The organism is Chryseobacterium sp. RU37D (genome assembly GCF_900156075.1).
Lineage (GTDB): Bacteria > Bacteroidota > Bacteroidia > Flavobacteriales > Weeksellaceae > Chryseobacterium.
Genome location: NZ_FTMM01000016.1, coordinates 1 through 57671, shown reverse-complemented (window position 1 = coordinate 57671; position 57671 = coordinate 1). Strand labels below are relative to the sequence as shown.

Sequence of the window (57671 nt, the reverse complement as noted above, 5' to 3'; positions counted from 1 at the left end):
TCATTTTATCATAAGGCAGGCTCATAAACAATGAATTGTAGATCTGGAATTTATTCTCCACGATCTGCCTGAATTTTTCTGCGCGTTGGTCGTGTATCATATAACAAATGTAGGGGATTTTTTATTTAACTGAAATTAATTTTAATTGTTAAAACTGATAATAATCATGATTTCTCAATCATCAATTGGCATTTATAGATAATAATTTTGAATAAAACTATTGATTCATTACTTTTACATTAACAGAAATTAATGATTATGAAAAAAATACTTCTATTCCTTATACTGACTTTAGTTTTGACCGCCTGCGGCGACGACTGCTATAACAAGCCCCAAACCATAGCTTTTGAGTTCGTTAATACTGACAACGAAAACCTACTTGCCAACGGGGAACTTACGACCTTTTCCATCAGAGACGAAAACCAATCCAGCATACAGCTCACTAAAACATCTGATAATAAGGTAATTCTTGAAGGCGTGGGCGAATATGACGGAACGAAAAATTATACCTTTTATTCCAACATCAAAGTTTTTGATTTTTCTATTCAGTCATCCGAATTTACAGCGGGATGTAATGGTTATCAGATCAACAAATTAACCTTTCACGGCGTAGAAGTCACAGATCAGCAGGGATATTATAGAATTGTATTGGAATGAAAATGGCTGGTATAGAATTTTATTGTAAACTTTTATGAAAATTTTTCCGATCATTTCTTTTTTACTGCCCGGCTTATTCCTTTCCCAGAATATTCCCTCCGATTTAAAAAAAATTCCGGAGATCATGGATAATACTGAGCTGCTCTACCCTTTTATCGTTCCCGATAAAAAATATACCTATTGGTCTGTTTTCCGAAACAATCTCGATCCTGACAAAGCCATCATTTATGAAAGCCAGATGCCGGATTTTATGACCATTAATGATCCTGCTCCGGAAAAAGGTTTCTTTCAGAAATGTTTGGGTGAAGACTGCTTTTCTTATCTCATTACCTGTGAAAACGGCCGTTCAAAGTATTTTTCTACCGAACAGCAGTTGAGGGACTTTATAGGAACTGTTGACAACCTTCCTGAAGCCATTTTAATAGCAAATACGTATGGCTATACGGTAGATTCATCCGATAAATTAGGCAGCTCTTACAAAATGGATGATGCATTTTTTTACCTGTATTTATCAAAAAATGATCTTGGAAAACGGGAATTTTCTTTCATTACAATCAACAGGAAGAACGGAAAATTAAGTAAATTTTAAATAAGTTTTTGAGGCTAGAAAATTCGAAGGCTTATCTTTCGAATTGATTTCAATATTAAAATTTCCTCCAAATTTGTTATTTCGTAGGAGTCTAGACATATTTGCATAGATTAATTATAAAATTATAGCTTAGAAAGATAAACTGTGTATATTATTCATTCTAATTTAAAGATATTGCTTCGTCACTTCGTTTCTCGCAATGACATGATATTCAATCACAAATCAAACATTATAATTTTAAAACTTTATTAACTCGATTTCCGTGGAGTAATGCGTAAATTTGGGATATAATAAATTAAAAACAATGCTAAATTTCGAGTTTAAAAATCCAACAAAAATACTTTTCGGGAAAGGTGAAATTGCAAAAATTTCAAAAGAAATCCCTCAAGATGCCAAAGTTTTAATGATTTACGGTGGCGGAAGTATCAAAAATAATGGTGTTTACGACCAAGTAAGAGGGGCTTTAAAAAATCATGAAGTTCATGAATTCGGAGGTATTCCTGCGAATCCTGAGTATGAGGTTTTGATCAGCACTTTAAGTTTTATCAAAGAAAAAGAAATCACTTTCCTTCTGGCTGTTGGCGGCGGTTCTGTAATCGATGGAACAAAATTCCTTTCTGCAGCTGCTAATTATGACGGTGAGCCTTGGGAAATCCTTAAGAAACCTGTGAGAACTTTTGAAGGGGAAGGAATGCCTTTCGGGAGTGTTTTAACGCTTCCTGCAACAGGTTCTGAAATGAATTCCGGGTACGTGATCTCAAGAAGAGAAACTAATGAAAAGCTTTCTTCGGGTGGCCCGGGGCTCTTTCCGCAATTTTCGGTTTTAGATCCGGAAGTGGTAAGATCAATCCCGCCAAGACAAATTGTAAACGGAATTACCGATGCTTACACCCATGTTCTGGAACAATACATGACCGCACCTTCTTCTGCAGACCTGCAGGAAAGAATTGCAGAAAGTATTTTGATCAGCCTGCAGGAAACGGCCCCAAAAGTGCTGGCAGATGAATTTAATTATGACGCGGCAGGAAACTTCATGTGGTGCTGCACAATGGCCCTGAACGGATTAATACAGAAAGGAGTAATCACAGACTGGGCAGTTCATGCCATGGGACATGAACTGACGGCTTATTTCGGGATTGATCATGCAAGAACATTAGCCATTATTGCACCTTCTCATTACCGCTATAATTTTGAATCTAAAAAAGAAAAATTAGCACAATACGCAGAAAGAGTTTGGGGTATAAAAGAAGGAAGCATCGAGGAAAAAGCAAAATTGGGAATCAGGAAATTGGAAGAGTTTTTCCACAGCCTGCATATCCAGACCAGGCTTTCAGAATACACAGAAGACTACAACGGAACTGCTGAAAGAGTGGAAAAAGCTTTCACAGAAAGGAATTGGCTTGGCCTCGGAGAATATAAAAAACTGACCCCGCAAGACGCTTACAAGATTGTGGAAATGAGTTATTAAAAAACTAGAAGCCTGAAGCAGAGTGATGGAAGTTTATTTTCGGAATGTAAGAAATTAATCTGTATTGATTGTAAACTTCCAGTCCTTCACCTTTTAGCTTCCATTCTCAAATTATTTTATTTACAAACATTCGTTTAAAAAACCTTGATTTCATTATAAATATTTCAAATTTATTTATATTTTAGCATATTCTTAAATTTGCGAAAATGAAAAAACAGTTACTTTTATTTGCCTTTTCAGCGTTAGCGCTTACTTCTTGTGACGATGATGATATCCAGGGATATGAAATGGATATGATGAAAGGTGAATGGAAAACCAGTAAAATAGAAGTTATTTCAGGAAAAGACGATAAAACAGTAATTTCTACAGACACTCCTACAGGATGTTCTGCTAAAAACATTACAGAATACAGAACGGATTATTATACATCTTATACTGCTTACACAGGAGTGGGTGCAGACTGCCAGATGAACTCTAAAACTGAAGGTACCTATGAATATAATACTGACACAAAGGATTTAGTCATCAAATACAATAACGGCAGCCCTAGAAAGTACAAAGTGGTTGTTCTTACAAGTTCAGAAATGAAACTGAAACAGATGTACGACAATATTGATCAAAATGGAGATTTAATCATTGATTACACTTACATCTCTTTCAAAAGATAAAAGTATAGCTCCCGAACTTTCAGGAGTTTTTTAATGAATTCAGAACACTTCATTGTAGATGACTGGGGATTATTCAACCCTTCCGGAATATCACAAGATTATATATTCAGCAAGATGACTAATTGAACTTCCTGTATGAAGATGATGATGAATAAAATTACTATTTTTTGCATTAATGAACTTTACATCTTTGACAAGGTTCAGAACCACCTTGTCAAGGATTAATAATCAAATAAAAAACGATTCCAAAATGGAATCGTTTTCGTTTATTTTTTTCTCTTAGATTTTGAAATTGCTTTTTGCTGTGACCTGTTGGCTCCGAATTTTTTTGGTGCTTTTCTTTTCGAAGGTCCTCCCCAATTTTCTTTGGTATTTTTTGCTTTCTTTTCATGGAATGCCCCGCCTCCGTCATTTAGTTTTACCTGAGCAGGGTTTTTCATTACGATCTGCTCTTCTTCAGAAGCAATTTTTTTAGGATTGATTTTTACTTCTTCAGGGAAATCGATGTATTTCAACTCCTTATCCATCAACAACTCAATGTCGAGAGCTAAAGATTCTTCTTTTTTGGTTACAAAAGTAATTGCCTTACCATCCTTATCTGCCCTACCCGTTCTACCAATCCTGTGGATGTATTGTTCCGGAATATCAGGCATTTCAAAATTGATAACGTGCGTCACATCAGAAATATCCAGACCTCTCGCCATTACATCCGTTGTAATCAAGCCTCTTATTTCCTCATTTTCAAAACGCTTCATCGCTTTAAGCCTATAGTTTTGGGATTTATTAGAGTGAATTACATCAAACTGCTCAGGAAAAAGCTCCTCAATTTTAGTAAATAATAAATCTGCATTCTTTTTATTATTATTGAAAATCAATACTTTAGAAATATCTTTATCTGTCTTCAATAAATGTTCGAGAAGGTTAATCTTAGTATTAAAATTTTCTACTTTATAGGCAGTCTGTTCAATTTTTTCAAGTGGAGTTCCAGATTTTGCTAAAGAAATTTCAACCGGACTTGCAAAATATTCATCCAGCATTTCATCTACGGCTTCCGTCATGGTTGCTGAGAAAAGAATATTTTGTCTCTTCTCCTTCATCATCTCAAAAATATGTGTTAGCTGCGGCCTGAAACCGAGATTCAGCATTTCATCAAACTCATCAATGATCAGCTTCTGTACTTCTTTAAGGGAAATCGCATTGTCAATCGCCAGATCCATCACCCTCCCCGGAGTTCCTACCAAAATATCACAGCCCTTATCAAACAGCAATTTTTGAGTGTTAATATTTTTCCCACCATAAATTCCGATTACCCTTGCAGTAATATTTTCTGTTAATTTCTCAATAATTTCCGTAACCTGCACTACCAATTCTCTTGTAGGAACCAATACCAAAACCGTCGGATTCCCGGATTTATTGTACTTCCAGGTCTTTAAAACAGGAAGAAGGTAAGCTAAAGTTTTTCCGGTTCCGGTTTGTGCAATTCCCATCACATCACGTCCGGAAAGGATCGGCTTTAAGCTTTTTTCCTGAATAGGCGTGGGTTCAAATAATTCCAGATCTGCCAAAACATCAAGAATTTTAACCGGAAGGTCAAAATCTGCAAAAGTGAGTTTCTCCATTTTGCAAAGATAGGCAATTAATTTTTTAAACTTTGGCGGGAGCCTGAAGATGGATAATGGAAGTTTTGCGTTTGAAAACTGAACTATTTAATAAATTACTTTCTCGTAACCCTCAGCAAAATAATAATCACCAAAAAAATCGAAAAAACAAAGCCAAGAATTGCAACCAAAGACATTTCACCAATTCTCGGGCCGGTTTCGGAAACAAAAACAATGGCTGTTGCAATAATATTTGCTCCTAAAATCATGGCTAAAATTAAATTAACAATGCTTGATTTTATTAATTGATTTGTCTTTTCAAGATTCTTGATTTCGCTGGAAACAGTGAATTTATTTTCGTCTAATTTCTGTAAAACAGAACGCAGCTCTTTAGGAATTTCATCAACATTATCAGTGAAAGTAAGCATTCTATCCATTCCGGTTTTTAAAATATTCTTCGGACTTATTTTTTTTGTGAATATTTTTTTTGTGTATGGATTCAAGCTTTTTACAATATCCAAATCTGGATTGATGGTCCTTCCAACACCTTCTATTAAACTGATTCCTTTAAATAAAAGATAAAAATAATCCGGCATATACAAACGATTATCCTTTAAAACATCCTTCATTTTATTGATAATGGCTTGAGGATTTATTTCTTTTAAAGAAGTACTGTGAACAAAATCCAGAATATCTTCAACATCGCTTTCAAACCTTCTTTCATCTGGAATCTGATAACTTACAGCCATTTTTTTCAGATATCGAACAATTTTATGTGGATTCTTAGCAACAAAACTTACAATTAAATTTTCAAGTATCTCTTTATCATTTGGCGGAATTTTCCCCACTGCTCCAAAATCAATAAAAACAACTTTTCCGTCTTTTTTAACTAAAATATTTCCTGCATGAGGATCTGCATGAAAGAAACCATAATCTAAAATTTGTGTAACAAAAAGCCTTAAACCAACTTCAGAAATATTAACAGGATCAATATTATTTTCTAAAAGCGTCAATTTATCAGTTACCTTAATTCCATCAATAAATTCCATACAAAGAACATTATTGTTAGAAAATTCTTCGTATACTTTCGGAACATAGGTTTCTTTATAATTTTTAAAATTTCTTCTGAATTGTAGAATATTTTCCTTTTCGTTAATTAATGAAACTTCTTCAAGTAAAGACCTCTCAAAAGTCGAAATGGCCTGTTTCAGGTTCAGCTTATCGCCAATTTCAGAATATGATGAAACAAGCTTTTCAATATCTTTTATCAACAACAGATCATCTTCAATAACAGCCTGAACATCAGGTTTTTTAATCTTTAAAATCACTTTTGTCCCGTCCGCCAGGATTGCTTTATAGACCTGTGCTATAGATGCCGTTGCCAGTGGTTCTTTCTGAATATTGATAAAATGTTCATTTGTAGATATGTTAAATTCATTTTCAAGAATTTCCTCAACATTCATTTCAACTCTTTCTACCTTATCCTGAAGCTTTTGCAGCTCCAGGGTAAGTTCCGGCGGGAAAAGATCTTCCCTGTTGCTGAATGTCTGTCCGAGCTTCACAAAGGTAGGTCCCAGTTCTTCCAAGGCGAGTCTTATTCTTTCATAAACTGTGCCTTTTGAAACTATTTCGTCTGCATTATTGGGAATTTCTATTTGTTTATTTCCGCTTTTCATTCGCGCCAAAACATCTCTAAAGCCGTATTTACTTAACACGGAAATCAGTTTAGCGGATCTTTTCAATTTTCTTTGCTGCTTATCGAACATATGTTGAAATGTTGATGCAATTTAGTTCAAAAATTATTCCTTTTGAAGATTTTAGTTTTCTATTTTAAAATCGTTCCCTTTCTGTAATTTCATTTCAGTTTGTCATCTCTGAAAGAAGCGCAACGGATTGAAGAATCTATTTTAAACGCAAAGATTTTCTTTAAAATTATTGAAAATATTTTCCGCTCGCAAAGGCGTTTGACTACATCGAATCTTCGATTTCATTCAACAAATGAGAACAAAGTTTAAACTTGATGGATATCTCTCACGTGAAAGATGTCTGCAATCATAGCCCCGATAGGACTATAACATATGAAATTGTATTTATTCAATTGAAATGAAATAGTATATAAAATATTTATTTTCAATAACTTGTTATTTTATTTGATTTCATTCTTTTTCATTACACCACTCAAAATAATACATAATAATACAAGTTTATACAAATTAGTATTACATTTGAATTCTTAAAAATACAGTATTCATGGCTTCAATTAACTTTTTATTACGCTCTATCAAGAAAAATGATCCTTTTACGGTTCGGCTACAGTTCAATAATCAGGAGAAAGTTTCAGATAAAAATCCTTTTGGTTTAGATTTCGTAGAAACTAAAACAGAAATCTATGTTTTTACGCCGGATGAAGTTTTAGAGAGTCCTTTGTCTGACGGTAAAAGATTCTGGAGCAAATACAAAAAATACAAAGGGAAAGATTTAGAGATTATGAATATTATTATAAGAGCCTTGAATCATCAGAATGAACTCAGGGAATATATTCTTTCAAAGTATGATAAAGATTTTAAACATGAAGAAAATCCTGATAAAATATGGTTGAGTTCTACGGTAAAGAAATATTATGATGAATTAAAGAAAAAAGCAGATCAGGACAGTCTTTCAAAGGCTCCTACTACTATCATCTGGCATTTTGATAATTATATCCGCTTAAAGAAAAATGAATTGGCAGAAAATACAATACTGAAAATGGAGAACATTAAAAATATATTGTCTGAATTTCAGGAATATCAATCTTCTTTGAAAGGATATAATGTTGATTATTCCGTATCAGAAGTCAATGCAGAGTTCAAGTATCTATTAGAGAGTTATTTAAGAGATATAGCATTATATTCCTATAACACCATTACAAAAATTATCCGAATCACCAGGACTGTCTGTAATTTTTCCAAAAATTACGGAATTGTACTGCATCCTATGTATAATCTTTTTAAAAAATCATATGAAGAAATAGATGATATTATTTATCTTTCATTTTCAGAATTGAAAACTATTAAAAATTCTGATAAAATTACTGCTGATCTTGAAGATGCTAGAGACTGGCTCTACATCAGCTGTTTTTTAGGGCAACGGATTTCTGATTTTATGAAATTTACCAAAAATATGATCCGTAAGAATGGAGATGATTTATATATTGACTTTACCCAAATTAAAACAGGCAAGAAGATTTCTCTTTTACTGCATTCTGAAGTTGTATCTGTTCTGGAAAAAAGAGATATGAATTTTCCTGAACCCTTATCTGAACATAGTTACAATAAAAAAATAAAGGAGGTTTGTAAATTAGCCGGTCTTACCGAAATGACCGAAGGTTCTGTTCAAAAAAAGATAAAGGACGGGGTTTGGAGAAATGTAAAGGGTACCTATGAAAAATGGGAATTGGTAGTATCTCATATCGGGAGAAAATCGTTTTGTACTAATTTTTATTCCAGGATGCCTACTTCTTTAATTTTAGAGGTTTCAGGTCATACCGCAGAAAGGACTTTACTGGAATACATCGGAAAGAAAGATAATACCAACTCCCAGCTTATAAAAAATTATTATGCCAATATTGATATTACCCAGGATTGATAAATTCAATTTATTGATGAATATTTTTATAGGTGATAATATTGGCATTTCTGGCACTTTCTTTTATTCATCATACTTTCAGATCTTTTATCTTGGCATTTTCGTGGCAATTTCTATTTTCCAATTAAAAATAGAATCTCAGAAAGAATCCCGAATAATGAATTTGAATGATTTAAAATTATAGATGATGAAATTGACAATTTTGATAATTTCCTTTATCCATAATCCTTTCGGGTATTTTCACATGATAATTTGTAATAATTTGAGACAATTCCAATTAAGATAGTATATTGAAGAATATCAGATTTATACATTTGAATATCTATAATTATAGATGGAATTTTGGAGATTTTGGGAACTATCCTTTATCCATAGCACTTTCGGGCGTTTTTTCAAGGAATTTTGTGGGGTTTTTGGGAATTTTGTGTAATTTTCCATAAATATATTGTGATGAATGATTTCGATATTGATGTGTTTTTAAAGATGCACAGAGACGCTGCTTTTGCATTGGACTTAGAAGAGTTCCAAACTGTAACCAGTGTACTAAAGAAACAGAAACGGCTCTTAAATCGTAAGAATAACCCCGATTATTCCGGTGTTAAAGAATTTTGTGTAAAGGCTTTAGCAGAAATAGAAAACCGAATTTTATTGCTTGCTGATAATGGTAACATAGATTTAAAAAGATCTGAAATTCTGGATGTCTATCTTTTAAAGGTAAGAATGTATTACGAATATGAAAGTCTTTATAAAGAAGTAACTGCTGCTACCTTAAAACCAACTGTTAAAAAGGAGGATGCAGAAATAGTAACCGATGAAGAAAAAAAGAAAAGATGCTTGGACGCGTTCAAAGTCTATTTTCCAAACCAAAAGGTACATGGAGACGACGGTATTGCTGCAAAACTAAAAAAAATGCGTGAAATGTATTTTGGTACTCCAATGATGAAAAAAACTTTAGGAATCCTTATTGCTGATATGGAATACCAAGAAGAAATTGTACCAATACATGATCTGGCAGCTTTCATAAGATCATTCTTAGAAAATCCAGAAACAGAATTCAAAAAATCCGGCTTTTATAACCCTATTCAAAAAGCATATTCTGAAAAAAGAAAAATTCATAAAGAATCACAAAATCATAATAATCAGTAAATTAAATATGAATTAGAATGCTGGGGAATGCCAGAAAATGCTGGCATTCTGTAAAAAAACATGAACATTATACATTTGTAATGTGAAAATTAAGAACCACTATATCTAAGGTGGTAATGTATAATATAAACACATGACAAATGGAAAATCCATTTACCTATATCGAAATCCAGCTATCCAATATCAATGCTAAATTGGATAAAGTTCTGGCAGAAAATAATTCCGAACCTGATTCGGAGCTTCTAACGCTTAAAGAATATGCAAAACTTATTAAAAAGTCTCTTCCTACCATCTGGAGATACGAAAAAGACGGAAAAATAAAACCTGTGATCATTGCGGGGAAAAAATACTATAAAAAGGTAAAATAAAATAGTATGGAAAATATCCCCGCATTTGATCCTGTAATCTCTGTATGTGAAAACATTCGATTACCAAAAAACATAAAGCAAGTATCCCTATCTTCTGTGTTGGAAAGAATTAAAAACCCTGAACAAAGGATCATTGATCTTCAAACAAAATTTAAGGAAACTAAAGACGATAAATACAAACGAGGACTTCCCGGCTTTACTACTTCCGGTATTTTCTCTGAAAGAAAAGCTTCCGGCCTTACATCCGCCAGTGGTTTAATGATGCTGGACTTTGATAAATTACCTGATCCTGAAACTTTGCAGCGTGAAAAAGAGAAGTTGATCGGTTGCCCTTTTGTTGTAGCGACCTTTATCAGTCCGAGTGGTAAAGGATTAAAAGCCATTATCAGGATAAGAGACTGGCAGAACCAGAGTGATTATAAAAGCATTTTTATGGAAGCCGGAGCGTATTTTAATTCTGAATATTTTGATTCGGGAACCTCCGATATTGCAAGATTAGCGTTCTTCGCCCATGATCAGGACATTTACATCAATTGGGATGCAGAAATATTTGATCCAGAACATCATTTAGATCGCGATAGGGACACTTTTGAGAAAATCGTGGTGAAGTGGATGGAAAATCAAAATGAATCCTTTATTGATGGTAATAGGAACAAATATGTTTTTAAAATTGCAGGCGCCTGCTGTCGCTTCGGGATAGAGAAAGAGAATGCATTAATCCTGATTGAAGAACATATAACAATTACCCCTGAGTTTGATCTTTCCGAAGTAGTGGATGCCATAAATTCAGCATATAAAACGAATGAATTTGGGGCTGCTCATAATGATTTTGAATTTTGGGATGTTGAAAATGAAGGCAAATCGCCTGAAAACTTTCAGACTACTAAAGAAAATCCTTTTCCAATTGAGGTTTTTCCTGAGAAGGTTCGGGATATTATTACAGAACTTAAAAATACGATGACTTATCCTGTTGATTATACGGCAGCAGGTATGATGTATGCTGTTTCTATCGCAACGGGGCGTGCTTGCAGAGTGAAGTTTAAAGAAGAATGGATTGACAACGCTGTTTTCTATCTTGCCATTGTTGGAAAAGCAGGAGCTAATAAAACACACCCTTTAAGGTTCGCAGTAAAACCGCTTAGGAAAATTGATGAAGAATCTTATAAAAAATATATTGATGAAAAAGATAAATATGAGTTTTTTGAAAAATTAAGCAAAAAAGAAAAAGCTGAAAAACAATCAGAACTACCACAAAAGCCTTTTCGAAAGCAGTTTCTTGTTTCAGATTTTACTTTTGAAGCTCTCGTAGATGTGCTCAGCAAAAATAAAAATACTGTTGGAGTATGCGTTGATGAGCTGGCTTCATGGTTTCTAAACTTTAATAAATATAACAATGGAAGTGAAGAACAAAACTGGCTGTCAGTATGGAATGGAGAATCAATATCCGTAAACCGTAAAGGTACAGACGATTACCTTATTCCAAATCCTTTTATTTCAGTAATAGGGACTATTCAGAATAGTGTGTTGGCGGATTTAGCGAAAGGCAGCAGGGTTGGAAATGGTTTTTTACACCGGTTTTTATTTGCATTCCCTGACGATCAGGATAAGAAAAAATGGAGTAGAAACAAGCTCGATAAGAAATATCGCGAAAAATGGGAGAATATTATAACTGAAGTTTTAGAGCTGCATAACAATAAAGGGTTCATTTTAGAATGTAGTCCTGAGGCAGAAAACTGTTTGATGGACTGGCAACACCGATCAACAGACTACCTGAATAAGATTGATGATGAAATTTTAACAAGTATTTATAATAAGTTTGATACCTATGTTGTAAGACTTTCTTTACTGATGGAAGTATTTTATTATGCCTGCGGAGAAAGTGAGCTGATGGAAATTTCTCTGAGATCAGCAGAAGCAGCAATTACATTGGTAAAATATTTTTCTCAAACGGCTTTAAAAGTCAACTCGATAATTTCAAAGTCCGGTAATAAACCTGTTGAGAAGCTGCCACCAATCAAACAGCATGTTTTCAATGCACTACCTGAAGAATTTACATCTGCTGAAGGGACGGTTATAGCCGCAGAAAAAGGAATGAGCAGCTCGACTTTCCGACGTTTTATCAAAGAAGACCAAGGAAAAGGAAAGAAAAACATATTCTTTGAAACGGTTAAGCATGGGGTGTACAGGAAAAAATATAATAGTACGCACGCGTAGCACATCCTGATATTCATTCATTTTCTTTCAGAAACAGCTTTGGAGAAAGCAATTTGGAGTGATTGGCTGGAAAATTGGAAAAAAATCACCTCATCTTTTTTACAGCCAATCATCCATAAATTGGAATTTTACTTTATGTCTCTTAGCAGAGTTTTTAAATTGTTTGATCAGCAGTTTTATTGTTTCTTCCAATCTATTATTTTCGATTTTTGAGCTATGATATAATGTACTGTTTCCAAAAAGAATGAAAAAATTGATGTGGGAAAAATGAGAGGTCGGAATCAGGAAAAATTCATAATGACTATCAGTTTTTTTCTGATTAGGGTCTACACCTATGCATAATACATAATCATACTTCCGTAACTTTTCGGGAATATTAAAGCACCAGCAAAAAGTATTATGATATTCATGCTTAATACTAAAGGCAATACCAAGCTCTGAAATGATGTAATCGCTGTCCCACTCTGCTACTCCTTTATTCAGAAGCCATTTAAAAATAACATGATGAATATTTTTCTTAGCTCGTTTAATAGTATTAATTCCTTTTCGCCAATTGCTGGGAAAAATCCAATATAATCTTTCCTGTGCCTGTCTGAAAAGCTCTTTATCAATAACAGCCTTAAATGTATCAGGAACGATTACCCACTCTGAGCGGGGATTTCTGCGTGATTTTTGTTTTAGCCGTCTCCAAGTTCTGTTATATATATGTGTTCCAATATAAATTTCGTTCAACAGAATTCTTATTATTTTTGATTTATCCCATAATTTGCAATTGGCAGAAGGAATATTTTGTTTATTAAGATGATCTGCGATTTTTAAAATTGAATACCGCTCCGCTGCAAATAAATGAAATATGTTTCTTACTGTTTCTGTCGTTGCATCATTTTTCGGGGCAAAAACTACTCTTTCATTTGAAATTTGCTTATGCTCACCTATATCGAGAAAACGGACATGATCCTTATTTATATCTAATAATTCCCGAATCATACCATAAACTGCCGTTCCTCCGGCTGAAAAGCCCTGTTGCGATACTTTTACGCTCCCATGAAATACCTTAGAGCTCAACTGACGGCTGTATTCCGAAGCCATATAGCGCTCAACCATGAGTCCAAAACCAGAAATGAGCGAGTTTTCGTCATTCGGAAAACCTAACGAAACATAAATTATTTTTTTACCAAATTGGGTGCATATACGGCTAAAATAGGCTGCCTCATCCTGATCCTGAAAACGCCCCCAGCGTGAAACATCATATACAAGGATATAATCAAAAGCCGGAGCTTCGGGGTTTTTAATCCAATTTGAAAAAAGACGTTCAAACCCCGGCCGATTGGCTACTAATCCGCTTTTTCCTTCATCCATTTCTTCATGAATAATTTCAATCTGATGCTCAAGAGCAAATTTTTGGGTATGCCCCCGTTGAATAGCAATTGAATTTTCCTGTTTATCTTCCGCCGAATGACGGTAATAAGCAACTGCCTTTTTATGTTTTTCCTGTAAAATATTCAGCATTGCTTACAAAAAGATTTTCATAAGTTGATGCAATTCGTCAAAAAGTTGTTGTTCTTTCTCCGTTAATTTGACATTAATGCTTTTCTTTATGCTAAGTTCTTGGATCAGATTTTTGATCTGCTCCGAAATTCCTGATAGTTGTGTCATTTCGCATAGTTCAGGTACGGTTGCTTTGGACTCTGTGAGGAAGTATAATATTTCCTCTTCATACATAGATGCTGCGGTAAAAACTTTAGTAAGTGCTATAAAATCACCTCTTAAGAAAAGTACACTATTACTGATTTTTTCAAAGAGAATTTTTATAATGTCATCAACTTCAAACTGTTTTATTTTTCTCAATCTGGGTAATAACTGCATGAATACGATCATTTGATACTCTTTCATATCATGACCTGCCATGAAAATATAAGGATGTTCCTTGTACTGCTTTTGGTTTTTCCTCATGGGAATTTCAAGTTTCAAACGATGATAATTGAACAAGTCTATCTGCAATTCCTTACTGAGATAGCCTTTGTCGCCTAGCAAAACGGTATTTTCATATTGAGATTTTACATCATTTAAATAATGAATGTCATGAACTGATGCTTTACTCAGGTCAAAACTTCTGAAAAGACCTTGTATGGTGCATACAGCATGAAGCTTATATCCATAATACCGGGTTTGTTGTGAGGCACAAAACCCTTCGTTAGGCGCTGTATGATAATTTTCCTTACAAATTTTTATCCTGTTTTTTCTGGATATTTTGCAAATTTCCAAAGGCATACTGTCAATAATATGATATTCTTCATCAGAGATAATCGCCCTTGATATTTTCTTTCGGATGGCTTCTATAAAAGGAAATAGCTGCCTCTTTCTACGGTTATAAACACTTCTTTCTATCAATAATGATAAAGACTTAGGGATTCTGCGAAAAAGTTCGTATTCACTGTCAATTCCCAAATATTCTGCAACCAAAACCAAGGAAACAACTTCTTTGTCATTAAGTTTAGGTTTTCTAATCTGAACTAGAAAGTTGTCTTTTTCTTCTATAAAATTTATGGTTTTCAATATTTTGTCGTAACTTGCTTTCAGGTTGTTCATCGTATTTAACTAACTGGTAATTAATTAAATATACAAAATATTGCTTTTTGGAGCAACCTTTATTTTTTTACTTTACAAATGCACTACGGGTTAAGAAGATATATAAGTTCCATCTTTTCTGAATGTGTAAGATTTCCTGCAACAATATTAGTAGCCTGACGAATCTTTTTCATTTGATTTTCAAGAACCTGTAGACCTCTTTCAGTAATACGGATTAGTTTACTCCTTTTATCCAAATCAGAACTAGTTTGCCCAATCAGTCCCTGACGAAGAAGCCTGGCAGTGATTAACATACCTACAGGTTTATCATGAATATTCTTCTTAATAAGTGCCATCTTAGTCATCTCACCAAAAGCTTTTAAGTTAATTAGATAAATAAAGTCTTCTTGGGTAGAGAATTCAGAATCTAGGATGGCAGACTTTGAATAGGTCTTAGAATATCGATTCAAATGAACGAGCAAGCTACTTATGGCACTTTCCGCCGTTCTTCCATTTTCCTTCCCTTCCCAATAAGGTTCTTCAGAATGATTTTGTTGCTTATTGTTACCCTTATCACTAATCCAAGTTTTAAAAACCTGAATGGTCTCGGGATACAAATCAGGAAAAGCTTGGGTTTCGGTTTCAAAATCCTGCAATAAGTCCATAAAATCTTTAATAAGTGTATAATTCATATCCGTTATACAGTGTTGCTCTGCTAATACCATAGCTGCGTACAAGCTCTTCTATACTTCTATCATTATCGAATTCCTTCAAAATACTGGAAATCTGATTCGCGCTGAATTGTTTCTTTTTCATAATATATACTCCTAAATTTAAACTTTTGTCTAAATTATATTCGTACTATTTACGGGGAGCTTACACTATACCAGATAATAGTACTACTATTACAATTGTAATATTTCATACAATGGTATAAGTTTTGCTTACTTTTATTATAGTTTTATATTTTTTTCATAATAATTACTACAATGGAATTTCAGTTAAAATTTAAAGTCAACGAAAATCTTTATCTTAAAGATCCTGAAAATAGCGAAATAGGCAAAGCTATTGTAAAAAATGCTATTGAGCTGATTTATGAAACAGGATTTGAGAACTTCACATTTAAAAAACTGGCACAGAAAATCAATTCTACAGAAGCTACCGTTTATCGGTATTTTTCATCAAAACATAAACTTCTTACCTATATTCTCAACTGGTATTGGTCTTACCTGGAGCTGATATCCAAGTTTCGCTTGCTAGAAATAAAAGATCCTAAAGAAAAAATAGATAAACTGTTAAACATTATTACACACCAGGATCACCCCAATACAATGATAGAAGATTATGACCTGGTAAAACTGCATACAATAGTTATTGCAGAAAGCAGCAAAGCCTATTTGGTAAAAGAAGTAGATGAAATTAATAAGGAAATGGTTTTCAGTCCTTTGAAAAGTCTTTGTGCTTTTTTTGGTGAAGTCATTTCTGAAGCCAAACCGGATTTTCCTTATCCCAGATCATTTGCAAGTACACTTTTAGAAACAGCTCATGATCAGCATTTCTTTAGTGAACATCTTCCAAAGCTTACAGATAATCATACCCCCAAAAAGGATCATAAAAATTTTGTGCTGGATTATCTGCGTTTCATAACCACCAATCTTTTAAAATAAACCGATCGATGGAAACTCTCCAAAAAAAATACAGCAGACAACTGTTTCAGTACATTACCAAGGACAAAAAAGATGTTACCAATATCTATTTTTACGCTATCCTCAATGGTTTGGTGATGCTGAGCATACCTTTGGGCATACAATCTATTGTCAGTTTTGTGATGGGAGCAACGATGGCTACTTCTATCTATATTCTGATCGCTTTTGTAGTTTTAGGAACTTGGCTGAGTGGTTTTTTCCGGCTGAAAGTAATGCAGATCATTGAGAAGATACAGCAGAAAATTTTTGTTGAATTTTCTCTTGCCTTTGCTGAAAAACTTCCTAAAGTAGATTTATCACAAACGAGAAAATATTATTTACCAGAACTTGTGAACCGTTTTTTTGATACCCAGAATCTACAGAAGGGAATTTCAAAAATCTTACTGGAAATTCCGACAGCTTTGATCCAGATTTTATTTGGAATTTTGCTGCTCTCATTTTACCATCCCTGGTTTTTGGTTTTTGGGGCTTTAGTAGTGATCTGTGTGGTCATTATTTTCAGATTTACAATGGAAAGCGGGATTAAATCAAGTATTGAAGAAAGTGATAAAAAATATGAAGTGGCTTCCTGGATTGAAGATATTGCTGCATCTGTAAAAACATTCAAATTCAATTCTAAGAAGCAGATTCATCTTGCAGAAACTGATAATAGAGTAGTACAGTATCTTGATAATCGTACGGAGCATTTCAAGGTATTGGTTTTCCAATATAAAACGATCATTGCATTTAAAGTAATCATTACATTGGTAATGCTGGTGATTGGAACTTATCTTTTAGTAAACCAGCAATTGAACATTGGTGCATTCATTGCCACCGAAATTGTAGTGTTAAGTATTATGACAGCTGTCGGAAAACTGATCAAAAGTCTTGAAAGTTATTATGATGTAATCGCTGCGTTGGCAAAACTGAATAAAATTACCAATCTGCCCGAAGAAAAATTGGGCACTATAGATTTTGAATCTCAAAAAGGAGGTTTTGAAATAGAATGCAAAGAAGTACATTTTTCTTTTAACGATTATCAGAAAATTTTTGAAGATGTCAATTTTAAAATTAAAAAAAATTCGCTTACCGTTATTTCAGGTAAGTTGGGAGCAGGAAAATCTATGCTTCTGAATATGATCAGCGGTTTTTATGAACCCACTTCAGGGAGTATTCTTTTTGATAAAATACCGCTTAAAAATATCGATAAATCTTCACTCAGAAACCTGATTGGTCTGTATCTAAAAGATATGACGATAATAAAAGAAACCGTTTATGAAAATATAGTTCTGGGTCACAATGAAACAACAGTTGAGCAAATTCTGAAATTATCTGAAGAAATAGGGGTTGAATACCTGTCCAGCCAGTTCAGCAACGGTCTTTTAACCAGGATTAGCGAAACGGATACTGAAGTATCCTTTAGCATCAAAAAGAAAATATTGCTGCTCAGAACATTAGTGGGCGCCAAAAAATTATTGATACTGGAAGACCCGTTTGAAGGAATGGATGATACTTTTAAAACTAAAATGAAAGAGTATCTTATAAAACTGAAACAGGTTTCTACAATCATTGTAGTATCAGAAAATGAAAACCTAATCAACGATGCAGATCAAAGGCTGCTGGTAGAAGACGGAACAGTGAAAACTTTATTTAACAAAAACTAAAAAAGATGGAATTGCAGTCAGTTAATAAAATATATCACATCCACAAAAAATCAAGGGTTAAAATATGGTTTCTTTTCATATTGATTGGAGGCATCATTATATTGTTTTTGCCGTGGACCCAAAACATCAAGGTAATGGGAAATGTAAGTACGCTTTATCAGGAACAGCGTCCGCAGCAACTCAATTCACCAATTCCGGGCAGAATCATTAAATGGTATGTGAAAAACGGTGATTATGTAAAAAAAGGCGACACTCTTCTTCAGCTTTCTGAAATAAAAGAAGATTACCTGGATCCGCTTTTGGTAAAAAGAACCGAAATGCAGGTGGAAGCCAAAAAGGGCGTGAGAGATTATTACGAAGCCAAAGTTGGAACCACCAACAGCCAGATCCGGGCTATGAATTCCGCAAGAGATTTAAAACTGAATCAGCTTACAGTAAAAATCAGTCAGCTCAACAATAAATTGGCAGGAGAAGAAGCAGAACTGGAAGCAGCTAAAAACGAACTGAGAATGACTTCTGACCAATACGAAAGACAGAAGAAAATGTATGATGAAGGTTTGGTTTCGTTAACCCAATTTCAGCAGAGAAGTGTTTCTTACCAAAATGCTTTGGCTAAAAAAACAGCAACCGAAAATAAATTAGCCCAAACCAGACAGGAAATTGTGAATGTAAGCATCGAACAGAATGCAGTTATTCAGGATTATAATGAAAAACTGAGCAAAACCGAGGGCGACCGTTTCCAGAGTATGGGACAGATTGAAGGAAGTGACGGCGATATTGCCAAACTCGAAAATCAGGTTGCCAATTACAAAGCAAGACAAGGTTTGTATTTCGTGATTGCTTCTCAGGACGGACAGGTTGTACAGATTAATAAAGCCGGAATTGGAGAAATTCTGAAAGATGGTGAAAGTATCGGAATCATTGTTCCTGAGAAAGTAGATTACGCCGTAGAAGTTTACATTAAACCTGTCGATTTGCCTTTGGTAAAAGAAGGACAGCGCGTGATGTGTATTTTCGATGGTTTTCCGGCGATTGTTTTTTCAGGATGGCCGAATTCCAGCTACGGAACTTTTGCAGGAAAAGTGATTGCGGTAGAAAACAACATCAGTGCAAACGGAATGTTCAAAGCATTGGTGATTCAGTATAAAAATGAAAAACAATGGCCTCCGAAGATCAAAATGGGAACCGGAGTTCAGGGAATTGCGATTCTTAATGATGTTCCGATATGGTACGAATTGTGGCGAAATATCAACGGATTCCCACCGGATTATTATGAAGTAAAAACCGAAAAATCTTCAAAAGATGAAAAGTATAAAAAATAAATTTTCAGCGCTTCTCGTTCTGGTTTGTATTCAGTTTTCTTTTGCGCAGGATTCTCTGAAACTCTCTCATCAGGAATTTCTGAATATTGTGAAAAATTATCATCCGCTGGCTTTCAGATATCAGCTTCAGAATAAAATTGCCAATGCAGAAATTACCAAAGCAAGAGGAAATTTTGATCCGGTGATTGCAGGAAAACTGGGAGAAAAAAATATTGACGGAACAAAATATTACGAACAGAAAAATGTAGAACTCGGAATTCCTACTTGGTACGGAATCGACATTACCGGAAGTTACAATTATCTGGATGGAGAAAAACTGAACAGCAGCGAAACAAAAGGAGGTTTGTATCAGTTTGGGGTTACGGTGCCTTTGGCAAAAAACCTTTTGTATGATAAAAGAAGAGCAATGCTTGACCAGGCAAAATTCGGATTGAAAATGACGGAAGCAGAGCAGACCGTTCTTACCAACGAGCTTCTTCTTGATGCAGAAAATACATATTGGGAATGGGTGAAAACCTATGAAATCTACAAATTACAGAAATCGGCTGTTGAAATTAACAGACAACGCCTTGAGCTTACAAAAAAAACATATCAGTACGGTGAAAGACCAGCAATTGATACGGTGGAAGCTGCTTCTCAATTACAAAGTTTTGAGCTTCAGGAAAGAGATGCTTATCTTGGTTTTGTAAAGAGTACGCAGGAAATGCAGATATATCTTTGGAGAGACAATCAAGAGTTTTTTGAAATTTCGCAGCTTATTTTTCCGTCTTCAGATCTAGATGAACATTCCGGCTACAAGGACTATGAATTTTTAATTGAAAGTATACAAGCAATGCAATTGCAAAACCATGCTTCTCTTGAATATTATTTTCAAAAGCAGAATATTTTGGAAAGTGAAAGAAGATTGAAATGGCAGAGTTTTCTTCCGAAACTGGATTTTACGTATAATTTTTTCAATAAAGAAAATTACAAATCTGAATTTCTGCCTTTATTTGATAATAATTTCCAATACGGACTAAAACTAGAGATCCCGGTTTTCCAAAGACAGGCAAGAGCCGATTATGAAATTGCCAAGCTGAAAATTTCACAAAACCAGCAGGATTCTCAGGTCAAATTGCGTGAAATACAGACAAAAATTGAAATATATAAAAATGAAATCAGCAATTATTTCACACAGATTGATATTTCAACAAAAAACCTAATCAATTATCAGCGACTTCTAAATGCTGAAGAAATGAGATTCAGTAATGGGGAAAGCTCTTTATTTCTGATCAATTCTAGAGAAACTAAATTATTGGAAGCAACTGAAAAAAATATTGAACTGAAAGCTAAATTCCTGAAAAGCTACAATAAACTGAAATGGCTGAATGAGAATTTTTTGAGATAAAAAACATTTAAATTATTAATAGTTTTAAATCAAATTATTGAAAATCAACATTTTAAATTCCGTAATGAACATTTTGTCCCATTTTTGATTCGAAGCCAATGGTGGAGTTGCTAACTTTGTTAGGACACGATTCCCACAATCTCAAACCCCAATCTGTGTGGTTCACCAGATCAGAAATGCCTGTAAATATGTGGTCTGGAAGGATAGAAAAGAGTTCTCTGCAGACATGAAGCTTATTTACACCGCTCCTACAAAACAAGCAGCAGAAGCTGCTCTAAGGGATTTTGCAGAAAAATGGGAATCCAAATATTCCTACGCCATCAAATCCTGGAGGGATAATTGGGATGAATTGACCGTATTTTTTGAATTTCCTTTAGAAATCCGTAAAATCATTTACACCACCAATTTAATCGAGAATCTCAACGGCAAAATCCGAAAATACACCAAAAACAAAATGTCTTTTCCTACGGATGATGCGGTCTTGAAATCTGTTTATCTTGCTTTAAAAGAAGCCACAAAAAAATGGTAGATGCCTATCCAGAATTGGGGTATTGTTCTCAACCAATTTATGCTTATTTTTGAACAAAGGCTCAGATTATAAAATCCAAGCCATAACTTTTTAACTTACACACTTTATGGGATAATGTCAAATACTTAGCATTAATTTGAATTATTCAATTTTGAAATCCTCAATTGAAGCTGCAAACCGATTCAATTTACATTTGAATGTTGCGCTTTTTCTAATTTCCCTACCAACTATATTTCCCTCTGCCTTAAATTCTCGTACTATTTCAAATATTCCATTTTCATAGCTGATTATGGTTGCATCACCTTGTATATTGGTATATACTTCATAATCTTTATGGTATTCATTATCAAACCCTTTTATTTGTAACGTTTCCGGAAATTTTAAAGATTTTGAAATAGCATCATTGATATTTTGATTCAATAGGAAATTTTTGTCTTTAAACTGAAACTCTCCTCGGATGAAATAATTTAAGACTTCTTTTTTCTCTTTCAGATTTAATGACGGATAGCCCACTTTTTCTAATTTTTCGATAAGAGGACTATTGTCAGCCTTTTTTGAATCAGCTTCCAGTTTATCAAGATTTATTAATTTTCCTATAATTCCTAAAAAGAAGCATACACCAAAAAAAATTAAAATTATTTTCAGACATCCATTCTTTTTTTTAAGTTTCGGATTTTCATTTTGAGCCATCATATTTCTTACTTTCCTACTTTGATAATGGATCCCAATTTGTCCTTTAGGATCTCAAATTCCTCTTTAGTGATGATTCCTAGATCCATCTCTTCCTTTTTCTTTTTAAGGAGTTCTACTGCCTCATCACGATTTAAAGGACGATTACTTTTTAAAGGTTTGATTTCTCCTTTTGTAATAGCATTATCAACCATAGTCACCGTGATAAATTCGTCGAGCAAAGTGAATTTTGAATTCGGCAAAGGCTTTACATAAAAGAAAACGTAATTTTCTATTCCCATAGAGCCTTTATTGAATTGTATTTTTTCGATGGTTACTTTATAATCCTGATACTGTGCTTCAACATACCTCATTCCTTTCAATAGTGTTGCTGCCGGTTTTCCGTAAAATAGATAACGAAATACCGGTTTGGAAGAAAATCCTGATTGTTCTGTGCCTGTCGGATTGCCTAATACGAGTGTATCACCCTGTTTATAGGTGTTTTTATCCGATGCGGTATAGGTTTTAATATCCATTCCTGTTTTAAATTTTTTCCCTTCCTCTTTGTCAATCATCTTAGAGTAAGTCAAAGTTTCGATTTCGGATAATTTTTGTGCATAGGATGAGGTAAAGGCCATACATAATAAGCCTATCGCATAAATTTTTGTGTTCATAATATTTTTTTATAAATTTTCGAATGGATTTAAATTTTACTTTAATTAAAGTGATTTTTTTGAGTTTTTGCTAGTGAATTTAGCACGCAAGTAAATTGTAAATATTGAGGATTCCTTACGGAATTCCGTATAGCCATGCAAGAAAGTCGAGTAAAATACTTTTTCTCATTATTAAAAAGTTATTCTACCAGTCCCGAAGTAGAGGGTTACCACAATGCAAAAGGCGCGGAACTGAAGCCAATCTGATAAAGAGGTACCGCGAAGAACCCGACATCCCAGAAAGACTCAGCCCTTTAGTTTTGTAATGTATATTATTCATATCAAAATTTTATTCAAATATAAAATATTTCCTTTAAAAAAGACACTAATAAGATACATCTTTTTAAGGGTAACACAAGAAGGGGTTATTTATAAGATTTGTAGTCTACTAATAAGACTAAAATGAGTAAAGATTTTTCTAAAGAAGAAGTATTAAAAAAACTGGGTGAGAGAATAAAATCCTTGAGAATTAGTAAAGGATATTCCAGCTATGAATATTTTGCTTACGAACATAATATTTCACGGGCACAGTTTGGAAGATATGAGAGAGGGGAAGATTTAAGATTCAGTACTCTTGTTAAAATAATTAAAGCTTTTGATATGACTTTAGAAGAGTTTTTTTCGGAAGGATTTGATGGAAAGGAATAGAGATTAACTGCTTTTGGTTTTACATGGTTATTGTGATTGAATGAAAATAATATTGTCTAATATAAGTTAACAGATCAGCAGAGGCGCATTATAAGACTCGCTAAATTAAAGATTTAGGCGCGGGTTTAATCCTTTGCTGATTCTTTGAGTGGGTTTCATATAGAAAATTAGGGTTAAAAAGACCTATTATAAGGGCATGAAGTATGCTCAAGGGTTGTTAACGAAATAACATGAAATATATGGAAATCAATCATTTTATCGGAGTAGATGTATCTAAAGGAACATTAGATTTTTCTTTAGCTTATCAGGGAAAAGTTATTTACCATCTAAGAGTTTCAAACAGTAACTCAGGAATTGAATCTTTCATTAAGGAAATTAAAAAGAATTTTGCTGTTAACCTTTCTAATACTATTTTTTGTATGGAGCATAATGGGATCTATAACAATATTCTGTTATTATACTTGGGGAAGCTGAATACAAATGTGTGGGTAGAATCTGCGTTGCAAATTAAGCAGTCTCAAGGAATGTTGAGAGGGAAAAATGATAAGGTAGATTCTGCCAGAATTGCAATATATGCCTATCGATATTTAGAAAACTATACCCCATGGAATCCACCTAGGGAAATTATTATACAGATGAAACAATTACTGGTGATTCGGGCAAGAATAGTGGAAGCTGTTAAGCAACTTAGTTCTCCTATTGGCAAAGATGCAGAAATATTTTTCACAAAAACACATTTAAGATTATCAAAAAAATGTTGCGAATCATCAATTAAAGCCCTGCAAAAAGATGTTAAGGCTATTGAGAAACAGATAAAAGATTTAATACGAAGTGATGAATCTCTCAATCGTCTTTTTAAAATAGTTATGTCTGTAGACGGAGTTGGTTTATTGATTGCTGCAACAATAATAACGACTACCAATGAGTTTAAAAATTTTTCCTGTGCAAAGAAATTTGCTTGTTACTCGGGCGTAGTTCCTTTTGAGCATAGTTCGGGATCATCCATTAAAGGACGCCCAAAAGTGTCACACTTAGCCAATAAAAATGTAAAAAAGATGCTTCATCTTGCAGCTCTTACGGGAATAAGGAAAGGAGGTGAGTTCAGGGAATTTTACGAAAGAAAGGTTGCTGAAGGTAAGCACAAAATGTCAGTAATAAACTCTATAAGGAATAAACTGGTTCTGAGAATTTTTGCCTGTGTAAGAGAAAATAGATTATTTGTAAAAAAACCTCAAGTTTTACTTGCATAAAACATAGAAACCCACGCCCATATAGAGCACGGGCGTAAGTCTATCATTTTAGGGATGCTAAAGAAGATTCGCGGTTTTCTTTATCTCTAATGATAGCTCACGCTTGTGTTATCGTAAAAATTATCTCCAAATGTAGCACTTTTCGGAGACTCGTAGAAAATTATTATTTATATTTGTTAGCAGTAATGATGATTTTTTTCTCAATATTAGATCCTCTTGAATTGAAAATGTCATCAAATGGTCATGAAATTGTCACAGAAAAAAATCTCGAAAGTATTATGAACAAAGGAAAGTGTCAAAAATGTCAATATTATCATATATAATTTTGAAAAATTGAATTTCTTAATCTCTATATCATTCAATGATTTATACTTTTTAGAAGAAATTAAAGATTTCATCCCAAATTACCACTAAATTGCCATGAAAATGCCATCAAAAAAGATCTGAAAGTATTATGGATAAAGGATAATGCCAAAAATGCCAATATTACCATATATAAAATTGAAAATATTCTATTTTTAAATTTATAAGGTAGATACAATACGAACAGGGTGAATAAAATTACAGCAAAGAAATAATCGTTCTAAAAATAAGGCATTTAAAATAATACATTATAATACAAAAATACAATTATTTAAAAACAAATATATCTGATTATCAATAAATTAATACAAATACACATAGTCCCGATAGGAACGACATCCTTTTTCGTTGCGGCTGGAGCGAAGCGGAAGCCGTAACGAAAAAGATATAGTGGATAGCGGGAAATAGCTTTAAAAAAAATTAATTAAAATATCAATTTCAAAGAATTAAAACTAAACTCTAAAAAATATTGTAATGAAAAATTTAAAGAAAATCTCAAGAGAACAATTAAAAAGTATTGCAGGAAGCGGTGTAATCATTGGAAACTGCTCAAACGAATGCTGCACCCGACAGACGGAAAACCAAGATGCCCAAGATTGATTTGCCTAGCCGTTGTTTATCCTCAAAATGCTTAATATTAAATTGTTGTTAGATACAAAATTAAGAAGACTGTAATGTGCAATCTTCTTTTCATTTAAGATAGGTTTCATATAGATCTTTTCTTCGGTCTTTCATGACCTGAACTGAGCCATGATGATGAAGATCTTTTAATAAATTCAGATCTACATCGACGATCAGGGTCATTTCTGTGTTTGGGGTTGCTTCTCCTTTAATGGCATTCGATGGAAAAGCAAAATCCGAAGGTGTGAAAACCGCAGCCTGCCCAAACTGAATATCCATATTGTTGACCCCCGGAAGGTTTCCAACACAACCTGCAATCGCAACATAGCATTCGTTTTCAATAGCTCTTGCAGCCGCACAATGACGAACACGCATATAAGCATTCTGTGTATCAGTAAGATAAGGAACAAAAAGAATTTTCATTCCTTGATCTGCTAAAATTCTTGGAAGCTCCGGAAATTCAACATCGTAGCAAATTACCAAACCAATTTTTCCACAATCGGTATCGAAAACTTTAATTTCGCTACCTCCTTTCATTCCGTAGTATTTTCTTTCGTTTGGGGTAATGTGGATTTTTCTGTATTCATCAATCCTTCCATCACGATGTAAAAGGTAACTTATATTGTACAGTTCATTATTTTCGAAAACAGGCATACTTCCAGAGATAATATTTACATTGTAGCTGATCGCCAGATCGGAGATTTTCATTTTAATTTCTTCCGTTAATTTAGCCAGCTCAATCATACTGTCTCTTTCGGAAAGCTTGTTGAATGGTGCCAGCAATGGTGTATTGAACAATTCCGGAAACAGCACAAAATCTGCTTTATAATCTCCCATTACATCCACAAAAAACTCGACCTGCTCATAAAATGCATCGATATCTTTAAAATGTCTCATCTGCCATTGCACCAATCCCAAACGGATGATGCTATCCTGCATTGTATTGGGCTTTTTGCTGTAATAAATATTGTTCCATTGAAGCAGAACAGCATTTTCTTTTGATGATTCGTCTTCAGGCAAATATTTTTTTAAAACTCTGATTGGCAAAAAGTTATTGGATAATTGAAAAGATAAAACAGGATCATAAATTTCTTTATCTCTTACTCTTCTGATGTACTCTCTGGGTGACAGATCACTGTGTTTATGGTAATTAGGAATTCTCCCGCCTAAAATTATTGATCTTAAATTCAATAGCTCACACAATTCTTTTCTGGCATCGTATAGTCTTCTTCCCAATCTCAGTTCACGATATTCCGGATCGACAAAAACTTCTATTCCGTACAAAACATTTCCTGTGGAAGTATGCGTATTGAAGGTATAATTCCCTGTAATATCGCTGTAGGTATGATCATCCCCAAACTCATCATAATTCACAATAATGGATAATGCCACGGCCGCCAATTTTCCATCAACTGTAATGCATATTTGGCCTTTAGGAAATGTTTTCGTTAATTTTTCGATGCTTTTTTTAGACCACACATACTCCGACATTTGTGGATAAGCCCGCTTCATTGTCTCTACCAGCTCGGGATAATCCTGAACGGTGAGGGTTCTTGTTTCTATTTGCATTTGATGTAATTTTACTTAAATTTAGGGAAAATTAGGCAAATACAGTTTAAAATTTTAAAAGATATTCTAAAAAGCCAATGAAAATTTACCTAATAATTCAATACATCCTTTACTAATTATTTTTGCTCTAAGAATCTTTTATTCTAATTCAATAATTAATGTAGCGCATTATTTTAATTTACTGTCTGTGTCAAAAATCAATGTTCATGAGATCAAAACTTTTACTTATATTTATTTAATAGGATCGATGGGAATAAGCTATCTTCTTGAACTTTATTTTTTACACAATGTTTAAATTCCTTCGGAATGACAAATATTATGGATATTTTCAACATTTAAATCACAGACTACGACCCTAGCCCTGATTGCAGCGGCATCCTTTTTGGTTGCGGCCGGAGCGAAGCGCAGGCCGTAACCAAAAAGATATAGCGAAAAGCAGGAAATAGCTTCAAATAAAAATTTTAAGTTCACAAAACAAAAAAATCCCGCCCAAAGGCAGGATTTATATCTAAAATTCAAGTCAAAATTATTCCCACTCGATGGTTGCAGGCGGTTTGCTTGAAATATCGTAAGCTACTCTGTTAATACCTCTTACTTCGTTGATGATTCTGCTCGAAACAGTATCTAAAAACTCGTAAGGAAGTCTGCTCCAAGTTGCCGTCATGAAATCGATGGTGTTTGCAGAACGAACTACCGCTGTGTATTCGTAAGTTCTTTCATCACCCATTACTCCGACAGATTTTACCGGAAGAAGCACCACGAAAGCCTGAGAAACTTTTTCATACAAATCGTTTTTGTACAATTCTTCGATAAAAATATCGTCAGCTTCTTGCAAAATTCTCACTTTTTCAGCGTCAACAGCTCCCAACACTCTGATTCCTAAACCAGGACCAGGGAAAGGATGTCTGTGTACCAAATGATGAGGAATTCCTAGTTCTTCACCCACTTTTCTTACCTCGTCTTTGAATAATTCTCTTAAAGGCTCCAGCAATTCAAATTCCATTTCTTCTGGAAGCCCGCCAACGTTATGGTGGGATTTGATCACGGCAGAAGGTCCATTTACCGACTGGCTTTCAATTACATCAGGGTAAATGGTTCCCTGAGCTAAGAATTTAGCGCCTTCAATTTTATGAGATTCTTCATCAAAAACGTGGATAAATTCATTTCCGATGATTTTTCTTTTTGCTTCCGGATCGTCAACTCCTGCTAATTTTGATAAAAATCTTTCAGAAGCATCAACCAATTTAATGTTCATATGGAAATGCTCTCCATAATTGTCCATTACTTTTTTGCCTTCGTCTTTTCTCAATAGACCTGTGTCTACGAAAATACAATTCAATTGATCGCCGATAGCTCTGTGAATCAAAACCGCTGCAACAGAAGAATCTACCCCTCCGGAAAGTCCAAGAATAACCTTTTGGTCACCTACTCTTTCACGAATTTCTGCAACTGTTTTATCAATATAGTTTGTCAGTTTCCAGTTTTTTTCTGCATTACAGATTCCGAAAACGAAATTCTCTAAAATTTTTCCACCTTCTTCTGTGTGAGAAACTTCCGGGTGGAACTGTACGCAGAAGATTTTCTTCTCTTCATTTGACATTGAAGCGATAACTCCAGATGTTGCATTTAATTCAAAACCTGCAGGCAATTGTCCAACTTCATCAAAGTGGCTCATCCAAACAACAGAATTGTTGGTAACCCCTTTTAATAAAGAAGATTCTTTTACGATTTCCAGGTGCGCTTTTCCGTATTCTCCTTTTACGCCTTTATGAACTTTTCCGCCCAAAAGGTGTGCTGTTAATTGCATCCCATAGCAAATTCCTAATACAGGAATTCCTTGTTCGTACAATTCTTTTTCAACCAAATGAGCGTTCTCTGCGTTTACAGAACTTGGCCCACCTGAAAGGATAATTCCTCTCGGTTGCTTCTCTAAAATTGTTTCTAATGGTGTATTGAAGGGCAAAATTTCAGAATATACACCCATCTCACGGATTCTTCTTCCGATAAGCTGGTTGTACTGTGATCCGAAATCTAATATGATAATACCGTTATTCATTTTTATAATTGATAAATGATGATTGATAAATGATGAATGTGATTGATTAATATTCAATTACATTATTTTCGGTTACCCGGGTTGCACCCGGAGCTATTATTGTTTCGCCTTTCAGGGCTCAATCTAAGTTTTGGCTAAAGCCAAATTTCTTAATCTACTTTTGAAATCGGGCTAAAGCCCGATCCTATTGATAAAATCTTTACAAAAAAAGACCTGGATTTCTCCAAATCTTTTTCGTGATTTATTTTAAAACTTTCCGATGTCTTCTCTGTAGAAGCCGTAATCGAAATGTACGTGACTTGCATCTTCGTAAACTTTCTTGCGGGCATCTTCGTAAGTTGCTCCGGTAGCTACAATGTTTAGCACTCTACCACCATTAGAAACCACTTTGTCTCCTTTTGCTATTGCTCCTGCATATAAAAGCTTGCTGTACTTCAACTTATCCTCTCCTACGATCTCAAAACCGGTTTCAATGTTTCTTGGATAGCCTCCTGAACACATCACCAGACAAACCGCTTTTTCATCTTTAAACTTAAGCTCGATGTCTTTTCCTTCCATACAATCATTAATTACATCAAGAAGATTATTTTCCATCAAAGCCATCAAAACCTGAGTTTCAGGATCTCCAAATCTCATGTTGTATTCAAGAAGGTAAGTTCCGTTCTTAGTGACCATTAATCCGAAGAAAATAATTCCTTTAAAACTGAAGCCTTCACCTTTAAGTCCCTTAATAGTAGGTTCTAAGATATTTTTCTCAAAATCTGCATAGTGCTCCTGAGTAAATTCCGGGCTTGGAGCCACTGAACCCATACCTCCTGTATTAGGTCCCGTATCACCGTTTCCTGCTTTTTTATAATCTTTTGCAGCAATACAAGGGAATAATTTTTCACCGTTTGAGAAAGCAATGATTGAAGCTTCAAAACCTTGTAAATATTCTTCAATAACTAAACGAATTCCAGCATCTCCGTAGATTCTTCTGATCATGAAATCATGGATTGTAGCCTCAGCTTCTTCCAAAGTATCGCAGATAACAACACCTTTTCCACCAGCTAAACCACTCGCCTTTACCACTAAAGGAAATTTTTGTGTTTTAACATATTCCTTAGCTTCGTTATATGAATCAAATACCACAGCTTTTGCCGTTTTGATATCATAGGTCTGCATAAACTTCTTAGAGAAAGCTTTACTTCCCTCCAAGCTGGCTACTTTTTGATTCGGACCAAAAACTTTAAGGTCGTGCTTCTTAAATTCATCCTTCAAACCAGCTACAAGCGGCGCTTCAGGACCAACGATCGTTAGATCTACCTTTTCTTTGATCGCAAAGTCTCTAAGTTCTTTAATCTCTGATAAATGAACATTTTTTCCTATTACATCAGTGGTAGCGTTTCCGTTAGCGAAAAACATTTTAGAAATTCTTGGGTCATTCTGAAGTTTTGCTGCCAAAGCGGATTCTCTTCCACCTTCACCTATGATTAATATTCTCATATTTTATTTAATTAACAAGTCTATTTTACAAATATATAATTTAAAATTAAAAATTGAGAGATTAAGGAATTAAGAAATCATCATGTGCAGTTTCTTAATTACAAAGTTTATGAATCTCTTAATCTTTTAGTGGAAAAAATGTCTAACTCCTGTAAACATCATTGGAATTTTATGCTCATTTGCCGCTTCGATGCTGTCCTGATCTTTTACACTTCCTCCCGGCTGAATAATAGCTGTAATTCCTTCCTGAGCGCAGAAATCTACCACATCACGGAAAGGGAAAAACGCATCAGAAGCCAAAACTAATTCGCCTGTGAATTTTTCTTTAGCTCTTTCAATCGCCTGTTGAGTTGCCCAGATTCTGTTCACCTGTCCACCTCCGATTCCGAAAGCCTGAATTCCGTTGGAAACTACAATTGCGTTAGATTTTACATATTTTACTACTCTCTGAGAGAATAATAATGCTTTTTTCTGCTCTTCTGTAGGCTGAGTTTCAGTTACAACCTTAATATCATCCGAGAAGATACTGTCGTTGTCCTGAACCAAGATTCCACCGTCTATTTTCACCCAAGTCTGTTTGTCAGAAACAGGGTTTACGACTTTTATAATTCTTAAATTTTTCTTCTTCCTTAAAACTTCCAAAGCTTCTTCATCAAATTCAGGAGCCATAACGATTTCAAGGAAAGTTTTGTTTAATTCTTCTGCTGTTGCTACGTCGATTTTGTAGTTCATTGCAACAATTCCGCCAAAGATTGAAACCGGGTCACATTCGAAAGTTTTTTGGTATGTTTCCAATGCTGAAGCTCCGATCGCAACTCCACAAGGTGTTGAGTGTTTTACTGCACAACAAGCCATTTCTTCTTTGAATTCCGTTACTACTTTCCAGCAAAGATCCATATCACGAAGGTTATTGAAAGATAATTCTTTACCTCCTAATTGTTCGAAATCTTTCATTGCTCCGTTTTCGAAAGTAGAAACGTAGTAAGCTGCCGTTTGATGAGGGTTTTCACCATATCTCAAATCAGAAACTTTTTTATAAGAAGCATTAAGATACGTCGGAAATTCTTCATCTAAAAGCATTCTTGAAATCGCCGCATCATAAGCAGAAGTAAGGTTGAATACCTTTCCTGCCAGCTTTTTACGAGTTTCGATGTAGGTGTCACCGTTTTGCTCCATTTCGATTTTTACCGTTGAATAATCTTCAACATCCGTAATTACCGTTACAGAATCAAAGTTTTTCGCTGCAGAACGAAGCATTGAAGGACCTCCGATATCAATGAACTCTACCTTTTCATGAAGAGAAATGTCTTTGTTTACATTTTCGAAGAAAGGATAAAGATTCACGATTACCATGTCAATCAGACCAATTTCGTGCTCCTGAACTGTTTTCATATGTTCTTTGTTCGAACGAACGGCCAACAATCCACCGTGAACTTTCGGGTGTAATGTTTTCACTCTTCCGTCCAACATCTCAGGGAAATTGGTAACCTCATCAATCTGAATTGGATTTAAACCAGCGTCTTTCAAATGTTTGAATGTCCCTCCTGTAGAAATCAATTCATAATTTTGGGCTTCCAAAAACTGTGCGAATTCGATTAATCCGCTCTTGTCTGAAACACTGATTAAAACTCTTTTTTTGCTCATTTTACTTTCGATTTTTTACTTTTTACAGCTATTTCAAACTGTAGACCGGGTCTTTCACCTCCGACCTTACTTTATTTTTACTTAGATTTTTCTTGTTTTTCGAAATAATTAAAATCTAAATGTGTGTTTTTTGTTTTAGCGCAAAGAGCACTAAGTTTTTCTTAAATTTTTGCGGAATATTTTTCGTTCGCAAAGGCGTTTCACTCAGCAAAGATTTTTGTATTGCTAATAATTGTTTTAATTATTATTATTCAATACTTTATTTATTGCGATCGGGAAAATTTCATATTCGATTAGATGAACTTTTTCCGCAACGGTTTCGGGAGTGTCGTTTTCTGTAACTTCGAATGATTTTTGAAGAATCGGCTCTCCTTCATCGATTCCGGGAGTTACAAAATGTACGGTTGCTCCGCTTTCCTTTTCTTTTGCTTCAATTACCGCGTTGTGAACGTGATGTCCCCACATTCCTTTTCCTCCAAATTTCGGAAGCAACGCCGGATGAATGTTGATTATTTTTCCAACCCAATTTTCACAAAACTCAGGTTTTAGAATGGATAAAAATCCTGCTAATACAATTAAATCTGTATTTTCTGGGATGATTTTAGCCAATTCGCTGCTGAAGTTTTTTCCTCTCGGAATCAGAACGTTGTCTATGTTATGATTTTTTGCTCTTTCCAGTCCGTAACATTCTCTGTCGGCAACCACTAAAGATACTTTTGCATTCTGGATTTCTCCATTATCAATGGTATCGATGATTCTCTGAAGGTTTGTTCCTGAACCTGAAACGAGTATAACTAAGTTTTTCATTAATTTAGATGTTAGATATCAGATACTAGATTTTAGACTAAAAGTCTGGCGTCTGATATCTTAAATCTGATTTCTTTTAGAATTTTAAATCAATCTTTTCAGTTCCTTCTGTAATTTCTCCGATTTCGTAAGCATCGTCCAAAAGGTGCAATACTTTTTCTGCGTGTTCTGCATCTACAACTACAATCATTCCGACACCCATGTTGAATGTTCCAAACATCTCTTCACGAGCTACTCCACCTCTTTTTTCTAATTCCAACATAATGCTTGGAATCTGGATTTTTGAAGCATCAATAGTTGCACATAAATCTTCTGGAATAATTCTCGGAACATTTTCGTACAATCCGCCTCCCGTGATATGAGCGATACCACAAACTTTAATTTCTTCAAGAACTTTATGAATATCTTTATAATATAGTCTTGTCGGAACCAAAAGTGTTTCGTACAAAGGTTTTCCTTCAAATTCTTCGTTGAAATCCGGGAAAACTTTTCTTACCAAAGAGAATCCGTTTGAGTGGAAACCTGAACTTGGCAATGCAATGATTTTATTACCCGCTTTAATTCCAGAACCGTCAATAATTTGGTCTTTTTCTACGATTCCTACACAGAATCCGGCAACATCATAATCTCCAGGCTGGTACATTCCCGGCATTTCAGCGGTTTCTCCACCGATTAATGCGCAGTTGTTGTCTTTACAAGCTTCCACCATTCCTAAAACGATTTCTGCAGCGATTTCAGAATCTAATTTTCCACAAGCTAAATAATCAAGGAAAAATAATGGTTTTGCACCGTGGCAAAGAATATCGTTTGCACACATTGCGAAACAGTCTACCCCGATAGAATCGTATTTTTTTGAGTCTAAAGCTACTTTAAGCTTTGTTCCCACACCATCTGTTCCGGAAACCAAAACAGGATTTTTATAGCCTCCGATTTCGTAGAAAGCTCCAAAACTTCCCAAATGATTCAATACATTGGAGTTGTGTGTTTCGCCAACCGCTTTCTTGATCTTGTCAACGGTTTTGTATCCTTCTTCTTTATCTACTCCTGCTGATTTGTAAGTGTTGCTCATGTTTTATTTAGATTTTTAGATATTAGATTTCAGATTACAGACTATTTGTCAATCTAATATCTGGTATCTGATGTCTCTTATCTTTATATTACTTTTATTCAAATTTCGAAAACAAAAAAGCCGACAATCTTGGTAGATTATCGGCTGTTATTTTATCTCAGAATTTCAGAGTCCACAATATTCCCTTTCTTGGAGAAACATTCTTTAAAAGTGGTCTGAATTTTCATCTTTTTTCTTTTTGCAAAGATATTAATTTTATGTTAATATTCAAATCTATTTTTCAAGGATAGATTCGATGGTAGCAATTTTCTTGATTTTCTCTCTTAATTCATTGTCTTTTTCCTCATTAGAAATTTTCTGAGCCGATTTATCAAAATTATCATTGAAGAAAGGAAGGGAAAAAGTCTCTACTATATTTCCACCATGGAAAGGAAAACGCTTCGTTGCGGCTTCCAAAACTCCAGCTCCGCCTCTTGCTCCTGGAGCAGCAGACATCAATAACATCGGTACTTCATTCCAGACTGTTCTGTCTTTGATTCTCGACACCCAATCAAACACATTTTTGAACGCTGTTGAGTACGTTCCGTTGTGTTCCGGAAGTGAAACTAATAATAAGTTTGCACCATCAATTTTTGCGACAAAGTCTTTTGCTTCTTGAGGAAGTCCGCTTTCTACTTCTCTCTGGTGTTTGTAGATCGGCATTTCAAAATCGTTCATGTCTACGACTTCCACTTCTGCGTTTTCTATTAATGAAGCCGCATAAGAAACTAAGAGTTTATTGATTGATGTTTCGGAATTGCTTCCTGCTACTGCTAAAATTTTCATTTATTTTTAATTGTTTTGTTTAAAATTATTTTTGTTGAACCACTTCGTGGTTCGTTGATTTTGCCTATTTTTTTCCCATGGGTTTTACCCACGGCTATTCATATTGAACCACTTCGTGGTTCTCTAATTGATATCATTTCATTTATTGTTGTAATTCCTGCAATGATATCAATTTGACGCTGTAAAATTAATTGTTTATTTCAAATAATCGGGTAATTCCATCGGAACTTCCATTAAAAGGATTTCTGTGTCTTCTGTTGCTTCGATGTTGAAACTTTGGGTATCCCAGATTCCTAAACCGTCTCTTTCGTTCAGAATTCTGTCGCCCACTTTAGCGCTTCCTTTTAATACAAAAGCGTAAACACCGTTTCCTTTTTTATTCAACGTATAGTTTTTGCCATTTCCTTTGGTAAAATTAGCCAGATTAAACCATGCATCCTGATGAATCCAAACGCCGTCATCGTTTCTGTTGGGAGATAAAATCTGCTGAAAACCGTTGACTTTTTCGCCTTCTTTAATGCTTTTCTGATCATATCTCGGTTCAACATTTTCTTCTTTCGGGAAAACCCAGATCTGTAAGAATTTTACTTCTTCGTCTTTATTTTTGTTGTATTCGCTGTGCATTACACCAGTTCCAGCACTCATCACCTGAATTTCTCCTTTTCTGATTACGGCAGTCGTTCCCATCGAATCTTTATGTTCCAGATCACCTTCCAAAGGAATGGAAATGATTTCCATGTTTTTGTGCGGATGCGTTCCGAATCCCATTCCCTGAGAAACGGTATCGTCGTTCAATACTCTTAATACCCCGAAATGTGTTCTTTCATGGTTTTGATAATTGGCAAAACTGAATGTATGATAAGAATTCAGCCAACCGTGATTGGCGTGACCTCTTGTATCTGCTTTATGATATACTGTTTTCATATTGTGATTATTTATGATACAAATGTACGGTGTATAGAGCCGGAAAATGTTGATGTAAGGTAAGAAAGGATTTTTGGATAAGAATAAAGAAAATCTTGATGTGTTAAAATGCTTCTTTTATTTTCGAGTTTCTTTTTAAATAGAAAAACAAAATACAAATTATCATCATACAAATCATTAAAAACTGTAAAATAACTGCAGTCTGATTCGAAAAATTACCTAAAACATTGGTAATAATTCCCGTTCCTATTTGATTGGCAGCCATCAGAAACCCAGAAACCAAAACCGAAAGTGAAGGAAATTCTACCGTTCCCCAACCGATCGCTCCCGGAAATATACTGCCCATGAAAAATCCGATCAGAAACATCATCAAAACAAGAATATTTACATTTGAATTTAACCATAATAAAAACAGTAACCCTGCAACAAATACAGGTGATAAAAGAAAAACATACGACAGATCATGCTTTTTCGAAAAAATTCCGAAAAGTAGACGGTTGACAGCAATTCCGCCCCAAAACAGTGACAGTCCTAAGCTTGCCTTATCATTATCTAATCCAAGATTTTTAAGAATTATAGCTCCGAAGCTTCCGAAAGTTCCTTCAATAAAGCCATACAGAATAATTGCAATAAAAAACATCCATAATTTCGAAGGAATTTTAAAATGATCGGGAAGCTCGAAAAATGTTCCTTTTTCCAGTTTTAAAAATAAAAACAATATAAAAATAACCGTAACCAACACAAATATAATGGCCGGAACGTACATCCAATTGTTGACATTCCCTATCAGGTTCATCATCAGCGGAGAAGTCGAAGTTCCCAAACCTACCAAAAAATTCAGGATCAGAATTGCTGATGATCTCTGTTCTTCAAATAAACTTGCCGCCAAAGGATTCAAAGTGGTAATCGAAAGGCCAAAACCGGAGCCTGTGAATGCTACCAAAACCATTAATATCGGAAATAGTACAGATCTTTCATTCATCAGAAACTGAAGCATCCATAATATTGCTGTTGAAAATATCATTAATAACAATCCTGCAATCAAAACCTTTTTAGGTCCGAATCTATTGACCAAAAACGGAGCGCCCAGACATGAAATAATGATACAAACAACCTGCGGAATAAATAAATTCCCAAACTGTGATGATGAAAGCTCAAAAATCGAGGAATCCGTAAAAGCCGTTCCCAAAGCCGGAAAAACAACAAAATTAACTCCTGTGAAAAAAGCCAATAAGAAAACAATAATGATTCTGACTATTCCTGAATACATGGTTTCAGAATATTATTTTTAATATGATCTCCCACTCTCAGAGCCATCGCAATAATTGTGAGCGCCGGATTTACCGCCCCGCTTGAAACAAAAAAGCCTCCATCCACAATATATAAATTATCGAGATCATGTGCTTTGCAGTTTGTATCAACAACCGAGGTTTTCGGATCAAGCCCCATCTTTGTCGTTCCGTTTTGATGCGCAGGTGAAGCAATATCCATCCCTTTGCTGAAATAAATTCCTTTAAACAAGAAAGACCTGAATTTTCCGGAAGCTCGCAAAGCTTTGATCAATTCATTCTTTAAAAATTCATGTCCCTGCTGATTGTTTGGAGTATAGCTGATCTTAATCTGTCCGTTTTCCACTGTCACCCTGTTTTCCGGATCCGGAAGATCTTCTGAAGTCAGCCAGAAATCCACGGCATGTTCTGCCATTAACTCGAAGGTAAAACCCGGCGCAGGAACCGGACTGTCGGCTTTGATCTGATGCTCATCTGATTTCCCCAACATCTGAATGTGCCCCAAAGGAAATTCGTACCCTTTACCGGCGTGGTAAAAATCATTAATTCCAAATGTTTTCCCGAATTTTGTGTGATTGGGTTCTGTGTACAAAGCCACCAACGCAGAATTTTGATGAAACATATAATTTCGCCCGACCTGATCTGATGAATTGGCAAGACCTGTAGGAAATTTTTCGCTTTTACTTTCCAGTAGAATGGCTGCAGAATTAATAGCTCCTGCTGAAAGAACCACCAAATCTGAACTCAGCGTTTTTGTTTCTCCGTTTTGTTGTACAACAATTCCCGTAATTTTATCTCCTACTTCATTTGTATCTAATCTTAGAACTTTTGTATTGACCATTAATTCAACATTCGGATATTTCAGAGCTTTTGACAGCGAACATAAATGAGCATCGCCTTTTCTTTCCGCAGCATCAGGAAAACCGTCGAAACGATCTAAAGTATATGGCGCATTTGCTTTTTCATGAGGTTTGAAATTAACTCCGATCGGCAATTCAAAAGGATGCCATCCGTAACCAGACAATTCCTCAACCACTTCCTGAATTCTCGGTTCGTGCGGCAATGGCGGATTTGGATAAGGCTCCGAATCGAAAGGTTCCGTAGGATCTGAACCTCTTTTACCATGAACATGAAACAGTTTTTCGGCTTCGAGATAATAATCCTTTAAATCTTCATATTGTATAGGCCAAGCCGGAGAAATTCCTCCATAATGCTGTATTTCTTTAAAATCTTCTTCTCTTAAACGAAATAATGCCGCACCATAAAATTTGGTATTTCCGCCTACATTATAATGCATTCCAGGACGAAAGGGTCTGTTGTGTTTATCCAGCCAAACATCCGTGGTTGTATATCTGTTTTTCTGAAAAACTTCGACAGAATCCCAGTTTTCTTTTTCCACAGGTACAAAGTCTCCTCTTTCAATAACAAGGATTTTTTTCCCGCTGTCCGCCAATCGATAAGCCATTGTAGCACCTCCAGCTCCGCTTCCAATAATGATGATATCGTACATTTTACTATTTTGTTTATTTAAAATTAAAGATTAAAAATTACGAACAGCTTAATAAAAAATTAAATTTCGATAGATTATGTAAATAAAAAACCATCCGATAATGGATGGTTTAATATAATAAATTAAAAAAATTAACGCAGAAGCAACCAAACCGCAACACCAATGCCGGCATAAGCAACAACAGTAATTATATCAGCTATAGGCTGTGAAAAGCGTTTTTCAGCAATTTTCTCGGCATTGATCTGGTTCTTATGAAATTTCAGAACTTTTTTAGGATTATGAACAGGGTGAACAACCAGACTGTCACTTTCCCATCGGTCGACGATTACTTTATAGGATTTTCCATCAACATCAATTTTAACATTTTTATTCGGTGTAAGCTTCTCCTGAACATTGATCGAGGCAGGCATTTGCTGTGAATCCGGATTTTGAGATTCAGCTGCTTTTTTCAATTCAGTTGCTCTTTTCATTTGTATAGGATCATTGTCAACAACAGTTATTGTCTTTACGGGTACAGGTTTATTGTTGGCTGTTGGATCCACTGGTGCCGGTTTTTTAACCTGGTAAGTATAGCAGCTGACAAGAGAAAAAAATATAATGATGATATAAAGATACTTTTGCATTAGTCAAATTTAATAATTAAACAGAATATTCAGCATTTTATTTTGAGAGATACTGTTTTAAAAATGCACCTGCTGGATTTCTGCTTCAATTTCCTTCGGCGTATCATGCTCTGCTTTTACGAAAATTAAGGTCAGAGCCGCCCCCAGCAGCATACAAATTCCGCCAACAATTATATAATCGATTGCTTGTTTTCCGAAAATTCCGCTTACAATAGGACCTCCAAAAATCCCATTGATAATTTGAGGAATTACAATAAAGAAATTAAAAATCCCCATATAAACTCCCATTTTCTTCTGCGGAATTGAATCAATCAGCATGGCATAAGGCATTGCTAAAATACTTGCCCACGCAAAACCTAATCCTATCATCGAAATCCAAAGATTATGAATATCTTTAATGAAATACATTGAAATTAATCCTAGCCCACCACAAGCCAAAGCTAGGGCATGAGTATATTTTTTACCAATAAATTTAGCAATGGGGGTCAGGGCAAACGCAAAAAAGATCGCGTAAAAATTATAGCTTCCAAATAAACTTCCCGTTAAGTCCCCTGCTTCATTAAATTTTGCAGAATGTGTATCCTCCGGTGAAAGCCCGAAATGATGTGTAGCCAATGCACTGGTTGTAAAAACCCACATGGTAAACAAAGCAAACCACGAAAAGAACTGAACAATTCCGAGTTTTTTCATTTGAGAGGGTGCATTTTTAAAATCTTTAAAAATATCTGACAACCTGGATTCATGCTCTATTTCTTTTCCTCCTTCAAAAGCAGCAAACTCTTCTGGAGAATATTCTTTGGTTGTAACTATGGTATATAAAATTGAAAGAATTAAAACGGCCGCTCCGATATAAAAAGCATAAATTACATTATCTGCCACAAACCCTTTCGGAGCTTCATTAGAAACACCCCAGTTTGTGAGCCAATTTGGTAAATCTGATCCGATAACTGCACCAATTCCTATTAAAATCGTCTGAACGGAAAAACCAATGGTTCCCTGATGTTTCGGGAGCATATCTCCTACCAATGCACGAAAAGGTTCCATCGCTACATTAATGGAAGCATCCATCATGGCCAGGAAAATTACTGCTAATAACAAAACATTCGCCGCCATCATCTGTGTTGCGGAGGCTGCATTAGGAAGCATAACCAAGCCAATGGCACATAAAACAGCACCAATTAAAAAATAAGGTTTTCTCCTTCCTAATGGGCTCCACGTATTATCTCCCATGTGGCCAATAATCGGCTGTACAATTAACCCTGTAACCGGTGCTACCAGCCAGAACCAAGACAATTCGTGAACGTCTGCTCCGAAATTGGCTAAAATTCTGCTTGCATTTCCGTTTTGCAGACCAAAAGCCATCTGAATTCCCAAAAATCCCATGCTCATATTAATAATTTGAAGCATGGATAAATTTGGTTTTACTTTTTTCTCAAATTTTCCAGTATCATATTTACCTACCATTTCTGTCATTATTTTTTCAGCTTTTGGATTAATATATCTTCAATTGGTGCTTTTTCTGCCACCACTTTATCTACAACATCATTTGGAACGGTTACGGAAAGGACATATTGCTTTACTTTCCATTCCCCGTTGATTTTTTCAACAACTCCTGAACCACGGCAAATTTTCATTTGTGTATCAAGCAATTCATCAAACCAGGCCAGCTTTCCGTCTTTACTGAAATAGATATTTCTCTTTAATGAAGTAAAATTCCAGGTTCTTTTTTTATCGAAATGGGGTTTTGCCCAGTTCATGAATGTTTTTTTATTCCAAACTTCGGTAGCATCTGTCCCGATAAATGTGGATTCGTCGGCAAAATAACTGAAATACGTTATGTAATCTGCTTTTGCTGCAGCCACGTTGAAGCCATCTAGCATCGTTCCGATTTCTGTCTTTTCTTTTTCAAATTTTGACTGAGCTGACATGGATGTAAAACTCAAAATCAATAAGATGAAAGTGAAGAATATTGTTGTTTTTTTCATGTTTAATTATAAAACTTTAAATTTTATTTTTTTAACGCAAAGAGCACAAAGTTTTCTTTTTAACTACTAGCTATTTTTAAGTTCGCAAAGGCGTTTCACTTAAGTAAGATTACAAAGATTTTAGTTGTGATATTTGTGTTATTCATGTTTTATTTCAATTCAATAACCATCGATGTTTTTGTAGGTATAGTTAAGTTGTTTTGTAATGAAAATTCTTTGTCGGAAATGATGTCTTTTCCTTTTGAAAATCCGTTTAGGGATTCTGCGAAATGTTTTAAATCTAATGTCTGATCTTTTTCATTGTTATTTAAAACTACCATCACACTTTCTTTTTCATTATATCTAAAATACACAAAAACATTATTCTGAGGAACGAAATTTTTAGTTTTTCCTGTGTGGATCACTTCATTTCCTTTTCTCCAGTTTAATAATTTTTGGGTAAATTGATAAAATTCTCTTTGTTCGGGCGTTTGAGCGGAAGTATTGAAAGCATTCTGTTTATCCGATTTCCAGCCTCCCGGAAAGTCTCTTCTGATGTCTGCATCGCCGCCTTTATTTTTGTCACCGCGCATTCCCACTTCCGAACCGTAGTAAATTTGGGGAATTCCGCGAACGGTTGAGATTAATGTTAAAGCTAATTTATACGCTTTCGGATCATCATTAAAAATTTCATTCCATCTTTCAGTATCATGATTTTCGAAAAAAACCATTACATTATTGATATCCGGATAAAGAAAATCACTTGAAAAGCTGTTATAAATACGGTTGATTCCCAAATCCCAGCCTTCTTTTTCTTTTAAGGCTTTTGGCATATCACCGTACAACATAAAATCCATCACAGACGGAAGATTGGAATTGTAATTTGCAGCTTCTCCCGTTTTGGAGTTCTTTTGCCAGGCTGAAATCTGCCCCGCCGTATTCAACCAGGTTTCTCCTACAATATTGAATTTCGGGTACTCATCAGTAATGGCTTTTGCCCATTTTGCCATTGCTTCCTTATCATTGTAAGGATATGTATCTACACGAAAGCCACCCAATCCGGCGTATTCTATCCACCAGATTGCATTTTGTATTAAATATTTTAAAACCAATGGATTCTTTTGGTTAATATCAGGCATTGTAGTATCAAACCAGCCATCTAGTGCAACTTTTTTGTCGATTTCAGAAGCGTTGATATCGAATTGAGTGGTTGTTTTATAATTAGAACGTTTAAAACCATTTTCGCCGTCATTAAACCAATGGATCCAGTCTTTTGTCGGTAAATCTTTGATCATCCAATGCGAAATACCCCAATGATTGGTGACATAATCCATCACCAGCTTCATATTTCTTTTGTTTAGTTTTTGGGAAAGTTCCTTGTAATCTTCATTGGTACCATAGCGTTCATCGATTTTATATAAATCTGTCTGAGCATAGCCGTGATAAGAATATACTTTCTCGTTGTCTTCATTCACCGGAGTGAGCCAGACTGCTGTAGCACCCAGATTCTGTATATAATCTAAATTGTTGATAATCCCACGTAAATCTCCACCGTGGCGTCCGTTAGGGAGGCTTCTATTTGCTTTTTCTATTAAATTTGGATTTGAATCATTTTTTTCGTCGCCATTGGCAAAGCGGTCGGGCATGATCAAGTACATGACATCTTTTGATGAAAAAGATTCTCTATCAGCCGAGTTTGGGTCTCTTTGTTTTAATTCATAAACATAAGAGCCTATATTTTTTTTGTCTTTTTTACTATTAATTTTAAATTTCGAAACATTGATTTCGTTCGTGTTCACTGTTACAAACACATAGTTCGGATTTTCAACTTTCTGAATATCTTTTATCTGGATCCCATCCGAAAGCTCAATTTCGTTATGGGCTATATTTTTTCCGTAGACCAAAATCTGAAGTTCAGGATTCTTCATTCCCTTCCACCAGAAAGCGGGCTCTACTTTTTGAATTTGGGAAAATGCAACAGAAGCTGCGGAAAGTGCGAAAATGATGTATATTTTTTTCATTTCATGATTTTTAAAACTTTGGCAACGTTCAGAACATTGTCAAAGCTGGTTGTGTATTACTCTTATTCCCGATTTACTCTGTATTATGCTTCGAAACTTATTCCTTGTATTGGAGAATTTTTCTGAGCTTATTTTTTAGATTTCAGCGGGACGGCTTCGCCGCCCCGCTGAAATCTAAACCTAAATCTAACAATTCGGAAACCGGAAAAACTAATTTAAAGTATAAAACTTTGTCAAAGATTTGAACTTTGACAAAGTTGGTTTTGTATCAATACAATGGTTTAATAGAAATGGCAAAACCGCCGCTTCTGCCCATTTTGAAATCAATTTTTGATTTGTTGGTGATTTGCTTTTTGTAGATGTTATAGCTTTGAGGATTGTTGATATAATCGGCATCTTTTCCGTCTTCATAGATGGTTGCTTCATATTTTTTTCCTTTATCTAGAAAAGAAAAATCTACTGTGTAATCACGTTTGTTTTCATCAGTAATTCCGCCTACAAACCAACTTTCCGTACCTTTTGCCTTTCTTGCGGTAACGATATAGTCTCCCGGCTCTGCAGATAAGATCTTGGTATCATCCCAATCTGCCGCTACATCCTTGATAAACTGGAAAGCATCCATGTGCTTTTTGTAATTCTCGGGTAAGTCTGCCGCCATTTGTAAAGGCATATACATTACTACATATAGTGCTAATTGCTTCACCAAAGTTGTTTTCACAAAACGTTTGTCTCCCGGAAAATAATAATCCAGCTTGGTCTGGAAAATTCCCGGAGTGTAATCCATCGGCCCTCCCATCCATCTTGTGAAAGGAAGAATTGTCTGGTGATCGGGATTGTTTCCGCCAAAAGCTTCGTATTCGGTTCCACGAGCTGCTTCCGCTGAGATATAATTTGGATATGTACGGCTTTCTCCTGTCGGACGTACAGACTCGTGAGAGTTTACCATTATTTTATATTCGTTTGCTTTCTCTGCAATTCTGTAATAATGTTCGATCATCCATTGTGAATAATGGTGTTCTCCTCTTGGAATAATATCTCCTACATATCCTGTCTTTACGGCATCATAACCGTATTTGTTCATTAACTGGAACGCTTTATCTGACCATCTTTCATAGTTCGTTGCTGAACCTGAAGTTTCATGGTGCATGATCAGTTTAATCCCTTTGGAATGAGCGTAATCATTCAGCATTTTAATATCAAAATCCGGATACGGCGTAATAAAATCAAAAACAAATTCTTTTGAATGTCCGAACCAGTCTTCCCAACCGGTATTCCAGCCTTCGATCAATAATCCCTGGAAACCGTTTTCTGCAGCAAAGTCGATATATTCTTTAACTTTTGTATTGTTCGCCGCATGTTTTCCGTTAGGGGTTAATTTTGAGAAGTCTGTTGTGTCCAAATGAACGTTTTCGGCTGTGGAATATGCCCACTGAGATTTCCCGATGATCATTTCCCACCAAACTCCCATGTATTTTGTAGGATGAATGTATGAAGTATCGGTATATTTTGTAGGTTCATTAAGGTTAAAAAGCATTTTTGAAGCCATTACTTCTTCTGCCTTTGGTGAAACAATAATCGTTCTCCAAGGTGTTGTAGAAGGAGTCTGAATATATCCTTTTGCTCCCTGTCTATCTGCTGTAAGATGTGTTTTGAATTTAAAATTCTGCGCATCAACTTCTAAATGGGAAGCCGGATAATCTAAAACTGCTGCTTCTGCAACATTGATATATAAAGGATCTTTTCCTTCTTTTTTCAGCATTAAAGGAGACTGAACTGCATTTTTGACCAATGTCTGGGAAGCATTCGCATCAAAAGCTTTATCCCATCTTCCCGGAATTTCAGAAATTTTTGTTTCCTGATACTGATACTCCTGAGAATCATAATCTGCAACGATCCACCAGGCTTTCATATCAGTCGGAAAATCAATTTCAGAATCTTCTTCCCTGATCACGAAATAGTTAAGATTTTTTTGCTGCGGAAATTCGTATCGAAATCCTAAACCGTCATTAAACAATCTGAACTTCACTACAATACTTCTGTCAGTTGAAGCCTGATTTAATGTTAATGCTAATTCGTTGTAATTATTGATATAGTTTTTCTTTTCGCCAAGAATCGGTTGCCAGGTTTCATTTTTAGAATCTCTTTTTTCACCTGTTTTTGTAAAACCATTATTGAGATCAAATTTTGCATCTTCAGGTTTTGCTATTTCCGAGGCAAATTTTATTGAAGTGTCTTTAAATAATCTCAATCCTAATTTAGAATCTTCAACTACGACCGCTCCGTTATATTTTAGGTTATAATAGGGAATTCCCTGTTTTAACTGGAAGTTCATTTCAAACTTTCCGTCCGGCGATTTTAAAGATTGTGCATTCACACCCACAAACATCATTGAGAACAATAAAGCTCCAACTGTAATTTTCTTCATAATGACTTTTTATAAACTTTAAAAATAAAGAAAGTGCTGCCGAAAAGCAACACTTTGCTATGTATATTTGTTGTATTTTACAATTTAGTAACAGTTAATTTGTAATTGGCAGAATTGTGTAAGTCTAATTCTATTTTGTAGTTTCCAGCCACGTCTACTTTATAATTTGGATCTCCAGTAACTGTGCCCTCTGAGCTTAGATATGTAACCACTCCATTATTTGTAGTCAATGTTTCATCTGCTGATTTAGGCTGGAATTTCATTGCCCAATCATCGTTTGCTCTGAATTTAAATACTCCTGAAGTATTTAATGCGATTGAATTGATTACAAAAGTTTTAGTTGCAGGATTATACACAAAGTCTGTATCTGATCCCCAGCCTGTAGGTGTGGCATCTCCAATGATTCCGAAGTTGGCAACTGCAGATGAGTAAGTATTTGCATTCCAGTCAACTTTCATATAATGTGCTCCTACTGCTGTTGCTTTAATATCAGATCCATCAACTGCTAACTTTCCTGTTAGAGTTCCATCATCTCCCTTATTTCCCGGCCAGTCTTCATTAATAGTAAATTTATATTTACCATTATCCCCAGAAATACTTGTAATATAAACAAATCCTCTATATTTCCCGTCTTTTCCCGGTGAGAATAAATTGGGTGAATTATTGGGTGTCCAGTTTGCATATCCTGCAGCTCCTGCATAAGCCCCTGGAACGTTAATTTTAGGATATACTAAATCCGGATTTGGAGTATATGGGGTGATTGTCAGATTAATGATATTAGAATAGAAAGCTGCAGGACCAACGTTTGTTTTAAGTCTGGCTTCAATTTGATTGGACATATCCGGCGTTGCTCCCAAGCTGTACATCAAAGCATTTAGTGCCGCATGCGTAATGGATCCTGACGTAGCATCATTAGCAAAATCGGCAGTTACACTTTTTTTAAAGTTCTGCCCTTTAACTCCGAATTCTATTTGCTGGGTGGGAACCACTGCAATATTAAATACGGATTTTGTCCAGGTAAAAGTTACAGCAGGATTTCCTCCTATAATTTCACTTAAAACTATAGTTGTTTTATCAGAAGAGACTTTAGCCTGTGTAACTTCATTCAGAATAGCTTGATCTTCATCTTTTTCACAAGAAATGATTAAAAAGCTTATAAAAGCTATAGCAAATATTTTAAATATGTTTTTCATTTTAGTTGTGTTTAATTAATATCCCGGATTTTGAATCAGATTAGGGTTTGCAACAATGTCTTTTGCAGGAATTGGATAAAGGTTTCTATAGTCTTCTACTGCTTTACCATCTTTAATTCCCCCTTTCCATGGCCATAAATAGGCTCCGGTTGTAAATTTACCATATCTCACAAGGTCAGTTCTTCTTGTCATTTCCCATCCCAGCTCTCGAGCTCTTTCATCAAGAATAAAATCTAAATTAATAGAAGATAATGATGTTGTATAACCTGCTCTTGTTCTAATACTGTTAATATATTGTAAGGCTGTTGCGGCATTACCATTTCCACCCCTTAAAGTTGCTTCTGCATACATCAAATAAACATCTGCCAATCTAAGCAAAGGGATATCTGCATCACAGAAGTTTTTAGCAGCATCTGAACCGAACTGCCCTGAACTTGTTAAGTTTTTATATTTCACAAATGCATACCCGTCTGTAAATGTACCCAGATCATTTATTTCTAGATTTTGACCTGCTGTATAGAAGTTACCTCTTTTATCATTAATATCGGTAAATAATGCAACATAAGATTTTGTAGTTCTTAAACCACCCCAACCACCGTTAATACCAAACATACTTTCAGCAGCCATTGATCCTCCAACCGCAGCGTGTACCATATATGTGCTTCCTCCGGATGTTTGAGTCTTAATTCCGTCGAACAGAACAGGGAAAATAGTTTCGGGATTATTCTGATTATTATCAGCTAGGAATAAATCAGCATATTTAGATTTTAAAGAATACCCTGCGGCGATAACTTTATTACAATAAGTAATAACATCATTATTCCGGTTACTACCATTATAAACTGGTGCGTTTAAATAAAGTCTTGCCAATAGTGCCCAAGCTGCAGCTTTATCAGCTCTGCCATAGTCGTTTGTCTTAGCATCTTTAAGATCATTAGAAACAGCTAATAATTCTGATTCTACATAATTGAACAGATCTGATCTCGTGATCCTTTTAGGAGGCTCGATTGATCCTGGTAAATAAGATTCATCTACAAATGGAACATTTCCAAACAAATCAAGTGCATAATAGTATGAAAGCGCTCTTAAAAATCTTGCTTCAGCCCTCATATATCTTGCTTCTGTAAGATTAGTTCCTGTAATATTATTAGAGGCAAGCTTTTCATCTGTGACGTTTCTTAGAAATTCATTAGAAGTAGCAATTTGCGTAAATATTCTGTAATATGCTCCTGCAACAAATTCATTAGAGGAATCCCACGTCATTTTATGAATAGTTTGTAATGTTCCATCATTCCAGGCAATTACAGCTTCATCTGTAGGTAATGTCTCCAGCGTGTATAATAATCTTGTATATTGAGAAAAATTACCATCTATTCCATTGATATCAGAATTACCTCCATTAGGTTCTTGTCCACCGCTGGCAAAACCTCCATAAACTTTTGCCAAAGCATTAGGATAATTTGCAAAATCCTTGAAAATACTTGAAGAGGTCAATCCAGTAAGTGGTTCTTGTTCTAAATCTTTTACACAAGATGTTGATGCAAACAACAGGCTCAAAACAGCTGCTGTTGTAAGTGTTTTAATTTTGATTATACTATTTTTCATCTCTAATTAAAATTGAAAGTTAAACCCTAAAGAATACACTTTAGGCATTTGATAATATCCGTTATCAATTCCGTTAAAAACTTCGGGATCCACTCCGGAATATTTTGTTATTATAAATACATTCTGAGCCATACCGTATACTCGAAGACTAGAGCTTTTTCCCAGTACATCCTTAAAATTGTATCCTAAATTAATATTATCTAATCTAAAAAATGAAGCATTTTCTACGAAAATATCTGACCAGTATTGCGGAGTTGAAAATTTATAATCCGCTGCAGATGAGTAAACATTTTGTAAATAACCATTGGTTGTTAATGATTGGACGGAACTGTTAGATGCTGCATTATTATAGACATAGTTTCCAATTGATGCCCTTGCACTCAGTCCGAAATCCCAGTTTTTATAATTTAGTTTAGTATTAAAGCCTAAAATAGCATCTGGCTGTGGAGATTTATAGTAATACTTATCATTTGTATTAATAACTCCGTCTCCATTTCTGTCTACATAAGCACCATCAACAGGTTTCCCATTATTATCATAGACTTGCTGATACACAAGGAATGAGTAAGGGTTGTACCCTACTGCATGTGCTTGTACTTTGTTCCCGACACCTCCTGCAATATCACCTACAGGTATGAAATAAGTATCATTAGCCCCATTTATAAGATTAGTTATTTTTGAGTTATAATGTGTCACATTAAATGAAACCTCCCAAGTTGTATTCTCATTTTTAACAGGTACGAAAGTAATGTTTCCCTCAATACCGTCAGTCTTCATATTACCAGCATTAAGTACATTTTCGTTGCTTAAATCGCCCGCTGCAATAGGTGCTTTTACTAAAAGTTTTTCAGCTTTTTTTGTATATAAATCAATAGACCCGTATATTCTATTATTGGCAAAGCCATAATCCAAACCTAAGTTTTTGGTAGTAGTAGTCTCCCATGTTAAGATAGGATTATAAATATCGGGACGGAACATATAATAATATTGGGAACCAAACTGGTATTGTGCACCTGGCTGGCTAATAGAATAGTTTGCAAAAGATGGATAATCTCCGGTATTCAATTCCTGATTTCCTGTTTTACCCCAACCTGCGCGTAATTTTAAAGTATTAATTCCTGAATTTTTAAGAAAACTTTCTTCATTTATTTTCCAGGCTACTGAAACTCCCGGAAAATTACCCCAAACATTGTCTCTTGTCCCGTTGTAAAATCTTGAAGATCCATCCCTTCTTATTGAAGCAGAAATAATATATTTATTAGCAATCGTAAATATACCTCTTCCATAAAATGATAAAAGAACGTTTCTTGTTGCAAAATCATTACCTACCGGTGAAACTCTATTACCATAATAAGTTATTGCAAATGGCGTTGAAGTATAAAAATTCTGATAAGCATACCCCGCAACTACATCTACATTTGTATTAATTGCAGAAATATTTTTAGTATAGCTAAGGTAAGTTTCTAGTAATTTATTTTTCTTTTCCTGTGAATACGACCTATAACTTCCTAAATCTGCAATGCCTGATTTATAAGCAGCACCAATTGACTTCCCTCCATCGCTTTTTGCATAGTCATATCCTGCATTTATATTAAAATGAAGATCTGGCAAGAAATGAAATTTATAATCTAGTTGGATATTTCCCAAACCTCTCCAAACAGATGAAACATCTCTTATAGCAGCTAGCTGGCCCATAGGGTTTGCAGTTGCATTTACGTTAAGCCCTGTGGCAGATCCTGAATCCAGCCACTCATAAAAACCACCGAAATTAGAATTACCTGAATAAACTGGTTGAGAAGGATCAAAATAAGTAGCACTTGCAATCGCTCCTTCAGCAGGAAAACGGTTATCCGTAAATGTCCCCTTCAAATTAATGTTTACCGTCAAATGATTATCAAAAAATTTTGGATTTAAGTTTAATCCAAGAGATGTTCTTTTAAAAGAATTTGTTCTCACAATACCGTTTTGGGAATTATATCCTAAAGATAAGCGATAAGGCAATCCCTTGATTCCACCCGAAAAGGATAAATTATTATCTGTTCCCCAGCCTATCTGATAAAGCTCATTCTGCCAGTTTGTATTTTCTGTTCCTAATCTGAATAGATTATTTGCAACCGTTGTATTGGTCTTGGCAATTTCATTCACAAAAGCTCTGTATTCATCTCCATTCAAAACATCTACATTACCCATTTTTGTAGAAGCAGAGACTAATGTTGAAAAGTTGACTTTCAATTTTCCCGCAGTCCCTTGTTTAGTTGTAATTAATATCACTCCATTTGAAGCCCTATTACCGTAAATTGCAGTTGACGAAGCATCTTTTAAAATATCAAAGCTCTGAATATCATTAGGGTTAATTAAAGAAAGAGGATCAGAAGCTCCACTGATTCCATTAAAATCTTGCGGTACACCATCAATAACTATTAATGGAGATTGAGAACCATTAATAGATCCTATTCCGCGGATTCTGATAGATGAACCCGAACCCGGAGCACCACTATTTCCTGTAATCTGTACTCCCGGAGTCTTACCTTGGATTAATTGTGAGGCAGAAACTGCACCACCATTGAAATCCTTTGCTGTTACCGATGTAATTGATCCTGTAAGATCTGCTTTCTTCTGCTTTCCATATCCAATCAGCACAACTTCCTCTATTTTCTTCTCTTTCGCTGTAGAGTCTGTTTGCGCATGAATCATTGTACTTGCCAATAAAAATGCAGGCGCAATTTTTAATACCGTTGTAAAATTTTTCACAATATTGTTTTTTTATATAGTTTCATTTTTTCAATAACTAGTTAATGAACCAGCAATGCAATTTATAAAAAAATTAGAATTGTTATAATTTTATTTAAAATTAAGTTAAAATTATGTAAATTAAATGTTACATTTTAACTAAATATTTGCTTTTCATTTATTTACATCAAACTATGTAAAACATAGTAAATATATAGATTTATCAAAAAGCTAAACGTTTGTTTAACAAAATACTATATTTTTCCTTTCTTGCTGTAAAAAATCTATCCTGTATCCAGTGATTATAATAATTTCAGGGATAATGCTTATCTTTGTAGTTAAACTTTACTTTAAAATGTCGAACAGAAAGATGATTACGGCAGCTTTGCCTTATGCAAATGGGCCGGTTCATATAGGGCATTTGGCGGGTGTTTATATTCCTGCGGATGTTTATGCAAGATTTCAGAGAAGATTAGGAAAAGATGTAGCGTTTATCTGCGGATCGGATGAGCACGGGATTCCTATTACCATAAGAGCTAAAAAAGAAGGAGTTACACCTCAGGATATTGTTGATAAGTACCACAAAATCATTAAAAAATCTTTTGCAGATTTAGGAATTTCGTTTGATGAATATTCAAGGACTACTTCTAAAGGTCATTATGAAACAAGTCAGGATTTCTTCAAAGTTCTTTACGAAAAAGGAAAATTCAAAGAAGAAATTTCTGAGCAGTATTTTGATGAGCAGGCTAATGAATTCTTAGCCGACAGATATATCGTAGGAACTTGCCCAAACTGCGGAAATGAAAATGCTTACGGAGATCAATGCGAGAGGTGCGGTACTACCCTTTCTCCATCAGAATTAATCAATCCAAAATCAATGTTAAGCGGGAATGTTCCTATTTTAAAAGAAACAAAAAACTGGTATTTACCATTGAATGAGTACGAAAACTTTCTGAATGAATGGATCATTGATGGTCATAAGGATGACTGGAAACCCAATGTTTACGGACAGGTTAAATCATGGTTAAATGAAGGTTTAAAACCTCGTGCCATGACCAGAGATCTGAGCTGGGGAGTTCCTGTTCCACTTCCAAATGCTGAAGGAAAAGTACTATACGTATGGTTTGATGCGCCAATTGGATATATTTCTTTCACCAAAGAATGGGCAGAAAAAAACGGAAAAGACTGGAAAGATTATTGGCAAAGCGAAGAAAGTGATTTGGTTCACTTCATCGGAAAGGACAATATAGTATTTCACTGTATTATTTTTCCATCAATGATGAAGGCTCACGGAGATTATATCATGCCAAAAAATGTTCCGGCTTTTGAATTCCTTAACCTTGAAAATGATAAAATTTCAACATCAAGAAATTGGGCAGTTTGGGCACACGAATATGTTGAGGATTTTCCTGGGCAACAGGATATTTTAAGATATGCTCTTCTTTCATCTGCTCCTGAAACCAAGGATAATAATTTTACGTGGAAAGATTTCCAGACGAAAAATAATTCTGAATTAGTTGGGATTTTTGGAAATTTCATTAATAGAGTTGCGATTTTAATTCATAAATATTATGACGGCATTGTTCCTAAAGGAGATAAAAACAGTACTGAATTACAAGAGATTAATAAATCAGCAAAAGAAATTTCAGGATTCCTTGAAAATTATGAATTTAGAAATTCTTTAACCGCTTTAATGAATTTAGCCCGCTTTGGAAATCAATATCTTCAAACAGAGGAGCCTTGGAAAACTATTAAAGATAATCCGGAAAAAGCAGCACATTCACTATTTGTCGGAGCTCAGATTGCTGTTGCTTTGGCACAGTTATGTGAGCCATTTATGCCTTTCAGTTCTGAGAAATTACTGACTATGTTCAATGTTGGAAGTGTGAACTGGAGTGATGTTGAAACTCAATCTATTTTAATTGAAACGGGTCACAAAATCAACGAAGCTTCTCTTCTTTTCTCAAAGATCGAAGATGATGTCATAGAAGCTCAAATCCAAAAACTAAAGGACACAAAGCAATACAATAAAAAAACCAACCCTAATGCCAACCCTATGAAAGACGAAATCACTTTTGATGATTTTACGAAAATCGACTTAAGAACAGCAACCATTTTAGAAGCTGAAAAAGTGGAAAAAGCAGATAAATTGCTTAAACTTACTGTAGATACGGGGATTGATATAAGAACCGTAGTTTCTGGGATTGCAGAAAGCTTCACTCCGGAAGAAGTAATTGGTAAGCAGGTTATGATTTTATTAAATCTTGCACCAAGAAAAATCAGAGGGATCGAATCTCAGGGAATGCTGCTTCTGACAGCAAAACCGGACGGAAAACTATCCTTCGTCACTCCGGATGACAGCAATGTTGAGAATGGTATTGAGATTGGATAAAATATTTAATATTTTATAGAAAATGAGGCTGTCTCAAAAGAAACAGCCCCATTTAAACGTGTTTTTAGAATCTATTATAGCCTGTGCAGATCACTTTTAAAGATATTTTTATCATCATCATCTATATGATATAAATGATTTTGATTATTTTCCTTTTAATAAGCAATATCACAAAATTTAAATATTAAACTTGTATAAACTTTTTAGGAGCAATTTCCCGCTTTTCACTATATCTTTCGTTTCGCTTCGCTACACAAAAGGATGCCGTTACAATCGGGGCTATGGTTATTGTCCCTTATTTAAGTAATAGTAAAGATCTACAGAGTTTGTCATTGACTCCGTAGGAATCTGGACTCGAATCTTTCCATTTTATTTTCCAATATTTTGCCTAGATTCCTACGAAAATCGCAGATTCGACAGAGTCAATGACAAACTTTGAAAATAAAAAGTTTAAACAGATTTATTAACTATTTATTTTTTAATAAATTTAATCGGATGGGAATAATTTATATCCAGCTTAATAAAATATACTCCTGTCATTAATGATGAAATATCAATTCCCAATTCATTCTTTGTGCGACCTTCAATTACAACTCTCCCGTCTTCATCAAGTATATAATACTTACTTTCATCCTTTACACCTTTAATTTTAATAAATTTATCAGCCGGGTTTGGATAGATATTTACATCTGCAGCTTTGATCTCCTGTACAGACAATGCATTAGTACAACCTGGCAAACTATCAAAATTAATCTGAGGACTGGCTGAATTGGGCGTTATAGTAAAAACCGAATATGGATTTGTAGTTTCATTAGTAAAACCGCCATTTTTAAGATAAAAATGATTATTAATAACTCCCCCTGAAGCATCAATTCTTTGATTGGCTGTAAATGTAGCGTCAGCAGTAAATGTAGCTGTTGAAATAGGTAACCATTGTCCAAACTTTGTTCTTACCCATTGGTTTCCGAATTCCACTTTTCTGGAAAAGTAGCCATTCATATCATTAAAATTCTCTACAAAACTATAAAATTTTGTTAAATAATGATTAGTGTATGGTCTTTTCCAGCTTGCAATAAAGATCCAAGACTGAACCTCAGGGTCATAAAACCATGCTGTATAATTCGTTTTACCATTTCCATCAGGCTCACCTTTTGTTAAGAATTTATAAGTAATTCCTGGCTTCCAATTGTACACAAGATAGCTTTGTCCGCCAGAACCTTCATTTCCGAATTCTCCTGAATACACATTTGCCCCTTTACAATTTAGAATTATTTTCTGATCTTCAGGAATTTGGTTCGGATTGTCAGAGGTATAGGGGCTCCATACGGAAAACAACACCCTTCTTTCTGTTTCGGAATTCACCTGAATCCCAAAATAACCTTCATCAGCAAAGCCATTCGCCATGAAATAAGATCCTACTTTATCTTCTCCAACGGGCACAGTAATCTCATTATAATAATAAAGGATATCTTCGCTAGTAGGTATAGCATATCTCAAATGACAAGAAGGCCCTCTCCTGGCCCAATAATAATAATTAGGATCATTACAATAAATCGGAGGAACGGAATCTACAGCCATTCCACTAATAATTAGATCTGAAATATCTCCAAATGTAGATCCTGATTTACTCAATCCTTTCAGGTCTATCTTGATATACCCAGGAGCAACAATATTTATTGTTCCTGCATTAAATTCCGTATAATTCCCGGAGGCAAGTATAGGCATATTAAGAATAGTTCCATTTACTACAACGCTTATGTTAGAATTGGATTGATTCTTTGCCTTAACCTTTATATTCAATTGCCCTACATCGCTCACCTTTAAATATATACTTATAATACTGTTTACATCAGTCCAGGACATAAGCCCATTATTCTGAGTAATAACTGCACCTAAGGAATTGTTAGTTACAAAAGCATTTCCTGATAAAGGAATGGTATATGTTTGCGCTAGTGTTTTTTTTGTATGTTTACGATAATCGTTTTTAAGATCGTTGGAAAAATAGTTATGGTAAAAACAAAATGTTATTATAAACAATAAAAAATTTCTCATTTAATTTATTTAATTAATAATGTGGTTAATAAAAAATGTTAAGAGGGGCAAAACTTCTAAACTGCATACTGTTATCTATTTCTAATATAATACGGAACAAAAGTAAAAGCATCTAATAAAAAAACATAAAACTCTTATTATAAGGGTATTATATTTACTATATATTCAGTTTTAAAAATATAAACTATGGAAGGATTTCCTTCTATAGTTTAATAATTATTGTCTAATACAATCTTCTATTAACCCGTAGTGCATTTAGGCAATTGCTCTATTAATATTAATGTATTACTGACCTACATATGTAATATAAATATTACCTGGTTTTACTTTAAAATCTAAAGTATCACATACCATAACTCTAAACTGCTCCCCAACATTTAAAAAGGTCATACCAGATATATGTTGATTAACTTCATTCGTTTTTCCAGTGGGAAGACCTACTTGTGCCAATTGATCGAAACTTATTTTTGAACCATTAGATTTTTCAATATAAGAATGTGCCGTCCCTGTAGTATCATTATTAAGACTGATATCAATTGAGGTATTTGCGTGTATCATATAGAGGCCTGTTTTATTGGCTATAAACCAACCATTATTGTAAGTAATAAAAGTATTATCCTGTTTTATAATATTATTATAAGAATAAGCTTTTGCATTGTTCGCTAAGGTTCCAGACAGGTGTGTTCCCGCATAAGTCTGAGTTAAAAAGTTTTGTTCTCCAAAAAACACTACTTTCATATACCCTTGATTTTCAAGAGTATTCCAAGCAGGAGACGCATTTGGTCCTTGGGATGTCAACACTTGCCCCGGAGCACCAGCATTACCTGAACTAAACTGGCTACCCCCAACATTAAGCTCATTGGTTAACTGCATACTTCCATTCACATGCAATGTTTTTTGAGGAAACCCCGTTCCTATTCCCACTTTTCCAAAACCGTTGGTATTAAGATTTAAATTGCTATTTCCAAGTGTCACGGTACGATTGGCCGCCAATGTGCCATCTGTATTATAGATATTGGTATCCGTTGTACTTGCTGCCGGCTGCCAGCTGGCTACACCATTAGCATCACTCGTCAAAACTTTCCCTACTCCTTGCGTACCATCTGCTATTCTAACATTTCCCGCTACATCTAATTTCGCAACAGGAGATCCCGTTCCTATTCCCACTTTTCCAAAACCATTGGTATTAAAATTCAAATTACTATTTCCAAGTGTCACGGTACGATTGGCCGCCAATGTGCCATCTATATTATAGATATTAGTATCCGTTGTACTTGCTGCCGGCTGCCAGCTGGCCAGACCGTTTGCATCACTCGTCAAAACTTTCCCTACTCCCTGTGTACCATCTGCTATTTTAACGTTTCCCGCTACATCTAATCTCGCGACAGGTGAGATTGTTCCAATTCCCACATTACCATTGGCCAACACTGTTACCTCTTGATTTCTTGCCTGACTTATTGAAAAAATACTATTGGTTCCTACCGGCTCATTTGATTGCACTTCTAATGCCCCTTTTTCTACATATAAACGTGGATTAGTGGGGGTATTACCTCCAATAATATAAAGCGTATTATTTCCCGTTGCACTGGTGATATTCACTCCTCCTAAAACATCCAGCTTGGCAGCAGGGGAGGTGGTTCCAATTCCCACATTACCTGAAGAAGAAATTCTTAGCCTTTCCTGATTGTTTGTTTTAGCTATAAAATCTACTGCATCAGTCGTCCCTATGAAATTAGT

General features: G+C 34.9%; 44 protein-coding genes and 2 pseudogenes (1 of these 46 running past the window's edge). 17 read left to right on the top strand and 29 right to left on the bottom strand.

Annotation, left to right across the window (positions count from 1 at the left end; genetic code table 11):
- Positions 1–100, bottom strand: the start of a protein-coding gene (locus BW926_RS09295) for a phosphoenolpyruvate carboxylase (protein ID WP_076446476.1). The gene continues 2435 nt to the left of window position 1, outside the view; only the first 100 of its 2535 coding nucleotides appear in the window; its start codon is at positions 98–100; its stop codon lies off the left edge, out of view.
- A 158-nt stretch (positions 101–258) separates the two neighbouring features.
- Here BW926_RS09295 and BW926_RS09290 point away from each other — a divergent pair, with 158 nt between their 5' ends.
- From BW926_RS09290 to BW926_RS09275, 4 genes are all read left to right on the top strand, one after another.
- The gene (locus BW926_RS09290; RefSeq protein WP_076446474.1) at positions 259–657 is read left to right on the top strand and encodes a hypothetical protein; all 399 of its coding nucleotides are present in this window, start codon (positions 259–261) and stop codon (positions 655–657) included.
- A 34-nt stretch (positions 658–691) separates the two neighbouring features.
- Positions 692–1246 (top strand): hypothetical protein, encoded by a 555-nt coding sequence (locus BW926_RS09285; RefSeq protein WP_076446473.1) that lies wholly within the window; start codon positions 692–694, stop codon positions 1244–1246.
- 304 nt (positions 1247–1550) lie between these two features.
- Positions 1551–2714 (top strand): iron-containing alcohol dehydrogenase, encoded by a 1164-nt coding sequence (locus tag BW926_RS09280; RefSeq protein WP_076446471.1) that lies wholly within the window; start codon positions 1551–1553, stop codon positions 2712–2714.
- Between the two features lie 206 nt (positions 2715–2920).
- Positions 2921–3382: a lipocalin-like domain-containing protein gene (locus BW926_RS09275; RefSeq protein ID WP_076446470.1), complete on the top strand. Its 462-nt coding sequence runs from the start codon at positions 2921–2923 to the stop codon at positions 3380–3382.
- 266 nt (positions 3383–3648) lie between these two features.
- Here BW926_RS09275 and BW926_RS09270 read toward each other — a convergent pair whose 3' ends face one another.
- Both BW926_RS09270 and BW926_RS09265 read right to left on the bottom strand, forming a co-directional pair.
- Complete coding sequence (locus BW926_RS09270) at positions 3649–5001, bottom strand: DEAD/DEAH box helicase (protein WP_076446468.1); 1353 nt, start codon at positions 4999–5001, stop codon at positions 3649–3651.
- Between the two features lie 95 nt (positions 5002–5096).
- Positions 5097–6746, bottom strand: coding sequence for an ABC1 kinase family protein (locus BW926_RS09265; protein ID WP_076446466.1), 1650 nt, complete (start codon positions 6744–6746; stop codon positions 5097–5099).
- 484 nt (positions 6747–7230) lie between these two features.
- Between BW926_RS09265 and BW926_RS09260 the strand changes: the two genes are divergently transcribed.
- From BW926_RS09260 to BW926_RS14080, 4 genes are all read left to right on the top strand, one after another.
- Positions 7231–8604: a site-specific integrase gene (locus BW926_RS09260; RefSeq protein WP_076446465.1), complete on the top strand. Its 1374-nt coding sequence runs from the start codon at positions 7231–7233 to the stop codon at positions 8602–8604.
- A 450-nt stretch (positions 8605–9054) separates the two neighbouring features.
- Positions 9055–9750 (top strand): hypothetical protein, encoded by a 696-nt coding sequence (locus BW926_RS09255; RefSeq protein WP_076446463.1) that lies wholly within the window; start codon positions 9055–9057, stop codon positions 9748–9750.
- Positions 9751–9890: 140 nt separating this feature from the next.
- Positions 9891–10118, top strand: a complete 228-nt coding sequence (locus BW926_RS09250) for a MerR family transcriptional regulator (protein WP_076446461.1) — start codon at positions 9891–9893, stop codon at positions 10116–10118.
- 6 nt (positions 10119–10124) lie between these two features.
- Positions 10125–12332, top strand: coding sequence for a DUF3987 domain-containing protein (locus BW926_RS14080; protein ID WP_083672294.1), 2208 nt, complete (start codon positions 10125–10127; stop codon positions 12330–12332).
- A gap of 99 nt (positions 12333–12431) precedes the next feature.
- Here the strand turns inward: BW926_RS14080 and BW926_RS09235 are convergent, their stop codons facing one another.
- The 4 genes from BW926_RS09235 to BW926_RS14220 form a co-directional block, all read right to left on the bottom strand.
- A complete protein-coding gene (locus tag BW926_RS09235) occupies positions 12432–13841 on the bottom strand; it encodes a recombinase family protein (RefSeq protein WP_076446459.1) in 1410 nt (469 codons plus the stop codon).
- A 3-nt stretch (positions 13842–13844) separates the two neighbouring features.
- Positions 13845–14921, bottom strand: coding sequence for an IS982 family transposase (locus BW926_RS09230; protein WP_076446457.1), 1077 nt, complete (start codon positions 14919–14921; stop codon positions 13845–13847).
- A gap of 83 nt (positions 14922–15004) precedes the next feature.
- Positions 15005–15592, bottom strand: a complete 588-nt coding sequence (locus BW926_RS09225; protein ID WP_076446455.1) for a MarR family transcriptional regulator — start codon at positions 15590–15592, stop codon at positions 15005–15007.
- The gene (locus BW926_RS14220; RefSeq protein ID WP_143756528.1) at positions 15573–15716 is read right to left on the bottom strand and encodes a transposase; all 144 of its coding nucleotides are present in this window, start codon (positions 15714–15716) and stop codon (positions 15573–15575) included. Before BW926_RS14220 ends, BW926_RS09225 begins: the two co-directional genes overlap by 20 nt.
- Before the next feature lie 173 nt (positions 15717–15889).
- On the opposite strand from BW926_RS14220, the gene BW926_RS09215 reads away from it, so the two are divergent.
- From BW926_RS09215 to BW926_RS09195, 5 genes and pseudogenes are all read left to right on the top strand, one after another.
- Positions 15890–16567, top strand: a complete 678-nt coding sequence (locus BW926_RS09215; protein WP_076446453.1) for a TetR/AcrR family transcriptional regulator — start codon at positions 15890–15892, stop codon at positions 16565–16567.
- An 8-nt stretch (positions 16568–16575) separates the two neighbouring features.
- A complete protein-coding gene (locus BW926_RS09210) occupies positions 16576–18249 on the top strand; it encodes a peptidase domain-containing ABC transporter (protein WP_076446451.1) in 1674 nt (557 codons plus the stop codon).
- A gap of 134 nt (positions 18250–18383) precedes the next feature.
- Positions 18384–19571 (top strand): HlyD family secretion protein, encoded by a 1188-nt coding sequence (locus BW926_RS09205; RefSeq protein ID WP_228403425.1) that lies wholly within the window; start codon positions 18384–18386, stop codon positions 19569–19571.
- Positions 19552–20958 carry a TolC family protein gene (locus tag BW926_RS09200; RefSeq protein WP_076446447.1) on the top strand — a complete coding sequence of 469 codons (1407 nt, stop codon included), beginning with the start codon at positions 19552–19554 and terminating at the stop codon, positions 20956–20958. Before BW926_RS09205 ends, BW926_RS09200 begins: the two co-directional genes overlap by 20 nt.
- 103 nt (positions 20959–21061) lie before the next feature.
- Positions 21062–21559, top strand: a pseudogene (locus BW926_RS09195) (transposase); the annotation flags it as partial.
- Positions 21560–21628: 69 nt separating this feature from the next.
- On the opposite strand, the gene BW926_RS09190 reads toward BW926_RS09195, so the two are convergent.
- On the bottom strand, positions 21629–22177 hold the full coding sequence (locus tag BW926_RS09190; protein WP_143756527.1) for a hypothetical protein: 549 nt from the start codon (positions 22175–22177) through the stop codon (positions 21629–21631).
- A gap of 8 nt (positions 22178–22185) precedes the next feature.
- Positions 22186–22830, bottom strand: a complete 645-nt coding sequence (locus tag BW926_RS09185; protein WP_143756526.1) for a hypothetical protein — start codon at positions 22828–22830, stop codon at positions 22186–22188.
- 441 nt (positions 22831–23271) lie between these two features.
- Between BW926_RS09185 and BW926_RS09180 the strand changes: the two genes are divergently transcribed.
- The 3 genes from BW926_RS09180 (at position 23272) to BW926_RS14650 (ending at position 25730) form a co-directional block, all read left to right on the top strand.
- On the top strand, positions 23272–23517 hold the full coding sequence (locus BW926_RS09180) for a helix-turn-helix domain-containing protein (RefSeq protein WP_076446440.1): 246 nt from the start codon (positions 23272–23274) through the stop codon (positions 23515–23517).
- A gap of 239 nt (positions 23518–23756) precedes the next feature.
- Positions 23757–24767, top strand: coding sequence for an IS110 family RNA-guided transposase (locus tag BW926_RS09175; RefSeq protein WP_076446438.1), 1011 nt, complete (start codon positions 23757–23759; stop codon positions 24765–24767).
- Between the two features lie 837 nt (positions 24768–25604).
- The gene (locus BW926_RS14650) at positions 25605–25730 is read left to right on the top strand and encodes a bacteriocin-like protein (protein ID WP_262484494.1); all 126 of its coding nucleotides are present in this window, start codon (positions 25605–25607) and stop codon (positions 25728–25730) included.
- Positions 25731–25820: 90 nt separating this feature from the next.
- On the opposite strand, the gene BW926_RS09170 is transcribed toward BW926_RS14650, so the two are convergent.
- From BW926_RS09170 to BW926_RS09080, 18 genes are all read right to left on the bottom strand, one after another.
- The gene (locus BW926_RS09170) at positions 25821–27320 is read right to left on the bottom strand and encodes a bifunctional GNAT family N-acetyltransferase/carbon-nitrogen hydrolase family protein (protein WP_076446436.1); all 1500 of its coding nucleotides are present in this window, start codon (positions 27318–27320) and stop codon (positions 25821–25823) included.
- Between the two features lie 526 nt (positions 27321–27846).
- Positions 27847–29376, bottom strand: coding sequence for a glutamine-hydrolyzing GMP synthase (gene guaA, locus BW926_RS09160; RefSeq protein WP_076446432.1), 1530 nt, complete (start codon positions 29374–29376; stop codon positions 27847–27849).
- Positions 29377–29622: 246 nt separating this feature from the next.
- Positions 29623–30861, bottom strand: coding sequence for a phosphoribosylamine--glycine ligase (gene purD / locus BW926_RS09155; protein WP_076446430.1), 1239 nt, complete (start codon positions 30859–30861; stop codon positions 29623–29625).
- A 126-nt stretch (positions 30862–30987) separates the two neighbouring features.
- Entirely contained in the window at positions 30988–32505 is a 1518-nt protein-coding gene (gene purH / locus BW926_RS09150) for a bifunctional phosphoribosylaminoimidazolecarboxamide formyltransferase/IMP cyclohydrolase (RefSeq protein WP_076446428.1), read from the bottom strand.
- A 237-nt stretch (positions 32506–32742) separates the two neighbouring features.
- Positions 32743–33312, bottom strand: coding sequence for a phosphoribosylglycinamide formyltransferase (purN, locus tag BW926_RS09145; protein WP_076446426.1), 570 nt, complete (start codon positions 33310–33312; stop codon positions 32743–32745).
- A gap of 76 nt (positions 33313–33388) precedes the next feature.
- Positions 33389–34381 carry a phosphoribosylformylglycinamidine cyclo-ligase gene (gene purM / locus BW926_RS09140; RefSeq protein WP_076446425.1) on the bottom strand — a complete coding sequence of 331 codons (993 nt, stop codon included), beginning with the start codon at positions 34379–34381 and terminating at the stop codon, positions 33389–33391.
- A gap of 273 nt (positions 34382–34654) precedes the next feature.
- Entirely contained in the window at positions 34655–35206 is a 552-nt protein-coding gene (locus BW926_RS09135; protein WP_076446424.1) for an NADPH-dependent FMN reductase, read from the bottom strand.
- A gap of 195 nt (positions 35207–35401) precedes the next feature.
- Positions 35402–36130, bottom strand: coding sequence for a pirin family protein (locus BW926_RS09130; RefSeq protein WP_076446423.1), 729 nt, complete (start codon positions 36128–36130; stop codon positions 35402–35404).
- A gap of 103 nt (positions 36131–36233) precedes the next feature.
- Positions 36234–37400 (bottom strand): MFS transporter, encoded by a 1167-nt coding sequence (locus BW926_RS09125; RefSeq protein WP_076446421.1) that lies wholly within the window; start codon positions 37398–37400, stop codon positions 36234–36236.
- Complete coding sequence (locus tag BW926_RS09120; protein ID WP_076446418.1) at positions 37385–38929, bottom strand: GMC oxidoreductase; 1545 nt, start codon at positions 38927–38929, stop codon at positions 37385–37387. Before BW926_RS09120 ends, BW926_RS09125 begins: the two co-directional genes overlap by 16 nt.
- Positions 38930–39060: 131 nt before the next feature.
- Positions 39061–39552 (bottom strand): hypothetical protein, encoded by a 492-nt coding sequence (locus BW926_RS09115; protein ID WP_076446416.1) that lies wholly within the window; start codon positions 39550–39552, stop codon positions 39061–39063.
- A gap of 57 nt (positions 39553–39609) precedes the next feature.
- Entirely contained in the window at positions 39610–41025 is a 1416-nt protein-coding gene (locus tag BW926_RS09110) for an MFS transporter (RefSeq protein WP_076446414.1), read from the bottom strand.
- On the bottom strand, positions 41025–41537 hold the full coding sequence (locus BW926_RS09105; RefSeq protein WP_076446412.1) for a nuclear transport factor 2 family protein: 513 nt from the start codon (positions 41535–41537) through the stop codon (positions 41025–41027). Before BW926_RS09105 ends, BW926_RS09110 begins: the two co-directional genes overlap by 1 nt.
- Before the next feature lie 149 nt (positions 41538–41686).
- Positions 41687–43537 carry a glycoside hydrolase family 13 protein gene (locus tag BW926_RS09100; RefSeq protein ID WP_076446410.1) on the bottom strand — a complete coding sequence of 617 codons (1851 nt, stop codon included), beginning with the start codon at positions 43535–43537 and terminating at the stop codon, positions 41687–41689.
- Positions 43538–43805: 268 nt separating this feature from the next.
- A complete protein-coding gene (locus BW926_RS09095; protein ID WP_076446408.1) occupies positions 43806–45962 on the bottom strand; it encodes a glycoside hydrolase family 97 protein in 2157 nt (718 codons plus the stop codon).
- A 77-nt stretch (positions 45963–46039) separates the two neighbouring features.
- Entirely contained in the window at positions 46040–47155 is a 1116-nt protein-coding gene (locus tag BW926_RS09090) for a SusE domain-containing protein (RefSeq protein ID WP_076446406.1), read from the bottom strand.
- A 15-nt stretch (positions 47156–47170) separates the two neighbouring features.
- Positions 47171–48760, bottom strand: coding sequence for a RagB/SusD family nutrient uptake outer membrane protein (locus BW926_RS09085; RefSeq protein WP_143756525.1), 1590 nt, complete (start codon positions 48758–48760; stop codon positions 47171–47173).
- 6 nt (positions 48761–48766) lie between these two features.
- Entirely contained in the window at positions 48767–51511 is a 2745-nt protein-coding gene (locus BW926_RS09080; RefSeq protein ID WP_076446404.1) for a SusC/RagA family TonB-linked outer membrane protein, read from the bottom strand.
- A 334-nt stretch (positions 51512–51845) separates the two neighbouring features.
- On the opposite strand from BW926_RS09080, the gene metG reads away from it, so the two are divergent.
- A complete protein-coding gene (gene metG / locus BW926_RS09075; RefSeq protein ID WP_076446401.1) occupies positions 51846–53882 on the top strand; it encodes a methionine--tRNA ligase in 2037 nt (678 codons plus the stop codon).
- Positions 53883–54353: 471 nt separating this feature from the next.
- Here the strand turns inward: metG and BW926_RS09070 are convergent, their stop codons facing one another.
- Together BW926_RS09070 and BW926_RS09065 are read right to left on the bottom strand one after the other, a co-directional pair.
- Positions 54354–55934, bottom strand: coding sequence for a DUF3472 domain-containing protein (locus BW926_RS09070; protein WP_076446400.1), 1581 nt, complete (start codon positions 55932–55934; stop codon positions 54354–54356).
- Positions 55935–56219: 285 nt separating this feature from the next.
- Positions 56220–57671 (bottom strand): annotated as a pseudogene (locus tag BW926_RS09065) (hypothetical protein); the annotation flags it as partial.

Excerpts from the sequence above, each read along its gene's own strand:
- purD (WP_076446430.1), bottom strand. The coding sequence starts at position 30,861 with ATGAGAATATTAATCATAGGTGAAGGTGGAAGAGAATCCGCTTTGGCA.
- BW926_RS09120 (WP_076446418.1), bottom strand. The coding sequence starts at position 38,929 with ATGTACGATATCATCATTATTGGAAGCGGAGCTGGAGGTGCTACAATG.
- BW926_RS09090 (WP_076446406.1), bottom strand. The coding sequence starts at position 47,155 with ATGAAAAACATATTTAAAATATTTGCTATAGCTTTTATAAGCTTTTTA.
- BW926_RS09100 (WP_076446410.1), bottom strand. The coding sequence starts at position 43,537 with ATGAAAAAAATATACATCATTTTCGCACTTTCCGCAGCTTCTGTTGCA.
- BW926_RS09175 (WP_076446438.1), top strand. The coding sequence starts at position 23,757 with ATGGAAATCAATCATTTTATCGGAGTAGATGTATCTAAAGGAACATTA.
- BW926_RS09260 (WP_076446465.1), top strand. The coding sequence starts at position 7,231 with ATGGCTTCAATTAACTTTTTATTACGCTCTATCAAGAAAAATGATCCT.
- BW926_RS09290 (WP_076446474.1), top strand. The coding sequence starts at position 259 with ATGAAAAAAATACTTCTATTCCTTATACTGACTTTAGTTTTGACCGCC.
- BW926_RS09230 (WP_076446457.1), bottom strand. The coding sequence starts at position 14,921 with ATGAACAACCTGAAAGCAAGTTACGACAAAATATTGAAAACCATAAAT.
- BW926_RS09275 (WP_076446470.1), top strand. The coding sequence starts at position 2,921 with ATGAAAAAACAGTTACTTTTATTTGCCTTTTCAGCGTTAGCGCTTACT.
- BW926_RS09170 (WP_076446436.1), bottom strand. The coding sequence starts at position 27,320 with ATGCAAATAGAAACAAGAACCCTCACCGTTCAGGATTATCCCGAGCTG.
- BW926_RS09225 (WP_076446455.1), bottom strand. The coding sequence starts at position 15,592 with ATGAATTATACACTTATTAAAGATTTTATGGACTTATTGCAGGATTTT.
- BW926_RS09265 (WP_076446466.1), bottom strand. The coding sequence starts at position 6,746 with ATGTTCGATAAGCAGCAAAGAAAATTGAAAAGATCCGCTAAACTGATT.
- BW926_RS09085 (WP_143756525.1), bottom strand. The coding sequence starts at position 48,760 with ATGAAAAATAGTATAATCAAAATTAAAACACTTACAACAGCAGCTGTT.
- BW926_RS09115 (WP_076446416.1), bottom strand. The coding sequence starts at position 39,552 with ATGCAAAAGTATCTTTATATCATCATTATATTTTTTTCTCTTGTCAGC.
- BW926_RS14650 (WP_262484494.1), top strand. The coding sequence starts at position 25,605 with ATGAAAAATTTAAAGAAAATCTCAAGAGAACAATTAAAAAGTATTGCA.
- BW926_RS09130 (WP_076446423.1), bottom strand. The coding sequence starts at position 36,130 with ATGAAAACAGTATATCATAAAGCAGATACAAGAGGTCACGCCAATCAC.
- BW926_RS09190 (WP_143756527.1), bottom strand. The coding sequence starts at position 22,177 with ATGGCTCAAAATGAAAATCCGAAACTTAAAAAAAAGAATGGATGTCTG.
- BW926_RS09250 (WP_076446461.1), top strand. The coding sequence starts at position 9,891 with ATGGAAAATCCATTTACCTATATCGAAATCCAGCTATCCAATATCAAT.
- purN (WP_076446426.1), bottom strand. The coding sequence starts at position 33,312 with ATGAAAAACTTAGTTATACTCGTTTCAGGTTCAGGAACAAACCTTCAG.
- metG (WP_076446401.1), top strand. The coding sequence starts at position 51,846 with ATGTCGAACAGAAAGATGATTACGGCAGCTTTGCCTTATGCAAATGGG.
- BW926_RS09235 (WP_076446459.1), bottom strand. The coding sequence starts at position 13,841 with ATGCTGAATATTTTACAGGAAAAACATAAAAAGGCAGTTGCTTATTAC.
- BW926_RS09215 (WP_076446453.1), top strand. The coding sequence starts at position 15,890 with ATGGAATTTCAGTTAAAATTTAAAGTCAACGAAAATCTTTATCTTAAA.
- BW926_RS09105 (WP_076446412.1), bottom strand. The coding sequence starts at position 41,537 with ATGAAAAAAACAACAATATTCTTCACTTTCATCTTATTGATTTTGAGT.
- BW926_RS09200 (WP_076446447.1), top strand. The coding sequence starts at position 19,552 with ATGAAAAGTATAAAAAATAAATTTTCAGCGCTTCTCGTTCTGGTTTGT.
- purH (WP_076446428.1), bottom strand. The coding sequence starts at position 32,505 with ATGAGCAAAAAAAGAGTTTTAATCAGTGTTTCAGACAAGAGCGGATTA.
- guaA (WP_076446432.1), bottom strand. The coding sequence starts at position 29,376 with ATGAATAACGGTATTATCATATTAGATTTCGGATCACAGTACAACCAG.
- BW926_RS09210 (WP_076446451.1), top strand. The coding sequence starts at position 16,576 with ATGGAAACTCTCCAAAAAAAATACAGCAGACAACTGTTTCAGTACATT.
- BW926_RS14080 (WP_083672294.1), top strand. The coding sequence starts at position 10,125 with ATGGAAAATATCCCCGCATTTGATCCTGTAATCTCTGTATGTGAAAAC.
- BW926_RS09205 (WP_228403425.1), top strand. The coding sequence starts at position 18,384 with ATGGGAAATGTAAGTACGCTTTATCAGGAACAGCGTCCGCAGCAACTC.
- BW926_RS09285 (WP_076446473.1), top strand. The coding sequence starts at position 692 with ATGAAAATTTTTCCGATCATTTCTTTTTTACTGCCCGGCTTATTCCTT.
- BW926_RS09110 (WP_076446414.1), bottom strand. The coding sequence starts at position 41,025 with ATGACAGAAATGGTAGGTAAATATGATACTGGAAAATTTGAGAAAAAA.
- BW926_RS14220 (WP_143756528.1), bottom strand. The coding sequence starts at position 15,716 with ATGAAAAAGAAACAATTCAGCGCGAATCAGATTTCCAGTATTTTGAAG.
- BW926_RS09255 (WP_076446463.1), top strand. The coding sequence starts at position 9,055 with ATGAATGATTTCGATATTGATGTGTTTTTAAAGATGCACAGAGACGCT.
- BW926_RS09185 (WP_143756526.1), bottom strand. The coding sequence starts at position 22,830 with ATGAACACAAAAATTTATGCGATAGGCTTATTATGTATGGCCTTTACC.
- purM (WP_076446425.1), bottom strand. The coding sequence starts at position 34,381 with ATGAGCAACACTTACAAATCAGCAGGAGTAGATAAAGAAGAAGGATAC.
- BW926_RS09270 (WP_076446468.1), bottom strand. The coding sequence starts at position 5,001 with ATGGAGAAACTCACTTTTGCAGATTTTGACCTTCCGGTTAAAATTCTT.
- BW926_RS09280 (WP_076446471.1), top strand. The coding sequence starts at position 1,551 with ATGCTAAATTTCGAGTTTAAAAATCCAACAAAAATACTTTTCGGGAAA.
- BW926_RS09095 (WP_076446408.1), bottom strand. The coding sequence starts at position 45,962 with ATGAAGAAAATTACAGTTGGAGCTTTATTGTTCTCAATGATGTTTGTG.
- BW926_RS09125 (WP_076446421.1), bottom strand. The coding sequence starts at position 37,400 with ATGTATTCAGGAATAGTCAGAATCATTATTGTTTTCTTATTGGCTTTT.
- BW926_RS09070 (WP_076446400.1), bottom strand. The coding sequence starts at position 55,934 with ATGAGAAATTTTTTATTGTTTATAATAACATTTTGTTTTTACCATAAC.
- BW926_RS09135 (WP_076446424.1), bottom strand. The coding sequence starts at position 35,206 with ATGAAAATTTTAGCAGTAGCAGGAAGCAATTCCGAAACATCAATCAAT.
- BW926_RS09180 (WP_076446440.1), top strand. The coding sequence starts at position 23,272 with ATGAGTAAAGATTTTTCTAAAGAAGAAGTATTAAAAAAACTGGGTGAG.